The sequence below is a fragment of the Marinitoga sp. 1154 genome (assembly GCF_013363285.1).
In the GTDB taxonomy this organism is placed as follows: Bacteria; Thermotogota; Thermotogae; order Petrotogales; family Petrotogaceae; genus Marinitoga.
The window spans coordinates 1-57,671 of record NZ_LBFB01000002.1; the positions used below are offsets into that span (position 1 = coordinate 1).

Annotated in this window: 59 protein-coding genes and 1 tRNA gene (1 of these 60 running past the window's edge); 15 read left to right on the top strand and 45 right to left on the bottom strand. The window is 26.3% G+C overall.

Going from position 1 to position 57,671, the window contains the following annotated elements; genetic code table 11:
* Nucleotides 1-379: 379 nt before the first annotated feature.
* A complete protein-coding gene (locus tag XO12_RS01105) occupies nucleotides 380-1,780 on the bottom strand; it encodes an amidase family protein (RefSeq protein ID WP_217683609.1) in 1,401 nt (466 codons plus the stop codon).
* Nucleotides 1,781-1,933: 153 nt separating this feature from the next.
* Nucleotides 1,934-3,646, bottom strand: a complete 1,713-nt coding sequence (locus XO12_RS01110) for a M3 family oligoendopeptidase (protein WP_047268200.1) — start codon at nucleotides 3,644-3,646, stop codon at nucleotides 1,934-1,936.
* A 245-nt stretch (nucleotides 3,647-3,891) separates the two neighbouring features.
* Here XO12_RS01110 and XO12_RS01115 point away from each other — a divergent pair, with 245 nt between their 5' ends.
* Nucleotides 3,892-4,689: a diguanylate cyclase gene (locus XO12_RS01115; protein ID WP_052913122.1), complete on the top strand. Its 798-nt coding sequence runs from the start codon at nucleotides 3,892-3,894 to the stop codon at nucleotides 4,687-4,689.
* A 105-nt stretch (nucleotides 4,690-4,794) separates the two neighbouring features.
* Here XO12_RS01115 and XO12_RS01120 read toward each other — a convergent pair whose 3' ends face one another.
* From XO12_RS01120 to XO12_RS01185, 14 genes are all read right to left on the bottom strand, one after another.
* Entirely contained in the window at nucleotides 4,795-6,462 is a 1,668-nt protein-coding gene (locus XO12_RS01120) for a UvrD-helicase domain-containing protein (RefSeq protein WP_175419547.1), read from the bottom strand.
* A 135-nt stretch (nucleotides 6,463-6,597) separates the two neighbouring features.
* Nucleotides 6,598-7,794: a serine dehydratase subunit alpha family protein gene (locus XO12_RS01125; RefSeq protein ID WP_047265073.1), complete on the bottom strand. Its 1,197-nt coding sequence runs from the start codon at nucleotides 7,792-7,794 to the stop codon at nucleotides 6,598-6,600.
* A gap of 17 nt (nucleotides 7,795-7,811) precedes the next feature.
* The gene (locus XO12_RS01130) at nucleotides 7,812-8,672 is read right to left on the bottom strand and encodes a DMT family transporter (protein ID WP_231580365.1); all 861 of its coding nucleotides are present in this window, start codon (nucleotides 8,670-8,672) and stop codon (nucleotides 7,812-7,814) included.
* Between the two features lie 110 nt (nucleotides 8,673-8,782).
* A complete protein-coding gene (locus XO12_RS01135; RefSeq protein ID WP_047265074.1) occupies nucleotides 8,783-9,898 on the bottom strand; it encodes an NADP-dependent isocitrate dehydrogenase in 1,116 nt (371 codons plus the stop codon).
* Nucleotides 9,899-9,932: 34 nt separating this feature from the next.
* Nucleotides 9,933-10,994 (bottom strand): glutamate 5-kinase, encoded by a 1,062-nt coding sequence (gene proB / locus XO12_RS01140; RefSeq protein ID WP_175419548.1) that lies wholly within the window; start codon nucleotides 10,992-10,994, stop codon nucleotides 9,933-9,935.
* A 1-nt stretch (nucleotide 10,995) separates the two neighbouring features.
* Nucleotides 10,996-12,240: a glutamate-5-semialdehyde dehydrogenase gene (locus tag XO12_RS01145; RefSeq protein ID WP_175419549.1), complete on the bottom strand. Its 1,245-nt coding sequence runs from the start codon at nucleotides 12,238-12,240 to the stop codon at nucleotides 10,996-10,998.
* A 9-nt stretch (nucleotides 12,241-12,249) separates the two neighbouring features.
* The gene (proC, locus tag XO12_RS01150; RefSeq protein WP_175419550.1) at nucleotides 12,250-13,029 is read right to left on the bottom strand and encodes a pyrroline-5-carboxylate reductase; all 780 of its coding nucleotides are present in this window, start codon (nucleotides 13,027-13,029) and stop codon (nucleotides 12,250-12,252) included.
* Nucleotides 13,030-13,033: 4 nt separating this feature from the next.
* Entirely contained in the window at nucleotides 13,034-13,534 is a 501-nt protein-coding gene (locus XO12_RS01155; protein WP_047265078.1) for a 3-isopropylmalate dehydratase small subunit, read from the bottom strand.
* Nucleotides 13,531-14,781, bottom strand: coding sequence for a 3-isopropylmalate dehydratase large subunit (locus XO12_RS01160; RefSeq protein WP_175419551.1), 1,251 nt, complete (start codon nucleotides 14,779-14,781; stop codon nucleotides 13,531-13,533). Before XO12_RS01160 ends, XO12_RS01155 begins: the two co-directional genes overlap by 4 nt.
* The gene (locus XO12_RS01165) at nucleotides 14,781-15,902 is read right to left on the bottom strand and encodes a citrate synthase/methylcitrate synthase (protein ID WP_175419552.1); all 1,122 of its coding nucleotides are present in this window, start codon (nucleotides 15,900-15,902) and stop codon (nucleotides 14,781-14,783) included. Before XO12_RS01165 ends, XO12_RS01160 begins: the two co-directional genes overlap by 1 nt.
* Nucleotides 15,903-16,318: 416 nt before the next feature.
* Entirely contained in the window at nucleotides 16,319-17,095 is a 777-nt protein-coding gene (locus tag XO12_RS01170) for a transporter substrate-binding domain-containing protein (protein ID WP_047265081.1), read from the bottom strand.
* A gap of 218 nt (nucleotides 17,096-17,313) precedes the next feature.
* On the bottom strand, nucleotides 17,314-18,009 hold the full coding sequence (locus XO12_RS01175; RefSeq protein ID WP_047265082.1) for an amino acid ABC transporter ATP-binding protein: 696 nt from the start codon (nucleotides 18,007-18,009) through the stop codon (nucleotides 17,314-17,316).
* Nucleotides 18,006-18,746, bottom strand: coding sequence for an amino acid ABC transporter permease (locus XO12_RS01180; protein WP_254867656.1), 741 nt, complete (start codon nucleotides 18,744-18,746; stop codon nucleotides 18,006-18,008). Before XO12_RS01180 ends, XO12_RS01175 begins: the two co-directional genes overlap by 4 nt.
* Before the next feature lies 1 nt (nucleotide 18,747).
* On the bottom strand, nucleotides 18,748-19,524 hold the full coding sequence (locus XO12_RS01185; protein ID WP_175419553.1) for a transporter substrate-binding domain-containing protein: 777 nt from the start codon (nucleotides 19,522-19,524) through the stop codon (nucleotides 18,748-18,750).
* Between the two features lie 378 nt (nucleotides 19,525-19,902).
* Here XO12_RS01185 and XO12_RS01190 point away from each other — a divergent pair, with 378 nt between their 5' ends.
* Nucleotides 19,903-20,412 (top strand): ferritin, encoded by a 510-nt coding sequence (locus XO12_RS01190; protein ID WP_047265085.1) that lies wholly within the window; start codon nucleotides 19,903-19,905, stop codon nucleotides 20,410-20,412.
* 50 nt (nucleotides 20,413-20,462) lie between these two features.
* On the opposite strand, the gene XO12_RS01195 is transcribed toward XO12_RS01190, so the two are convergent.
* From XO12_RS01195 to XO12_RS01220, 6 genes are all read right to left on the bottom strand, one after another.
* Complete coding sequence (locus tag XO12_RS01195) at nucleotides 20,463-21,602, bottom strand: family 1 glycosylhydrolase (protein WP_175419554.1); 1,140 nt, start codon at nucleotides 21,600-21,602, stop codon at nucleotides 20,463-20,465.
* 17 nt (nucleotides 21,603-21,619) lie between these two features.
* A complete protein-coding gene (locus tag XO12_RS01200; RefSeq protein ID WP_047265097.1) occupies nucleotides 21,620-22,039 on the bottom strand; it encodes a secondary thiamine-phosphate synthase enzyme YjbQ in 420 nt (139 codons plus the stop codon).
* 43 nt (nucleotides 22,040-22,082) lie between these two features.
* Complete coding sequence (locus tag XO12_RS01205; RefSeq protein ID WP_052913123.1) at nucleotides 22,083-23,144, bottom strand: YqeG family HAD IIIA-type phosphatase; 1,062 nt, start codon at nucleotides 23,142-23,144, stop codon at nucleotides 22,083-22,085.
* On the bottom strand, nucleotides 23,119-23,364 hold the full coding sequence (locus XO12_RS01210; RefSeq protein WP_231580366.1) for a DUF4911 domain-containing protein: 246 nt from the start codon (nucleotides 23,362-23,364) through the stop codon (nucleotides 23,119-23,121). Before XO12_RS01210 ends, XO12_RS01205 begins: the two co-directional genes overlap by 26 nt.
* Before the next feature lie 68 nt (nucleotides 23,365-23,432).
* Nucleotides 23,433-24,713, bottom strand: coding sequence for a PhoH family protein (locus XO12_RS01215; RefSeq protein WP_175419555.1), 1,281 nt, complete (start codon nucleotides 24,711-24,713; stop codon nucleotides 23,433-23,435).
* 1 nt (nucleotide 24,714) lies between these two features.
* Nucleotides 24,715-25,281, bottom strand: coding sequence for a PolC-type DNA polymerase III (locus XO12_RS01220; RefSeq protein ID WP_047265089.1), 567 nt, complete (start codon nucleotides 25,279-25,281; stop codon nucleotides 24,715-24,717).
* Between the two features lie 184 nt (nucleotides 25,282-25,465).
* Here XO12_RS01220 and rpsF point away from each other — a divergent pair, with 184 nt between their 5' ends.
* The 8 genes from rpsF (at nucleotide 25,466) to XO12_RS01260 (ending at nucleotide 29,923) form a co-directional block, all read left to right on the top strand.
* Nucleotides 25,466-25,852, top strand: a complete 387-nt coding sequence (rpsF, locus tag XO12_RS01225) for a 30S ribosomal protein S6 (RefSeq protein WP_047265090.1) — start codon at nucleotides 25,466-25,468, stop codon at nucleotides 25,850-25,852.
* Between the two features lie 13 nt (nucleotides 25,853-25,865).
* The gene (locus XO12_RS01230) at nucleotides 25,866-26,372 is read left to right on the top strand and encodes a single-stranded DNA-binding protein (protein ID WP_047265091.1); all 507 of its coding nucleotides are present in this window, start codon (nucleotides 25,866-25,868) and stop codon (nucleotides 26,370-26,372) included.
* A gap of 12 nt (nucleotides 26,373-26,384) precedes the next feature.
* Nucleotides 26,385-26,612, top strand: coding sequence for a 30S ribosomal protein S18 (rpsR, locus tag XO12_RS01235; protein ID WP_047265092.1), 228 nt, complete (start codon nucleotides 26,385-26,387; stop codon nucleotides 26,610-26,612).
* Between the two features lie 87 nt (nucleotides 26,613-26,699).
* Nucleotides 26,700-27,149, top strand: coding sequence for a 50S ribosomal protein L9 (rplI, locus tag XO12_RS01240; RefSeq protein WP_175419556.1), 450 nt, complete (start codon nucleotides 26,700-26,702; stop codon nucleotides 27,147-27,149).
* Nucleotides 27,150-27,167: 18 nt separating this feature from the next.
* Nucleotides 27,168-28,007: an MBL fold metallo-hydrolase gene (locus XO12_RS01245; RefSeq protein WP_047265099.1), complete on the top strand. Its 840-nt coding sequence runs from the start codon at nucleotides 27,168-27,170 to the stop codon at nucleotides 28,005-28,007.
* Nucleotides 28,008-28,033: 26 nt separating this feature from the next.
* Nucleotides 28,034-28,462: an NfeD family protein gene (locus XO12_RS01250; RefSeq protein WP_175419557.1), complete on the top strand. Its 429-nt coding sequence runs from the start codon at nucleotides 28,034-28,036 to the stop codon at nucleotides 28,460-28,462.
* Between the two features lie 14 nt (nucleotides 28,463-28,476).
* The gene (locus XO12_RS01255; RefSeq protein WP_175419558.1) at nucleotides 28,477-29,406 is read left to right on the top strand and encodes an SPFH domain-containing protein; all 930 of its coding nucleotides are present in this window, start codon (nucleotides 28,477-28,479) and stop codon (nucleotides 29,404-29,406) included.
* Nucleotides 29,387-29,923, top strand: a complete 537-nt coding sequence (locus XO12_RS01260) for a hypothetical protein (protein WP_047265343.1) — start codon at nucleotides 29,387-29,389, stop codon at nucleotides 29,921-29,923. Before XO12_RS01255 ends, XO12_RS01260 begins: the two co-directional genes overlap by 20 nt.
* Before the next feature lie 27 nt (nucleotides 29,924-29,950).
* Here the strand turns inward: XO12_RS01260 and XO12_RS01265 are convergent, their stop codons facing one another.
* The 13 genes from XO12_RS01265 to XO12_RS01325 form a co-directional block, all read right to left on the bottom strand.
* A complete protein-coding gene (locus XO12_RS01265) occupies nucleotides 29,951-31,081 on the bottom strand; it encodes a glycosyltransferase family 2 protein (RefSeq protein WP_047265342.1) in 1,131 nt (376 codons plus the stop codon).
* A gap of 22 nt (nucleotides 31,082-31,103) precedes the next feature.
* Nucleotides 31,104-31,178, bottom strand: a tRNA-Val gene (locus XO12_RS01270).
* A gap of 43 nt (nucleotides 31,179-31,221) precedes the next feature.
* Complete coding sequence (locus XO12_RS01275; RefSeq protein ID WP_047265341.1) at nucleotides 31,222-32,367, bottom strand: glycosyltransferase; 1,146 nt, start codon at nucleotides 32,365-32,367, stop codon at nucleotides 31,222-31,224.
* Nucleotides 32,368-32,400: 33 nt separating this feature from the next.
* Nucleotides 32,401-33,405, bottom strand: a complete 1,005-nt coding sequence (locus XO12_RS01280; RefSeq protein WP_047265340.1) for a lysylphosphatidylglycerol synthase transmembrane domain-containing protein — start codon at nucleotides 33,403-33,405, stop codon at nucleotides 32,401-32,403.
* Nucleotides 33,389-34,393, bottom strand: coding sequence for a glycosyltransferase family 4 protein (locus tag XO12_RS01285; protein WP_047265339.1), 1,005 nt, complete (start codon nucleotides 34,391-34,393; stop codon nucleotides 33,389-33,391). Before XO12_RS01285 ends, XO12_RS01280 begins: the two co-directional genes overlap by 17 nt.
* An 11-nt stretch (nucleotides 34,394-34,404) precedes the next feature.
* On the bottom strand, nucleotides 34,405-35,673 hold the full coding sequence (locus tag XO12_RS01290) for a cyclic nucleotide-binding domain-containing protein (RefSeq protein WP_047265338.1): 1,269 nt from the start codon (nucleotides 35,671-35,673) through the stop codon (nucleotides 34,405-34,407).
* 20 nt (nucleotides 35,674-35,693) lie between these two features.
* Nucleotides 35,694-36,959: a cyclic nucleotide-binding domain-containing protein gene (locus tag XO12_RS01295; RefSeq protein ID WP_047265337.1), complete on the bottom strand. Its 1,266-nt coding sequence runs from the start codon at nucleotides 36,957-36,959 to the stop codon at nucleotides 35,694-35,696.
* 75 nt (nucleotides 36,960-37,034) lie between these two features.
* Nucleotides 37,035-37,433, bottom strand: a complete 399-nt coding sequence (locus XO12_RS01300; protein ID WP_047265336.1) for a secondary thiamine-phosphate synthase enzyme YjbQ — start codon at nucleotides 37,431-37,433, stop codon at nucleotides 37,035-37,037.
* Nucleotides 37,434-37,444: 11 nt separating this feature from the next.
* A complete protein-coding gene (locus XO12_RS01305; protein WP_047265335.1) occupies nucleotides 37,445-37,735 on the bottom strand; it encodes a hypothetical protein in 291 nt (96 codons plus the stop codon).
* Nucleotides 37,736-37,740: 5 nt separating this feature from the next.
* The gene (gene minD / locus XO12_RS01310; RefSeq protein WP_047265334.1) at nucleotides 37,741-38,565 is read right to left on the bottom strand and encodes a septum site-determining protein MinD; all 825 of its coding nucleotides are present in this window, start codon (nucleotides 38,563-38,565) and stop codon (nucleotides 37,741-37,743) included.
* Nucleotides 38,566-39,032: 467 nt separating this feature from the next.
* Entirely contained in the window at nucleotides 39,033-39,215 is a 183-nt protein-coding gene (locus tag XO12_RS01315; RefSeq protein ID WP_047265333.1) for a ferredoxin, read from the bottom strand.
* 81 nt (nucleotides 39,216-39,296) lie between these two features.
* Nucleotides 39,297-40,226 (bottom strand): D-2-hydroxyacid dehydrogenase, encoded by a 930-nt coding sequence (locus XO12_RS01320; protein ID WP_175419559.1) that lies wholly within the window; start codon nucleotides 40,224-40,226, stop codon nucleotides 39,297-39,299.
* Nucleotide 40,227: 1 nt separating this feature from the next.
* Complete coding sequence (locus XO12_RS01325) at nucleotides 40,228-41,376, bottom strand: alanine--glyoxylate aminotransferase family protein (protein ID WP_047265331.1); 1,149 nt, start codon at nucleotides 41,374-41,376, stop codon at nucleotides 40,228-40,230.
* A gap of 215 nt (nucleotides 41,377-41,591) precedes the next feature.
* Between XO12_RS01325 and XO12_RS01330 the strand changes: the two genes are divergently transcribed.
* The 4 genes from XO12_RS01330 (at nucleotide 41,592) to XO12_RS01345 (ending at nucleotide 46,223) form a co-directional block, all read left to right on the top strand.
* Nucleotides 41,592-42,182, top strand: coding sequence for an isochorismatase family protein (locus XO12_RS01330; RefSeq protein WP_047265330.1), 591 nt, complete (start codon nucleotides 41,592-41,594; stop codon nucleotides 42,180-42,182).
* A gap of 125 nt (nucleotides 42,183-42,307) precedes the next feature.
* Nucleotides 42,308-42,685, top strand: coding sequence for a DUF2089 domain-containing protein (locus tag XO12_RS01335; RefSeq protein WP_047265329.1), 378 nt, complete (start codon nucleotides 42,308-42,310; stop codon nucleotides 42,683-42,685).
* Nucleotides 42,682-43,608: a DUF4097 family beta strand repeat-containing protein gene (locus XO12_RS01340; protein ID WP_047265328.1), complete on the top strand. Its 927-nt coding sequence runs from the start codon at nucleotides 42,682-42,684 to the stop codon at nucleotides 43,606-43,608. Before XO12_RS01335 ends, XO12_RS01340 begins: the two co-directional genes overlap by 4 nt.
* Nucleotides 43,608-46,223: a M1 family aminopeptidase gene (locus XO12_RS01345; RefSeq protein ID WP_047265327.1), complete on the top strand. Its 2,616-nt coding sequence runs from the start codon at nucleotides 43,608-43,610 to the stop codon at nucleotides 46,221-46,223. Before XO12_RS01340 ends, XO12_RS01345 begins: the two co-directional genes overlap by 1 nt.
* A gap of 37 nt (nucleotides 46,224-46,260) precedes the next feature.
* Here XO12_RS01345 and wecB read toward each other — a convergent pair whose 3' ends face one another.
* The 7 genes from wecB to XO12_RS01380 form a co-directional block, all read right to left on the bottom strand.
* Nucleotides 46,261-47,379: a non-hydrolyzing UDP-N-acetylglucosamine 2-epimerase gene (gene wecB, locus XO12_RS01350; protein ID WP_047265326.1), complete on the bottom strand. Its 1,119-nt coding sequence runs from the start codon at nucleotides 47,377-47,379 to the stop codon at nucleotides 46,261-46,263.
* 3 nt (nucleotides 47,380-47,382) lie between these two features.
* On the bottom strand, nucleotides 47,383-48,459 hold the full coding sequence (locus XO12_RS01355) for an ERCC4 domain-containing protein (RefSeq protein WP_047265325.1): 1,077 nt from the start codon (nucleotides 48,457-48,459) through the stop codon (nucleotides 47,383-47,385).
* Nucleotides 48,460-48,574: 115 nt separating this feature from the next.
* A complete protein-coding gene (locus tag XO12_RS01360) occupies nucleotides 48,575-49,897 on the bottom strand; it encodes a hypothetical protein (RefSeq protein ID WP_047265324.1) in 1,323 nt (440 codons plus the stop codon).
* A gap of 32 nt (nucleotides 49,898-49,929) precedes the next feature.
* Nucleotides 49,930-51,282, bottom strand: a complete 1,353-nt coding sequence (locus tag XO12_RS01365; RefSeq protein WP_047265323.1) for a hypothetical protein — start codon at nucleotides 51,280-51,282, stop codon at nucleotides 49,930-49,932.
* Nucleotide 51,283: 1 nt separating this feature from the next.
* On the bottom strand, nucleotides 51,284-51,847 hold the full coding sequence (locus tag XO12_RS01370) for a DUF4416 family protein (protein ID WP_047265322.1): 564 nt from the start codon (nucleotides 51,845-51,847) through the stop codon (nucleotides 51,284-51,286).
* Nucleotides 51,834-52,166 carry a hypothetical protein gene (locus XO12_RS01375; protein ID WP_047265321.1) on the bottom strand — a complete coding sequence of 111 codons (333 nt, stop codon included), beginning with the start codon at nucleotides 52,164-52,166 and terminating at the stop codon, nucleotides 51,834-51,836. The genes XO12_RS01370 and XO12_RS01375 overlap by 14 nt, the downstream gene beginning before the upstream one ends.
* Nucleotides 52,153-54,183 carry a CBS domain-containing protein gene (locus XO12_RS01380; RefSeq protein ID WP_052913148.1) on the bottom strand — a complete coding sequence of 677 codons (2,031 nt, stop codon included), beginning with the start codon at nucleotides 54,181-54,183 and terminating at the stop codon, nucleotides 52,153-52,155. Before XO12_RS01380 ends, XO12_RS01375 begins: the two co-directional genes overlap by 14 nt.
* A 157-nt stretch (nucleotides 54,184-54,340) precedes the next feature.
* Here XO12_RS01380 and XO12_RS01385 point away from each other — a divergent pair, with 157 nt between their 5' ends.
* Nucleotides 54,341-54,889, top strand: coding sequence for a hypothetical protein (locus XO12_RS01385; RefSeq protein ID WP_052913147.1), 549 nt, complete (start codon nucleotides 54,341-54,343; stop codon nucleotides 54,887-54,889).
* Between the two features lie 18 nt (nucleotides 54,890-54,907).
* Here the strand turns inward: XO12_RS01385 and XO12_RS01390 are convergent, their stop codons facing one another.
* The 3 genes in view from XO12_RS01390 to recG are tightly spaced (at most 6 nt apart) and all read right to left on the bottom strand, a layout consistent with a single transcriptional unit that may run on beyond the window.
* Entirely contained in the window at nucleotides 54,908-55,276 is a 369-nt protein-coding gene (locus XO12_RS01390; RefSeq protein WP_052913146.1) for a late competence development ComFB family protein, read from the bottom strand.
* Between the two features lies 1 nt (nucleotide 55,277).
* The gene (gene rsmD / locus XO12_RS01395; protein WP_047265320.1) at nucleotides 55,278-55,826 is read right to left on the bottom strand and encodes a 16S rRNA (guanine(966)-N(2))-methyltransferase RsmD; all 549 of its coding nucleotides are present in this window, start codon (nucleotides 55,824-55,826) and stop codon (nucleotides 55,278-55,280) included.
* Between the two features lie 6 nt (nucleotides 55,827-55,832).
* Nucleotides 55,833-57,671, bottom strand: partial view of an ATP-dependent DNA helicase RecG gene (gene recG, locus XO12_RS01400; RefSeq protein WP_047265319.1) — the 3' portion only. 504 nt of this gene lie beyond the right edge of the window; only the last 1,839 of its 2,343 coding nucleotides appear in the window; its start codon lies off the right edge, out of view; it ends in the stop codon at nucleotides 55,833-55,835.

Genomic DNA, 57,671 nt, shown 5'->3' on the forward strand with positions numbered 1-57,671 from the left:
TAATTATTACATGTCCTATATTTATTTTTATAATCATCTTAGACCTCATGGGTCTTTAAAGTATCTTACTCCTGATTTCGTTTTTTATCTTTTTAATGATAATTTCAATGATTTTATTTCGTCTTATGATTTTTCTGATTTTTTCGTTTCTGTGAAAAAATAAGTTTTTCTTATTTTTTGTCTAATTTTCGGGGGTCAAGCCGCATATTTTTCACCTTCTGATATTTTATTTCTTTTTTATTATATCATAACTGGATTAAATAATATACAAATTAGCATTTAAATTTTCTGATATTATATCCCCTTATTTGTAAGATTTTAATAGAATATATCAAAAAAATCGTCTGTAAAAAACACAGACGATTTAAAATATTTTTATTTATAAAATTTTATCGATTTTTGGCAATTTTTTTACATTATAAGATTGTTCATAACATTGAGCTAATGAAAATAATTTTTCTTCTTCTAAAAATCTTGCTGTAAAAGTCAAGCCAAAAGGTTCTCCATTTATATATGTTGTTGGAACAGTAATTGATGGGTATCCTGCTTTTGCAGCAATACCTGCTCCATAATTAGCAGGAAAAAGCAGAGCTGTTAGATTATATTCATCCATTACTTTGTCAATCCCTAATTTTCTCGAATATTTTCTATCATTTAATAAGCTTTTTAAGTATTCTTTATCATTTATATTTGTCCCATCTGATCTAATTAAAATATTTTGTCCATATTTTATTGCTTTTGGATTTTTATAATTATATTTTATAATATCATTCAACGTTTTTACTTCTAAATCTTTATCTTTTAAATAATTATTTATTCCATGTTTAAATTCATAATAAAGTACATTGATGTTATTTATTTTATCCAAATTCTCAAATTTTACTTTAATTATTTTCCCGCCCAATTTCTCAACTTTTTTCAACGCTTCAAAAAAAACTTCTTTTTTTTCATCCTCTAACCATTTTATATGATTTTCGGAATAACCAAAAATCATCCCCTTATAATCTTTTATTTCATTATATTTTGGATTATAATCTTTTACTATATAAGTAGTTGCATCTTTTTTATCATATTTGCTCAATATTCTAAATATTTCATAAGCATCTTTAACTGTTCTGGTTATTGGACCAGCGGTATCTTGTGTATATGAAATCGGTATAATACCACTTCTGCTAATTGAACCTGTAGTTGGTTTTAGACCAACGCATGAATTTGAACTGCTTGGCGATAAAATAGAACCAGATGTTTCAGTTCCTATAGCTGCTAAACATAAATCTGCTGCTACAGCTACTGCAGAGCCAGAGCTTGATCCTCCAGTATCAAAATTACCATATGGATTTTTAGTTTGTCCTCCTAATGTTGAGTAACCGTTTTTCATCTTAAAAGAAACAAAATTGGCAAATTCAGTAAGATTGGCTTTTCCCAAAATAACGGCTCCCGCTTTTCTTAATAATTTTACTAAATATGCATCTTCTTTTGCAAAGTTTCCTTCTAATGCTTTAACTCCAGCAGTTGTTTGCATTTTATCATTTGTGTCAATATTTCCTTTAATAATTATAGGAATTCCATGTAATTTACTTCTTATTTTTCCTTTTTTTCTTTCCAAATCTAATTTTCGAGCGATAAATATAGCATCAGGATTAATTTCTAATATTGCATTTAACATATTATTATATTTTGCAATTCTTTCAAGATAAAACTCTACCAATTCTACACTACTTAATTTTTTTTCATCGAATAATTTGTTAACTTTTTCAATCGTTAAATTCATCAATTCCATAGGTATCCCCCCAAAAAATACTTTTTATTTTAAGGTACTTGTTACTATTAATGAATAACCCAAAGCATAAAAACTGCTAAATCCAAATATTAGTTCAGTTTTTTTCATATTTACCCCCATTTAAAACTGGGCGGTATTTACCGCCCTTATAATTTATAATGATTCAATTTCATTCATAATAAATTCTACTAATTCGGAAATATACTTTTCAGAGAAATCAAATTTTATACCAGCTATTTCATATAACTTTTTAACTGGATATTTAAAACCAGAATTTAAAAAGTTTTTATATTGTTCTATTGCTTTTTTCTCATTCTCTTTATAATTCTTATAAACTGCTATAGCTCCTAATTGTGACATAGCATATTCAATATAATAAAATGGCACTTCAAAAATATGCAATTGCCTTAACCATCTAATTCTTTTTTCTTTATCTAATTCCGACCAATCAATTCCAGGATTAAATCTATCCATTAATTCACCAAAATAATTATCTCTTTCTTCTATTGTATGATTAGGATTTGTGTATATCCAATGTTGAAATGCATCAACGATCATTACCCAGGGTAATATTTTCAATGTTCCTTCTAATTGTTCTCTTTTAGCTTTTTTTAAATCTTCAGGATTATTATAATATTCATCTAAATACTCTAAAGTTAATAATTCCATAGACATTGAAGCTAATTCGGCTACTTCACTTGGGAAATCTTTTAGTATTGAAATCGGTATATCCTTAGAATAAAAGGTATGTTGTGCGTGTCCTGATTCATGCAGTAACGTTTTTACATTTCCATGTATTCCTACAGCATTCATAAATATAAATGCTGCTCCTGTTTCTCTTAAAGGATAATTATAGCCTCCTGGTGCTTTGCCTTTTCTATTAATTAAATCTAAAAAACCAGAATTTTTCATTTTTTCTATATTTTTTGCAAAATCAATATCTACTCTTTTTAAAACTTTTATAGCTTTTTCTACAAACTCTTCTTCTGTTTTAAATGGTTTTAATATTTTTCCGTCAACATCAACTTCAGTATCCCATGGTCTTAAAGTTTCCACATTTAATTTTTTTCTTCTTTCTTCATTTAATTTTGTTAATGCTGGAACAACAGTTTTTTCAACAGAGTTATGAAATTCAAATAAATCTTTAGGTGTAAAATCAAACCTTCTTTTTGCATCATGCATATAATCTCTAAAATTTTCATATCCAGCATTTTTTGCTATTTGAATTCTAATATTCTTTAATTCATCAAAGAGGTTTTCTAATTCTTCATGATGTTCTAATATTGCATTATTTACTAAATTCCAAGCATTTTCTCTAATTTTCCTATCGGGATTTTTTAAATATATTCCCATTTGAGATAAAGTTTTTTCTTCACCATCAAATTTTACAGTTATTTTAGATATTATTTCGCCATATTTAGAAGATAATTTCTGTTCTTTTACTTTTAATGGTAAATTTTCTTTTCTAAAAATTTCAATGTCTCTAGATATTAATTTATTCATATGTATATAGCTCTCGTCTTTTAATTCATTTCTATAGGGTGATTCATAAAATTTCTTTTTTAATAAGAAATCATATTCACTTGCAGGAGATATTATATTAGCATAAAACTCATTAAATGCTTTTGAATTTTCTTCTTTTGTATCACATGTCATTCTAATATATCTCCATGCCATTTCTTCAGAGAGTATAGCGTCAAATTCAGACCACTTTTCTAAAAATTTTAGTAAATCATTAACTGAATTTATTTTTTCATCTAATAAACTTTCTAATTCATTTTTCACATCGTCCCAACTGTTCAAATTAATTTCTTTGTTATAAAATTTTCTTGGTTTCTTTTCAATTTTTTCATTTGTAATTATCATCTTTTTTCCTCCTTTTTTCATTTTGTTAGTTATACTAATTATATCATACTTTTATAAAAATTTATATTATTTTTTTTTTGTTTAAATATTTTTGATTTTATAAAAAATTTTTGAGCTATCGCTCTCCTTTTCCTTTAGATTTTTTATACCTAAAAAATCTAAGCGTAAATTTGTAGAAAAAAAATCATGTATTTTTATTTTATTTATTATATAATTTTATTGTGGTGCCACAAAGGAGGGGGATTATGGAAAATTATATATTAAAAAGTATTAATTCCGCATTAGAATTTATAGAAGAAAATATATCAAATGATTTTTCTTTAGAAGATATTGCTGAATATTCGAATTTTTCATTATCTTACCTATATAAATTGTTTAATTTAATTGTTGGTATGAGCATTAAAGAATATATCAGAAAAAGAAGGCTTTCAAAGTCTGTATATGATTTGTTTAATTCTAATATGAATATTTTAGAAATTGCTATCAAATATCAATATAATACCTATGAATCATATTCAAGAGCATTCAAAAAAGAATTCGGATTATGTCCTAGTGAAGTTAGAAAGAAAAGAATAAATGTACCGTTATTTAAACCTATAACTTTAAATGGAGGGGATATTATTATGGAAAATAGAAACTATTTATTGCTTATTGATATTGATAAATTTGCGGATATTAATAAAACATACGGAAGAAAATTTGGTGATTTAGTTCTATTACAGATACCTAAAAGAATAAAAGAAGTTTTAAATAATGGAAACATTGAGTATGAAAATAAAAAAGCTGAAAACATTGAAAGATTAGGCGGAGATGAATTCGTGATTGTATTGAAAAATACCGATGAAAAAAATGCAAAAGATATTTCTAAAAAAATTTTAGAAAATATTAAAAAAACATTTGTTTATGAAAATAAAAATATTCAGGTAACTGCGAGTATAGGAATCACTGAATATGTTTTATTAAATAAAGATACTTATGATGATGCGTATAAAGCTATGATTAATGCAAAAAAAGAAGGCAGAAACACTTTTAAATTAATATAGTTCTTTAGTATAATGCAAACCATGTAATAGAATAAATATAATTGGTATGGAATTTCCATACCAATTATTAATTATATTGATAGTAATTTCAAAATATTTTTTTAATTATAATTTTTCTTTTGATTTTATTTGGAAAATTTTATTGTTAGATTTGATAATAACATCTTTTTTCGCTCTGGTTATTGCAACATAAAAAAGATTGATTTCATCAATAATGTATTGATGTTTAAATTTTATATTTTCTCCAACTATTATTTTTTCAATATATTCTTTATAATTAGTTTTAAATTCTTCAATTGTCTTATATTTTTCTTTTTTTAATAAATCTATTATATCTGGAAAATCATGACAAACAATAACTTTATCCCATTCTAATCCTTTACTTGTATGCGCCGTAGTAAGAAAAATTTTACTTTTACTATTTTTTGATTTATTTTCTGCTATGTCTAAAAGTGAAAATATTTCTTCATTATATTCTTCTGCTATGTTTATTGCTGAAATTAATTCATAATCTTCAAAATCTTCTGCATATTCTCTTAAATCATTTAATGATTTGAATTTTAAAAACCATTTTTCTGTTATTTTTTCTTTATAAGTTTGATTTCTTAAGTATTTTATATAATAATATATATTTAAAGAGAGATAAAATATTTCTTTAGGAGACCGAATAAGTTTTATTTCATGATTTTTGAATTTATCTATAAGCTTAATAAGGGTGGCATTGGTTCTTGTTACAAAAGCTATATTTTTTATATTTGTATCGTTTAAATAGTTGAAAGAAATTATCTCATTTTCTTCACCTTTGAATTTTTTTAGTATTATATTTGCTTTCTCAGCAATACTATTATTAAATCTAAAGCTTTGGGTTAAGTATAGAATTTCTGAATTTAGATCATTTCTAATTTTATACATTGCATTGGTTGATCCTCTGAATGTATATATTTGTTGATGTGGATCACCAACTATTATTTTTTTTCCTTTTAATTTTTTAAAAATATCTAAAACAACTTCATTTGTATCTTGTGCTTCATCAAGAAGCACATAATCAAAATTTATTTTTTCCAAATATTTTTCAATATTTAACTGAAAATATTTTAAATATACATTATGCGTCATTTCAAGCTCGCCATTAATATACATATACCATATTTTTTCAATTTTATCTTTTAAATATTTTTTATGTTCGTTTATGATTCTAAGTCTCGGATTGTTTTCTATAATTTTTTCAATAGTACTATTGGAAATTTCTTTTATATCACTATTACAAAAATCATTAAATGCTATTCGAAGTAAATCTGCAATATATATATCAATTCCGAGTATAGAAGATATTTCAGATGTATTTAATTCTTTTCCAATTTTTTTTATTTTTAAATCTTTTTTTACAAAATAATACGCAAAACCATGTGTTGTTAAAACTTTAATATTTTTTATACCAGCTTTTTTTATTTTATATTCAATCTCATTTTTTATTGATCTATTAAAAGCAAGATATAGAAATTTCTTATTGCTTAAATTATAGGCAATGTTTAATAATGTGGTTGATTTTCCTGTCCCTGCAAAAGCATTTATTATTAAATTATTTACTTTCGCCTTTTTTATTATATTTATCTGTTCTTCTGTTAATTTATAATTCTTTTTATTTTCATAATTTGTGTTTTTAAAATATGTGTTATTTATAATTTTTAAATATTCACTGTATATATTGTCTTTTTTGTTATTTTTATAAAAATCCCATCCGCAATTTGAACATTTTTTTATATCATCTTTCATTATCTTATTACATTTCGGACATTTTTTGAACAAAAAAAATGAATCACAATACGGACAAATTTTTACATCACTTTCAACAATTTCTTCACACGAAATACAGATTTTTGTATATTTTATAATACTTCACTCCATTCTTTAACATTTGCCAATAAACTCTAACACATCCTCATCAAAATTTTTTATTGATAATGTTAATTTTCCTATTCTTTTTATTGTTTCTTCAACATTTCCAGCAGCTATTCCATTACCACAGGGAATATTCATATTTTCCAATGCCAATTTTGCACTTTGGAGAGCTACGAAAGTGCCTGTTCCCGCTTTCAAGGCACATCCTCTTTTTGCGCCATCACATGTTAATCCAAACAGCGTCGATAAAACGTTGTTTACTGCATTTTTTATTTGCGTTTTTGTTCCACCTTTTAAATAAACTATCCCACCAGCAACTCCAGCTGATGCAACAGATCCTGCACCACAAATAGGTGTTAACACCCCTGTATAAGATTTTATATATATAGTAATTAACATACTGAGTAATAAAGCCTTTTTCATTTTTTCATCATCATATTTTTCACCTATTTTTATTATAGGTAATGTGCTGGATAATCCCTGATTTCCACTTCCAGCAACAGTCATTACAGGCATTAATTCTCCACTCATCCTCGCATCGACTGCCGCTTGTACTATATTCACAGGTTCATAATCCAACACATGTCCAAAATTATTTTGTGTCTTTAACCCTTTTTCTGCAATTGCTGTATTCATATCTATAGCTTTTTCAATTAAATCAATTACTTCATTATCTGCAATTTCTACATATTCTATTAACTTATCAAAGTTAAAATCTTTTATTTTTTCCAATAATGCTCCACTTTGTTCAAATGGTTTATCTAATATAGGTGTTCCATTTTCTTCAATATGGACTATATTATCATGTTTTCCTTCAATTATTACTTGAACTATGTTTTCACTTTCTATTATACAATTAACCTTTAAACCATTATAATCTTTATTTACATCAATTTTTATCTTGCTCAATATTTTATGTGAATTATCAATACATTTTTGTTCTACATTCTTCAAAACTTCCAATCCCAATTCAGCTTCGCCACATGTATAAGCAAGTGCTGCTGCTATTTCTAATCCTATAAAAGGTGTCCCTGGAATATTTACTTCTAAACCATTTTTATAAGTATTTTTATCCAATAATATTTTTATTTTTTTTAATTTTCCTTTTAAATATTTTTTTGCCGTTGCAACTGCTAATGCAACTGCTATTGGTTCTGTACAACCATATGCAGGTTTAACTTGATCAAAAATTATTTTTTTTAACATTAATATCCCCCCTACACTTAGTAATTTTGTGATTCAATATTTGATATATCAATAATTGGAGCTAATCCAACCATTAAAAAACCTATTATTTTTAATACATTAAATGCTTCATTTAAAAACATCGCTGATAATACTGACGCAAATATTAGTTCTAAAGGCATTATTAAAGATAGAGTATGTGATTGTAATTTTTTTAATGATAAATAATTTAAAGTTAGTGGAACAAATGTTGCTAATACTGCTAATATAAAACCAGATAACATAAATTTACTATTTAATGTATATATTTCATTATTTAATAATACTAATACAAAATAATAAATAAATGTTCCAGAAAAAGTATAAAATGCACTTTCAAAAGGATTTGTATTTTTTTCTTTTAATTTATCACTTGCAGCCACAACAAACAATGCATTTACAAATGAACTGAATAATATTATTAATGTGCCAAATACTATGCTATTATTTCCAGAAAAAGCTCTTTCGCCCAAATTGGAAATCAAAACTCCAACAAAGGAAATTGCGACTGCAGAAATATTTACAATATTGAGTTTTCTTTTTGTAATTTTTGTTTGTAGTAATGATACAAAAATTGGATTTGTAAAATATATTACTGTCGCATAAGCTGGATTCAAATATTGAAGACCTACAAAAAAGGCATATGCTGCTATTCCGTAATTCATTATGCCCAACATTGAAAAATAGATAAATTTTTTGAAATGAAATTTATATCCTGCTAATACAAATATCATTCCTGCTATTAAAAAAGAAAAAAAGAATCTCAAAAATAATATTTGAGATACACTTGCTCCTATATTAAATGAATATTTACCAAGAACAGATGTTACTGATGAGGAAAAAGCCGATAGTATTGCCATTAAATAATGCAGAAAAATCACCTCTTATATTATTATACTAATATTATATATTTTTTTTATTTATATTTCAAGAAAAAAAGAGGTGGGATAATCCCCCTCTTTAACTTTAATCAAAAATATTCTATTATTTTTTCTGCAAATTTATTCGCTGAAAGAACTTTTTTATCGTCTTTTACAATATCAGGTGTTCCAAATCCTTCTAATATTGTTTTTTCAAGAGATTTTCTTATTAATTCTGCCACCTGTGTAAAATTTATATATTCGAACATCATAGCGCCAGATAATATCAGAGATGTGGGGTTTGCCATTTCAGGATTCTTTATTCCTGGAGCAGTACCATGTGTCGGTTCAAATAAAGCTATATCATCTCCTATATTAGATCCTGGAACAATTCCTATCCCTCCCACCTGAGCTGCTGCTGCATCTGATAAATAATCTCCATTTAAATTTGGAGTTATTAATATATCAAAATTTTCTGGATTTAATAATAATTGTTGAAACATATTATCTGCTATAATGTCGTTTATCTCTATTTGATGTTTTTCTAATTCTAAACTATAATCTTTTGAAACTTCATAACACCAGTTTCTAAAAGCTCCTTCTGTATATTTCATTATATTCCCTTTATGCACTATGGTTATCTTTTTTCTATTATATTTTATAGCATATTCTATTGCTTTTTTCATTAATCTTTTCGTCTTAAATTCACTAATAGGTTTAATACCTATTGCTGTTTTATTCAGAGATATATTAAAATTACTTTTTAAAAAATTTATTATTTTATTTGATTCTTCAGAATTTTCTTTCCATTCTATTCCTGCATATACATCTTCTGTATTTTCTCTAAATATTATAATATCAACCTTTTCCGGATTTTTTACAGGAGCATCTATTCCTTTTATATATTTTACAGGTCTTATACATGCATATAAATCCAACTTTTGTCTTAATGCCACATTTAAGCTTCTATATCCACTACCAACTGGTGTTTCTAATGGACCTTTTATACCAATTTTATATTTTTTTAAAAGTTTTAAAGTTTCAAGTGGTAGAATATCCCCATATTTTTCAAATGCTTTTTTTCCAGCATATATTTCCTTCCAGATTATTCTTTTTTTATCTTTGTATATACGATTTACAGCTGCATTCCATACTTTCATAGCAGCATCCATTACGTAAGGACCTATTCCATCTCCTTTTATATATAAAATAATTTTATTTTCCATTTTCTCAACTCCCTATATATAATAAAAAATTTTATTATTTATCCAAAAAATGATTGATTAGAACAAGATTATCTGCATGTATAAATTCTTTATAATCGAAATCTTTTAAGATTTCTTCACTTTTTTTCCCTTTTATAATTTCAGTTTCATCTTTAGAATAATTGGTTAATCCTTTTGCTATTAATTTTGAATTATAATATACATCTACTGCATCGCCTTTTATAAATTCTCCTTCTATTTTATTTATTCCTATTGGCAATAAACTTTTTCTTTTTAATATTGCTTTATTAGCACCCTCATTAATATAAATCTTACCCTTACTATCGCTTAAATAAGCTATCCATGCTTTTTTATTTTTCATTTTTTTATCAGGTAAAAAAATTGTTCCTGGATTTTTATTTTCTATAAATTCATTAATATTTTTCAGATTATTTCCATTACAAATACACGCTTTGATACCAGATGCTGATGCCATTTTCCCTGCAAAAATCTTTGAATCTATTCCACCTGTTCCTAAAGTAGTCTTTTTCAAATTCATTATTTTTTTGTTTTCTTCATACTCTTTTATAATAAAACCTGTTTCATCATATATTCCATCAACTGAAGTTAAAATTATTAAACCATCTGCTCCCCACCCAATTGCAAAGTAGGCTGAAAGTAAATCATTATCTCCAAATTTTATTTCTTCTATTGATATTGTGTCATTTTCATTTATAATAGGAATTATTTTTAACTGGTTCAAACCTATAAGTGTATTTTTAAGATTTAAAAATCTTTGTCTATTGGAAAAATCATCTCTAGTAAGTAAAATTTGGGCAACCTTTTTATCATAAAAATCAAATGCCTGTTCATATATCTTCATTAATTGTACTTGTCCAATTGCGCATAAAGCCTGTTTTTGTGATAATCCTTTTAATGGATGTAAATTAAGATATTTTAGTCCTGCTGCATTTGCACCAGAAGAAACAATTACAACTTTTTTTCCGTTATCTACAAGATTTGAAATAATTGAACTTAACTTTATAATAAAATTTTTATTTATCTGATTATCTTTTATAAGTAGATTACTACCTATTTTTATAACAATTTTGTCCATATTACTCCCTCACATTATAATTTCCAAATATTATATATTTATAAGTAGTTAACTCTTTTAAACCAACAGGCCCTCTTGCATGCATTTTTTGAGTGCTTATCCCCATTTCTGCACCCATTCCAAATTCTCCTCCATCTGTAAATCTCGTAGAGGCGTTTACATAAACAGCTGCAGAATCTATTTGCTCTATAAATTTCATAGCATTAAAGTAATTTTCTGTCAATATTGATTCTGAATGTCCTGTGGAATATTTTTTTATATGCTCAATTGCTTCATTAAAGTTTTCTACTATTTTTATTGACAATATTAAATCAAGATATTCTGTAGCCCAATCTTCTTCTGTTGCATTTTTAACATTTATAATATCAACAGTTTTTTCGCAACCCCTAATTTCAACGCTTTTTCTTTCTAAAACATTTTTTAACTCTGGTAATATTTTTTTAGAAATATTTTTATGTATCAATACCGTTTCAACAGTATTACATGTCCCAGGTCTTTGTGTTTTGGCATTATCAATGATTTTTATGGATCTCTCTATATTGGCAGATTCATCTACATATATATGACATATTCCAACACCAGTTTCTAAAACAGGAACTGTGGAGTTTTTTACAACAAAATCAATTAAACCTTTTCCACCACGCGGAATGATTAAATCTATATATTCATTTAATTTAAGCATTTCATCGACAAATCTTCTATCTGTATTTTCTATTATTTCTATAGCTGACTCCGGGAGATTGGATTTTTTTAGTCCCTCTTTTATTGCTTTTACTATAGCTTTATTCGAATTTATTGCATCTGATCCACCCCTTAATAATACTGTGTTACCTGACTTTAATGCCAATATTGTAGCTTCCAGTGTAACATTTGGTCTTGATTCATAAATTATTCCAACAACACCTATTGGTACTCTAACCTTGCTTATTCTTAGACCATCTTCCCTTAAAAATGAATCATAAATTTCTCCAACAGGATCTTTTAAGTTAACAACTGTTTTACATGCTTCAATCATCCCATTTATTCTTTTTTCGTTTAATTCCAATCTATCAATTAATGCTTTTTTTAAACCTTTTTCTTCAGCAAGTTTTACATCCTTTTTATTTTCTTTTAATATGAATTCACTGTTTTTTTCTATTTCTTCTGAAATTTTCAATATTGCATGATTTTTTTCTTTTGTAGTTAGTGTTTTTAATATGTCAGTTGCTTTTTTTATTTTTTTTGCTTTACTTATTAATTCACTCATATTATCACCTCACAAACTTTTGCTTTTCAAATATGATTCGTATATAGACTTCATAATTGCACCTTTAACACCTTTTTGCTCTAATTCATATAATCCTTTTATTGTTACACCACCTGGCGAAGAAACTTTATATTTTAATTCTGCTAATTCAATGTTTTCTTTTTCCAAAAATTTTATAGATCCTTCAAACGTTTTTAAAACTATTTCTTTAGCTGTCTCCGCATGTAAGCCAATATTTATAGCCCCTTCTATAAAACTTTCAAGTATAAAAGAAACAAATGCCGGACCACTACTATTTAAAATAGTAAATGCATCAAATTTTTCTTCTTCTAATTCTATTACTTTTCCAAGTGGTTTCATTAAATCTATAATACCCTTTTTTATATTTTTATCAATAGTTTTATTGAAAGCAACAGCTGTAACTCCTTTGCCAATTTTAGAAATTATAGTCGGCATAATTCTTATCACATTATTTTTATGAGTTTTTTCTATAACTTCTTCTAATTCTTTTCCTGCCGCTGTACTTATAATATAATTTTCTTTTTCCTCAAGTTCAGATAATTCTTTAAACACTTTATCAATATGTTGTGGCTTTACAGCAACAAATATAAACTTTGATTTCTCATATACCTCTTCTATTGATTTACAAATATTTACATTCTCAAGCTTTTCATACTTTTTTAATTTTGATCTTGTTCTATTTATTATATTAAATTCATATTCCTTATTATATAATGCTTCTAAAATCATACTTCCTATATTTCCAACACCAATAATTCCAACATTCATAATATCACACTCCATAATCCCCATATTTCTTTACGTATTCATCAATACCCCCTATTTTAATTATTTTATTCATAAATTCCGGAAATGGTATAAATGTATATTCTTTTTTTTGAGTAATATTTTTTATTATGCCTTTTTCTGTATCTATTTCGAGGATATCACCTTCATTAATCTCATTTGCTTCTTTTAATTCTATAACAGGTAACCCGATATTTATAGAATTTCTATAAAAAATTCTGGCAAAAGATTCCGCAATTATACATGATACCCCTGATAATTTAATAATCCTTGGCGCATGTTCTCTTGAAGAACCTAACCCAAAGTTTTTACCTCCAACAATAATATCCCCTTTATTTACTTTATCAGCAAAATCTTTTCGAGCATCTTCTAAAACATGTTTTGAAAATTCATTAAGATTTGATCTTAAATGAAAATATCTACCTGGAGCTATATGATCTGTTGATATATTATCTCCAAATTTCCAAACTTTACCTTTTAATTTCATTTTAAAACCTCCCTTGGATCTGTAATATATCCAGTAATCGCACTTGCAGCAGCAACTGCTGGAGAAGAAAGATAAATTTCTGAATTTGGATTTCCTGCTCTTCCATGAAAATTTCTATTTTGAGTTGATAATACCTTTTCCCCATCAGCAGGAACTCCTGCATGTACTCCTACACACGGACCACAACCTGGAGGTAATACTGTCGCATCAGCTTCTAAAAATATATTAATCAAGCCTTCCTTCAATGCTTGCAAATAAACTTCTTTTGAAGCAGGAGCTATTATTAACCTTGTATCTGATGCTTTTTTTCTTCCTTTCAATATGGATGCTGCTACTCTTAAATCTTCTATTCTACCATTTGTACATGTTCCTATGTATACTTGATCTATTTTTACTCCTACTGCTTCTGATATATTTCTCGTATTATCAACGGTATGTGGAAATGCTACTTGCGGTTCTATATTAGATAAATCAATTTCTATAATTTTTTCATAATTTGCATCATCGTCTGCTCTTATTTCTTTATAATCATTTTCTCTACCATTTATTTTTAAATACTCTTTAGTTTTTTCGTCAGTGGGAAATATCCCCACCTTGGCTCCAGCTTCCACTGCCATATTTGATATTGTAAGTCTTGATTCCATGGAAAGATTTTTTATACCCTCTCCACTAAATTCTAATGCCTTATAAGTTGCTCCATCAGCGCCAATCATTCCAATTAAAAATAAAATTATATCTTTCGCATAAACTCCAAAAGGCAGTTTACCCTTTAAATTTATTTTAAATGTTCCTGGGACTTTTAACCATACTTTTCCTAAACCATATGCAAGAGCTATATCCGTAGATCCCATACCTGTAGCAAAAGCTCCCAAAGCTCCTGCAGTACATGTATGTGAATCAGCTCCTACAATTACATCACCTGGTTTAGCATATTTTTCAGCTACTATTTGGTGCGAAATCCCTTCTCCTATATCATATATATTCGCAGAAGTTTTTTTACAGAAATTTCTTAATTTACTATGAGTATTGGAGAGTTCTTTTCTTGGACTTGGTGAAGCATGATCTATAAAAACCAGAGATTTACTTTCTACATCTTTAAAATTCAAATAATTAAACTGATCAACAGTTAATGGACCTGTCCCATCCTGTACAAACGCCAGATCTACATTCGAAACAATTATTTCTCCCGGAAAAACATCTTTTCCGGCATGTTGGCTTAAGATTTTTTCAACTATTGTTTTACCCATTAATTTTCAACTCCTTTCACTTCTCTATACTTTAACCCTTTTGGTCCTTTATAAATTGACCGGGGTCTAAATATTCTATTATTTTTTTTATATTCCATTGCATGAGCGGTCCAGCCAACTATTCTTGCCATGGCAAATATAGTTGTAAAAAATTCCGAAGGAATTCTAAAATAATTATAGAGAATGCCTGAATAAAAATCTACATTTGGAAATATTTTTTTATTTTTAAATTTTTTTATTACATATTCTTCAACCTTTAAAGCTATTTCAAAATATTCAATTCTTTCATTTATAAACAAATTTTTTATCCAATTTTTCAATATTCTTGCGCGTGGGTCATATGTTTTATATATTCTATGACCAAAACCCATAATTTTTTCGCCTTTTAAAATTAAAGAATCAATATAATTCTCAACATTGTCAATACTTTTTATTTCCTCAAACATTTTTAAAACTCTTTCATTTGCACCTCCATGTAAAGGTCCTTTCAATGCCCCTATTGCTGTTGTTATAATAGAATACAAATCTGATAGAGTCGATGCTGTTACTGTTGATGCAAAGGTAGAAGCATTCATACCCTGTTCTGCGTGTAAAATTAATGCTTTATCAAAAATATCAGATTTTTCTGAAACTTCACCAAACATCATATACAAAAAATTTTCAGAATGGTTCAAATCTTCTCTTGGCCGAATTAATTTCATCTCGTTTTTTATCCTATACCAATACGCTATGATTGTAGGTATTTTCGCTGTTAAATTTATTGCATTTTCTAAGGATGAATTTGTTTTTTCAGAATATATACCTAATAAAGACACCGCACTCCTCAACACATCCATAGGATGTGCATTTTTTGGTAATTCTTTCATCATTTTTACAATTTTTTTAGGTAACTCTCTTTTTTTAGATAACATTGATTTTATAAAATCAAGTTCATTTTCATTTGGAAGAGATCCAAACCATATTAAATAAGATGTTTCTTCGAAATTAGAATTTTCAACCAAATCCTCAATTTCAAACCCTCTATAAACAAGTTTCCCCTTTTCTCCATCAATATATGAGATAGAGCTTATCGCTACAGCTACCCCTTCCAATCCATGTTTTACATCAAAATTAACATCCATTTTTTCACCTCCTCAATATTGAAAAATTTTATATTATTGTAAAAAACGATGTCTTTAATTGTTTAATTTTCTTTATTAAAATAGATTATAATTCTATTTGTTTTTATCTTTTGATATTAGAAAAAAGAATAAAAAAAGGCCACACTTCTAAGAAAGTGTGGCCTTTGATTACCTTAAGTTAAAAAAATCATACACCGAGCTTAAGGTGCCGCAAAGGCCACACCTTAGGTTCGGGTTGATTATTTAATGTATTTATTAAATTTAAAGCAGAATAATTAATTACAAACATTATAATTTCCTCCTATCGGCTTTTAACGGCACAGATAACCTTTAATTGATTTTAACATATTTATTATTAAAAGTCAAGTCTTTTTTTACAATTATATTATAGTAAATAAAATTTAATTATTTTTTAACTATTTACTCCAATCATAATTATATATCCACTTCTGCTTTAATTCTTCCAATGTCCCATCTGTTTTTAATGTTTCTATTACCGTATTTAACCATAAAAGTAAATCAAGATCACTTTTTTTAACAGCTATTCCCAGATTTTCTTTTGTTAATAAATCTTTAATCATGACAATAGATGGGTATTTTTTAACCAATGTTCCAAAATACAAATCATCAAACACTATGGCATCCGCTTTTTTTATAATTATTTGATATGCTGCTGCATCAACTGTCTCAAAAGTTAAAATTTGTGCTTGTGGAAAATTTTTTCTGGCAGCTATTTCACCTGTTGAACCTAACTGTACCGCTATTTTTGCTTTTTTCCCCATTTCTTTCAGACTCTCAATAGTAAGACCTTCTGGATATTTCTTTGAATTATACATTAATGCCTGCCCAGTTTGATAATAAGGAATTGTAAAATTAACTTTCAACGCCCTTTCAGGTGTTATTGTCATCGCGGCTAATATTATATCAAACTTATCAGTCATCAATGCCGGAATTATTCCATCCCAATTTGTTATGATAAATTTTACGTTTACACCGAGAAAGTCAGCTATAATATTCGCAAATGCTATGTCGTGTCCTATTCTTTCTCCTTTTGTATTAATACCATAAAATGGTGCATATGCTGGATCCTGACCTATCAATAAAACGCCTCGTTTTTGTATCTCTTCAATTTTTCCACCAAATACTACTAATGTCATCAAAATTGCCAAAAATAAAAATATTCTTTTTTTCATAATATCAACCTCCTAATTATTTTTTTGATTAAATAATAAAAAAGACCACATTTAATTAATGTGGCCAGAATTTCCTAAATTCAATACAACTCTAAAAGGTGTAAATATTGGCCACACCTCACATGATGATGATAATAATGATGATGATGATGCAAATTTCCGTTATAATTAAATTTCTTTATAAAAATACTTTTTTCCATAAATAAACCTCCTCTCTATTAAGCTATTTCATATTTTAATTCTGTTTTAAAAAAAGTATCTGGATCCATGTTTTCTAATATTTTTCCATCTTTCATAAAAACAATTCTATCTCCTGCTTTTTTTGCAAAATCAACCTCATGAGTTACAACAATCATAGTAGTTCCCGAATTAGCAAGTTCAACCATCGTTTCTTTTACTTCATAAACTAAGCCAGGATCAAGAGATGAAGTTGGTTCATCAAATAAAATTATTTCTGGTTCCATAGCTAAAGCTCTGGCTATTCCAGCTCTTTGTTGTTGCCCTCCAGATAATTGCCCAGGAAAATTATATACTTTATCTTTTAAATGTACTTTTTCTAAAACTTTAATAGCTTTTTCATAAGCTTCTTCTTTTTGCATTTTTTTTGTTCTTATTAATCCTAAAGCTATATTATCTATTATTTTTAAATGTGGAAAAAGATTATGTTGTTGAAACACAAATCCAATTTTTTGAACTAAGTTTTTCCTTGTATAATCAAAAATATTTTTTTCTTCTAATATTATTATTCCTTCATGGTATTCTTCTAATCCAGCAATACATCTCAATAACGTTGATTTACCAGACCCAGAGGGTCCCATTATCACCAACACTTCTCCTTTTGTAACTTTCATATCTACACCTTTTAAAACCTGTAATTCTCCAAAATTTTTTTTCAAATTTTTTATTTCAATCATAATATTGCATACCTCCTTTCAAAATATTTTCCTAAAACTTGTAATAGTGCTGTTATTGTAAAATAGAATATTGCTACGGTTATATAAGATTCAAAAGATGCAAATGATGATGTTGCAATTTGGCGTCCAACCATTGTCAATTCCTGTAATGCTATTACAGAAGCAAGTGAGCTATCTTTTACAAGACTGATAAATTGTCCTGTTAAAGCTGGTAATGTTGTTCTAAATGCCTGAGGTAAAAGTATATCAACATAAATATAAAATGTGTTTAGTCCTATCGTTTTTGCTGCTTCAATCTGGCCTTTATCTACAGCTTCTATTCCTCCTCTTATTATTTCTGATATGTATGCACCTTCAAAAAGAGAAAGTGATACAATTGCACCAATCATAGCATTAATCTCAATCATAGATCCTACACCATAATATATAATCAAAATTATTACTAATAATGGTATATTTCTAAAAACTGTGGTATATGTATTGGCAAATTCTTTTAAAATTTGATATTTAGATGTTTTCATTACTCCAAATATAATACCAATAATCAGCGCAAATAATATTGATAACAAAGATATTTTTAATGTCATGAAAAAACCATCTATATATAAATTCATATATTTAAAAGGTACACGTTGCCAATTAAAAGGATAATTTTTTGACATTTCAATATAAAAACTTGATAGTATGAATATTAATACAATATATGCTATTATTTTTTGTATATATTTTTTTTTCAATCTATTCACTCCAATCATAATCAACCATCCATTTTTGTTTTAATTGTTCCAATGTTCCATCTGTTTTTTTACATTCAATAAATGTATTTAACCATAATAACAAATCTATATTTTCTTTCTTTATAGCTATCCCAAGGTTTTCTTTATTTAATAAATTTTCAGTTGTTTTTATTGCAGGATATTTTTTTGAAATAGAACCATAATATAATTCATCAAAAATCAATACATCTGCTTTTTTGGTAATTATCTGATAAGCTGCAGCATCAACTGTTTCAAAAGTCAAAATCTGTGCTTTAGGGAATAATTTTTTAGCTGTAAATTCTCCTGTAGTACCTAATTGAACTGCTATTTTAGCTTTTTTCTCCATTTTTTCTAAATCTTCTTTTGTTATTCCATCTGGATATTTCTCACTATTATAAAATATTATCCGTCCAGTTTCATAATATGGAATTGTAAAGTTTACTTTCAAAGCTCTTTCTGGGGTTATTGTCATCCCGGCCAATATAAAATCAAATTTGTCAGCCAATAATGCTGGTATTATTCCATCCCAATTTGTAATAACAAATTTAACTTTTACTCCTAATACTTCTGCCATCATTTTTGCCAATTCCACTTCATATCCAATTCTTTCACCTTTTGTATTAACTCCATAAAACGGAGCATATGCTGGATCCTGACCAACTAATAAAACACCTCGTTTTTGTATTTCTTCAATTTTCCCTCCAAAAACAATCATAATCATCACAATAACGAATAATAATACAACTAACTTTTTCATAATATCTCCCTCCTCTAAAAAAGTATTTGATTAAATTTTATATAAAAAAAATTATATAAAAAAAAGCCACACCTTAGATGGTGTGGCCTCTGATTTTCCTTGAGCAAATACGACAACTCAAGGTGTCAGCGCGAGGCCACACCTTGAATGATGTCTTAATATTATATTTGAATTGCTATTAATTATTGTATATAAATTTTTCATACTATTTCCTCCCATTTTTTCACAATCTAAATTTTTTATGATTATATCATAAAATACTTTTCATGTCAACTGAGTTTGTATTATTAATACTCTATTAACTTAAATATAATCTTGCTTTCTAAATATAAAAATGGTATAATTATAATATAACAAAAATTACAAGGAGGGGATTTTATGATATCAAAAAATATGGAAGAAGCTTTAAATAAGCAAATAAATGAAGAACTGTTCTCCGCTTATTTATATTTATCTATGGCCGCATATTTTGAAAGGAAAGGTTTAAAAGGGTTTGCTAACTGGATGAATGTTCAATACCAAGAAGAAACTTTTCATGCTATGAAAATGTATAGATATTTACTGGAAAGAGGTGGAAGCGTAGAACTTTTTGAGATAAAAAAGCCAAAACGCGAATGGAATTCAACCCTTGATGTTTTTAAAGAAACTTTAGAACATGAAAAACATATTACTAAATGCATCAATGACCTTGTGGATTTAGCTGAAAAAGAGCATGATAGAGCCACATTTAACTTTTTACAATGGTATATAGACGAACAGGTTGAAGAAGAAGCAAATGGTGAAGAAATAATAGCTAAGTTAGAGTTGATAAAAGATAATCCTAATGCATTATTTATGTTAGATAGAGAATTATCTTCAAGAACTTTCCAAATTCCAAGTGAAAATTAAAAATAATAAAAGCAGGCTTCAGCCTGCTTTTATTATTTTTAATAATACTTTTATTGAGTATATTTTTCCAAATAAGACGGGATTCCATTATTATTGATAATATTAGAATATATTTTTCCACTTGATCTTATATGAATTTTAGAATTTTCATAATCAAGTTCATATAATCCATATTTAGCAGAAAATCCATATTCCCATTCAAATAAATCAAAAATTGTCTTATGATGAAATCCAAAAACTTTTACATTCTTTTTCAATGCTTTATATACATTAGTTAATACTTTAATTAAAAAAGTCGCTCTGTATATATCATTTTCATCAGCAATCCCTGTTGATAATATTAGAATAGGTTTATCCAATGATTTTATTTTCAATAAATATTCTAAAATTACATCTGGATTTATATTCTTTCCAATATCATCTTTTTGAACTGGTTTAGAGGTGTCATAAACACTATTTCCATCATAGCTAATAGATATAAAATCTAAGTATTTCGATAAATTATTTTTCCTAAAATCAAACTCATCATAGGTAATATTTTTTGTAAAAGAAATTTTAGAATATTTATTGTTTTTCTTTATTAAAAAATATATATCTTTATGTAAATCATAAAAATTTTTTATAATTGCATCTTTTTTTTCTGTGTCATTATTTTTTGATTGCGGAAAACTTTTTTCTTCAAATGTCTTTTTTATATATTTATCAGGTTCAAAAAAAGTTATATAGTAATCGACTATATCCCCTATATAATTTAATATAGTTTCAACATATTCAATAAAAAATTTAAAGTTTTTTTCTTTACTAAATCCACCTTTTTCTTCAAACCATATTGGTAATGTGTAATAATTTAAAATAACGATAGGTTCAATTTTATTTTTTTTCAATTTTATAATAAAATTTTTATAACTTTCAAGCTTTTTATAATTAATAAAATTCATTTCAGGATATATTTTTGCCCATTCAAAAGAAAAAGACAGAGAGTTATATCCGGAAACTTTTGAAACCTCTATTATTTCATTAAATAAATTCATATTCATATTGTTTAAAATAGATAAGCTAGTTCCATCTCTTATATGGCCTTTCTTTTGCCATAAATCCCAATTAGTTTTATCATTCATTTTTTCAATCTGATATGAAGAAATTGTATTCCCCCATAAAAATCCTTTAGGAAAAGTAATATTGCTTTCCACTTTAATCCCCCATTTTATTATTTTATTATCCCAAATGCTTTTAATATAACCCTTTTTCGTCTTTTACCATCAAATTCTGCATAAAAAATTTCCTGCCATGGACCAAGATCCAATTCTCCATCCGTAATTGGAACTATAACCTGATGGTGCATTATTAAATTTTTTAAATGCGCATGTCCATTTATTTCTCCAGTTCTATGATGCTTATAAGGATAATTTTGTGGCGCTAACTTTTCCAGCCATTCTTTTATATCCTCAATTAATCCTGACTCATAATCATTTATATACACAGCAGCTGTTAAATGCATAGCCGAAACAAGAACATATCCATCTATAATATTAGATTCACTAACAAACTTTTTTACTTCATCTGTTAAATATATTATATCAATACTTTTTTCAGTATTAAACCATAAATATTTCGTTACACTTTTCATTTTGCTACCGTATACCTCTTTATCTATTGACATTCTCCCCCTCCTAAAATTTTGGTTTTTCTCGCATTGTTTTTATACTTATCTTTTCAAAAAATCTCAAAATTTTAGTAAAAAACCTTTCTCTTGAAGATATTGGCTCTACTTTTATCGTGTAAAAACCATTTTTATTACCAGCAATTATATCTGTAAATAGCTGATCACCTATTAAAACTACATGAGTCGGTTCAATATTAAATTCTTGAACACTTTTCTTTATTCTAAAGGGAAACGGTTTTAACGAATAACCCATAACTTTTATGTTATACATTTCTAACTGCTTTTTTATATTATCAAATCTATATTCTTTACCATTTGATGCTATCATGATTTTAAAATCTTTAGACAATTTGCCAAATAATTCAATAATATCATCTGGTAATTTTTCAGAGCGCCATGTAGTTAAAGTATTATCAAAATCGAATATTAATAATTTATAATCCTTTTGCTTTAATTTTTTGTAATCTATATCAAAAATAGTTTCAGCAAATTCATTAGGGACAGCTAAATCCATAACTCTAAACAACCATCCAAATGTATAGAAAAAAATGAAGTATAAAGATTTCGAGACTATTGCAGCTATTTTTTTATAAAAGGAATCTATTTCATAAGTGTATGGATTAACTAATATTGTATATAATCCATTTTTATTTCCTACTAGAATATCTGTAAAAAACAGATCTCCTATTAAAACAGTATCTTTTGGACGAGAATCTAAATCTTCCAATACTTTTTTTATTTTTTCGGAAAATGGTTTTTTCATTTTCCAATATATTTTAACTTTTTCTCTCATTTTTTCTTTTACATTTTTGATTCTTTTTTCTGGACCATTAGATACAACTGCAATTTTAAATCCCATTTTATATAATTTTTTAAAAAGAGCAACTGTCTTATTATCTATAGGCTGTTTCCATGGGGCTAATGTAAAATCATAATCAAATAGTAAAGTATTAAATCCTAATTTTTTTAATTTCAAATAATCTATATCAAAAATAGTTGGATGATGTTCGTATGGAATTGGTATAATATTATAAATATTTTTTTTAAACTTCTCCGTTGTTGGGTTCAACCCTTACAACCTCCAAATCTGCCATTTCTTTTAATGAATTTATCAATTTCAAAGATTCATCCAATGTATCCTTTGGACTTATTATTTTCATTAGATTATTTTCAATTACATTCCTTACATTCATTAAATTATCAACTGATTCAAGCAAATATGTAACTAAATGTATATCTTCTCGTTTTACTTTTACATATATATCATATTCTTTTACATCTGTTTTCACTTCAGCACCTCCAAATATGCAAAACATTTTTTGTTTTTATATTTTACATTATATATCTTACATATTTTTTACAAAAGCTCTGCAGCTTTAGTTGCTAACTCTGATCTCTCACCTTTTAACAAATATATATGCGCTGCTAAATCTGAATTTTTAAATTTAGAAGAAACATAAATTAAACCATTGGATGAAAAACCCAAATAAGGATTATCTATTTGAAATGGATCTCCAGTTAATATTATTTTTGTATTTTCCCCAACTCTTGTTATAATTGTTTTTATTTCATGCGGTGTGAGATTTTGCGCCTCATCTATTATCATATATTGTTCTGGAATGGATCTTCCTCTTATATAAGATAATACCTCTATTTCTAATATTTCTCTTTTTTCTAAATATTCATCAGGTTTTTTCCCTTTTCCCTGAAATAAAAAATCTAAATTATCATATATAGGTTGTAACCAGGGTCTCATTTTTTCCTGGATGGAACCTGGCAAATAGCCAATATCTTTTCCTACTGGAACTATTGGTTTTGATACTAATAATTTTTTATATTTTTTTTCATCTAAAACTTTGCTAAGCCCTATTGCTAATGCAAGCAATGTCTTACCTGTCCCCGCACTACCAACAAGAGTTACCAAAGGTATTTCATCATTAAGTAATGCATCAAATGCAAATATTTGCTCTCTATTTCTTGGATTGATTCCAAATATTTCTGTAAAATATGATATATCCAATTTTATTAAAGCTTTCTCTTTCTCTGAATATCTGTAATAATTTCCATCATTTAAATCAAAATACGTATTTGGATATGGTTTTTCATTTAAATTTAATAAATTATAATTAATCTTTTCTTTTTCAATAATTTTTTTATCAACCTTAAGTTCAACAAATCCTGTAAAATAATTTTTGTATTCAATACGATCTGTCAAATAATCTTGTGCCTCAATCCCAACAGCTTCAGCTTTTATTCTTAAATTTAAATCTTTAGTAACTAAATAAGTCGGTATCTCACCTTCTTTTTTTAACTCCATTGCATATAATAATATCCAATCATCCATTTTTTTCCCTAAATAACGAGGAATTTTTATTCCATTTTCTTCTAAAGTTGCTATTTTTAGCATTCCACCATTTTCTAATTTTATTCCTTTTTGCAAACTACCTTCTTTTCTTAAATTGTCTAAAATTCTATTAACTTCTCTCGCAGCAGCACCTGTTCGCTCACCACGTGTTTTAAGATTATCTATTTCCTCTATTACTGGAAATGGTATAATGACATTATTGTCTTCAAAATTAAACATTGCTTTTGGATCATGAATTAAAACATTAGTGTCTAATACATAATTTTTTACCATATTATCCCCTCCATTTTTTGATAAAATCCCCTAAACTTTTTAAACCAAAATTATTAATAAAAACTAAAAACAGTTTTGCCGTCATTAATGCATCTTCATATGCCCTATGAGATTTACCTATATAAATATGAAATCTTTTTGATAAAGATTCTAATGAATATGGACCTTTTTCTAATAATGCTTTGGCTATTTCTAATGTATCTATATAATAATTTTCAACTGGTAATATTCCACTTTCTTTAGCAGCTACATCTAAAAATAACATATCCATTTTTGCATTATGTGAAACAAGTATTGTATTTGAAATATACTCTTTAAATTTAGGAAAAACTTCTATAATTGTTGGTGCGTTTTCTATATCTTTATTATTTAATTTATGAAATTGGGAACCTTCGACAGGTATTTTTATTTTTGGATTAACTAATGTATGAAACTCATATTTTCTTTTTATTTTACCATTATATATAGGAATAGCTGCTATTTCGATAATTCTGTCTCCTAAATCTGGTTTTAATCCGGTAGTTTCCAGATCAAATGAGACAAAAACTTGTGTTTCAAGATTATACATATTAATACCTCCTACATTTTAAGTATAGCATAATTTTTCAAAAGATTCAATTTTAGTTTCAAATAGTTATTAATTTGAATAACATTAGGTTAATTTTTTTCAGATAATCTATTTTTCTGGTATAATACTATAGTGAAAATTCCGCTCTTATTTAGGGGCCAAAATTGTCCGAGGAGGTGTAGTAATGAAGGAAAGGATTTATGAAGTGATGTTTATTGTTTCTCCAGAATTATCTGAAGAAAACAGAAACAACGAAGTTGAAAAGGTTAAAAACTGGATTGAAGAAAAAGTAGGTGGAGAAATTCAACACTGGGAAAGATGGGGTATGAGAAAACTAGCTTATAGAACCCATCAAGGATATACAGAAGGAGATTATACCTGGGGAATATTTAAGGCTACTCCTGACAAAGTTAATGCATTAGATGGCTTGTTTAGAATTAACAGTCAAAACACTTTCAGATGGCAAGTTTTTAGAAGAGAAGATTTAGAAAAAGCTGAAAAAATCAAACAGAAAAAAGTCGAAGAAAATAAAGAAGTTGTCGTTGAAGAACCAGTAAATTCTGAAGAATGATAGGGATGAAATTATGAGTTATTCATTTAATAGGGTTATATTAGTTGGTCGATTAACTCGTGATCCAGAAGTACGTATGACTACTTCAGGTGATAAAGTTGCTAATTTTACTTTAGCTGTTGACCGTCCAAATTGGAATAACGATTTTAATGGTCAAAAGACTGATTTTATCAGAATTGTTGTATTTGGAAAAAAAGCAGAATTTGCTGAAAATTATTTAAAAAAAGGTGTTTTGATCCTTGTTGAAGGCGCTCTAAGGGTTAATAGCTGGAGAGACCAAAACAATAATTATAGAGAAAGAACAGAAGTTTCAGCAACGAATATACAATTTATGGAATCAAAAGCCAGTAGAGATGCTTATATAACAGATAATTTTGAGAACAATTCAAAAATAGAAGTGATTGAACCGACTATTGATGAAGTTTCTGATGATATCGGAGAATTCTCAGATGAGAAATTTCCTGAATTTTTTCCTATCGATGATGATAGTATAGATGATGATACCCCGCCAAATTTTTAGGAGGTGAATATAGTGGCATTTAATAGAAGACCAAGAAGAGTAAAAAAATGTAAATTGTGTTCAATGAAAGTTGAATATATAGATTATAAAAATACAGATTTATTAAAAGATTTTATAAACGAGAAAGGAAAAATTATTCCTAAGAGATTAAATGGTAATTGCTCTAAGCACCAGAGAATGGTTAAAACTGCGATAAAAAGAGCAAGACAAATGGCATTATTACCTTTCATAAATGATTAATAGGAGGCATAGCCTCCTTTTTTTCTATTAAAAAATTTAAAACATTTATGATATACTTATAATTAGAAGAAATTGGAGGTTGATAAAATGAAAGTTATGTTATTAAAAGATGTTGCTAAAGTTGGTAAAAAAGGTGAGATTGTAAAAGTATCTGATGGCTATGGTAGAAATTATTTAATTCCTCGAAAATTAGCCGTTGAAGCTAAAGAAGGAGAAATAAAACACGTTAAAAAGATTCAGGAAATAAAAAATGAAGTAAAACAAAAAAGGAAAGAAAAAAACGAAAAATTATTAAAGCAGTTACAGGAAAGAGTTTATAAAATTAAGATAAAATCCGGTTCTAATGGTAAATTGTTTGGTTCTATTACTGCGAATGATATAGCAAAATTAATAAAAGAATCTACAAATATAGATTTTGATAAAAGATGGTTCGCTGAAAAAGTTAATATTAAAGAAATTGGTTTATATACTTTGAAAATTAAATTACCTGAAGGAGTTAAAGGAGATATAAAATTAAAAGTTGAACCTTTAGAATAATGATTTAAATAATGGATGGTGAATATTTTGGAATTTATAATTCGTTCAAAAGCTTTATACAGCACATGGATTTACTATAAACCAGATAGATTGTTATTCGATGTTGGAGAAGGTATAAGCGCATCATTGGGAAACAAGATTTATAGCATAGAAAAAATCTTTATTTCACATTCTCATGTTGATCATATAGCTGGTTTATGGGGATTCATAAATACCCGTAATAATGCAATGGGAAGCCGTGAAAAAAATCTTGAAATATACTATCCAAAAGGCTCAAAAAATATTGAAGAATATTTAAATTTTATAAAAAGTATGAATAAATATCTACGATTTAAACTAATCACAAAACCTTTAGAACATGAAGATGTTGTAGAACTAAAAAACAAGAGATTTTTAAAAGTTTTTAAAACACGTCATACACCCGGAGAAAAATCATTAGGTTTTCAAATATTAGAAAAAAGAAAAAAATTAAAATCCATTTATTCCAATTTAAGCGGGGAAAATATAAAGGAATTAATAGCTAAATTCGGAAAAGACCATATACTGGAAAATTATATAAAAAAAATTTTAACAATTAGCGGGGATTCTTTGCCTATTTCACCAGATATTATCGGTGATTCGGATACTTTAGTTCATGAATGTACTTTTATAAAAGAGTCAGATAGAAAAATTAGAAATCATACATCTTTAAATGAAATAAAAGAATTACTGAATTTCATACATCCAAAAAGAGTTATATTATACCACGTTTCTAGCAGATATAATAGATTAATAAATAAAGTTAAAACAGAATTATCTGAAGAGTTTAAAGATATTAAATTTTTTATAGTTCATCCAGAAGAAATTTCTATTATATAAATTTACACGAAAAAAGGGGGGGGATTATGGTTGAATGGCAATTCTGGATAATATTAGGAATAATATTCATTGTGCTTGAAATTATCACACCAACTTTTTTCTTCTTTTGGTTTGGTTTAAGTTCATTTATTACCGCCATTTTCGGACTATTCATTTCAAACAAAATAATTAACTCAGTTATATTCATAATATTTTCTACTATATTATGGTTATTTTCAAGAAAAATTGTAAAAAAGTGGAGCAATCCTTTGCAAAATAAAAATTTTCATTTAGATGAATTAATAGGAAAAACGGGACTGGCTCTTTCTGATTTTGACAAAAATAATTCTGGAATAGTTAAAGTCTTTAGTGAACAATGGAGCGCATATTCTGAAGAAGGAGAAATAAAAAAAGGAGATAAAGTGATAGTATTAAAAAGAGAATCAAATATGTTAATTGTAAAGAAAATACTGTAAAGAGGGGGGAAACTATGTATTTAGTGGGAATTATTACTATTTTTGTGATTTTCTTAGCAGCTACAAGTTTAAAAATTATTAGGCCATATGAAAAAGGATTAATTGAAAGGTTAGGGAAATTCCATAGAGAAGCTCAACCAGGATTACAATTTATTGTCCCTTTTCTGGATAGGATGATAAAAATTGATATGCGAGAGCATGTAATCGATGTTCCACCACAGGAAGTCATAACAAAAGATAATGTTATTGTAACAGTAGATGCTGTTATTTATTATGAAATCACAGAAGCATTTAGAGTTATATATAATGTAAATAATTTTGAAATAGCTGCAATAAAATTGGCTCAAACAAATTTAAGAAATGTTATAGGTGAATTAGAATTAGATCAAACCTTAACCTCCAGAGAAATGATTAACACAAAATTAAGAGAAGTATTAGATGAAGCAACTGATAAATGGGGAGTAAAGGTTACAAGAGTAGAAATAAAAAAGATAGATCCTCCTAATGATATAATGGAGGCTATGAGCAAACAAATGAAAGCTGAAAGAATGAAAAGGGCATCTATTTTAGAAGCTGAAGGATATAAACAGGCCGCCATTTTAAGAGCTGAAGGGGATAAAAGATCTGCTATTTTAAAAGCTGAGGGGCAAGCAGAATCTGTTAAAAGGGTAGCAGAAGCTCAGAAGTATAAATACGAGGTTGAAGCAGAAGGTCAAGCTCATGCTATTATCAATGTATTTAATGCAATACATGAAGGAAAACCTACTCAGGATTTGTTAAGAGTAAAATATCTGGAAGCATTAAAAGAAATGGCAAATGGAAAAGCATCGAAAATGTTTATTCCTTATGATATTATAGGCGTTTTAGGATCTGTAGCAACTTTGGTTGAAGCAAAATCTATTAAAGAAGATATGATGGATAAGAATGAAAGGAAGGAGAAATAATTTAATGTTTTATCTTTGGTATTTGCTATTTGAATGTTTTATAGCTTCTTTTCTAGCATTTTTTATAGCTCAATATTATATTATTACAAATAAAAAATTCCCTTATATATTTGAACTAATGAATATTTATAATTTCATAGCATCGATACTATTTATAAAAATTTTAAGCATAGAATATATAAAATTTGCCAACTTTTTGTTATTTATAATTTTAATTCTATTTTATGTAAGATCCTATTTGACTGCAAAGGATAAATTTGATAGTAGATTTAGATCAATGATTCTTTCATTTGGCTATACAAGAGAAACATATTTTTATAAATTTTTAATGAAAAGAATTTTATTACGTGGTTTAGAAGGTTTTTCCTTTTCTATAGCGCTGGTTTTATTGGTGAATAAAATTCCATTTTGGCTTAATTTCAAAAATAATTTCGATGAATTTTTATACGTTTTAATATTTTTAATAGGAGCAGGAATAGTAAAGGCTACTAATTTTGGGAAAATTTCAAGAACATAAAAAACGGCCAAATCTGGCCGTTTTTTATTATTCCCTTTCCACCTTATACCATTTTTTTTCTTTTTTTAAGTTTAAAAATGAATTTAACAAAACTATGTATTCGAAAATAAGCATAAATGGTGTTGTGATAAAAATATTGACGATAAGTCTAATAATATTACTATTTTTTTTAAAGGATAAAAATGCACTTCCTAAACTTATTCCCCATATAATTACAATAAAATTTTTTAATAAATAAAAACCTAATTTTATATTTTTTAAAAATACCCAAATTGATATTAGAGGAAAAAATAATAACATTCCTACCAATATATTTATAAATATAATATTAAAATCTTTATATTTTAATGCTTTTATTAGCTCTTCAATACCGCCAATATACCATCTTTTATGTTGATAAAATAAATCTTTAAAATTATTTACATATTGTATTTTTGTCTTTGGAGATATAACAAAAATTTGATTAATTTTCATTTGATTTAACTTTATTGCCAGATGAACATCATCCACTAACGTTTCTTCGTCAAGTGGGAGAACTTTATCCAATATTACTTTTCTTATAAAAACCCCATTTCCCATAAAAACAGCTTTTGAAAACAAATTTGAATATAAAATATTTCTGCTGAATTCGAAATATATTTCCTGATAATCATATATTATTTTTTCTTTATGATTATATGCTTCAAAATCCACATATATCATATTTATTTTATTATTATAAAAATATTTTACATGTTCTTCTAAAAAATCTTCATCTACAATTGTATCCGCATCTAAAAATAATACGATATCTCCAGATATATATTTATATGCCTCATTAATAGACTGCGGTTTTCCCTTTTTCCCCATTTTTTTTAAAATTTTCAAATTACTATATTTTTTCTCTAATTCTCGAAGTATTTTATACGTACTATCTTCAGAATTATCATCTAATACTATAATTTCAAAATTTTTATACGTATTTTTTTCAAGACTTTCAATACTTTTTTTTATAACTTTTTCTTCGTTAAAAGTAGGTATAATGATAGATATTTTTAAATCATTATCAGCTGTATTTAAAATATTTTTTTTACTAATAAAAGTCCTATACAGGTTTAAATATTTACCCATTAATTGAAATATCATCGAAAAAACTATAGAAAAAAATAAAATATCCATTTTTTCTCTCCTCAATAAAAAATGGTGGGTGCTGCAGGGATTGAACCTGCGACCTCTTCCGCGTCAAGGAAGCGCTCTCCCACTGAGCTAAGCACCCACTACCTGAGATATTTTATCATAAAAATTATTTTTTGTCAATATTATAGAAGATTTTTATATACTTCTATTATTTTTTTTACAGAAACTTCTATTGAATAATTCTCATTTACAAAATTTATCGCATTTTTAGACAATATATTGTATAATTCCTTATTTCTAATTACGTTTAAAATTTTATGGACAAATTCGTCTTCATTTAATTCAGTTAGCATAATGCCACCAGCATTTTCATGATTTAAAAGATCATATACTCCCATTTTCCCTAAAGCAACAACTGGAGTTCCAGCTGCCATTGATTCTAATACCACAAGTCCCTGTGTTTCTGTATATGAAGCAAAAATAAATAATTCTGCCTGCTTATATGCATCTAATACTTTTTCTCTGGGTTGCCCTCCAGCAAATATTACATTTTCATGTAAATCTAAATCTATAACTAATTCTTCTAATTTATTTCTCTCTATACCGTCTCCAATAATGACAAATCTTATATTTCTTTCTTCATGAAACACCTTGTGAAATACTCTTATTAAAAAATCTATATTCTTTTCTGGCCCTAATCTTCCAACAAATAATAATATTTTTTCTTCTGGCGAAATACCAAATTCTTCCCTGATATTCCACTTTATTTCTTCATTAAATTTTTTTGTGTCTATCCCAGTAGGAATTACAATAATATGATCATCTGGTACTCCGTAACTAACAAGAAGATCTTTTATATTTTTTGTTGGGGATATGACTTTATCCAATTTTAAACACCAATTTTTTATCATTCTTTGAGTTTGTTTTAACGTTGGTCTAATAATTAAAGGTAAATAATTTCTATAATATTCATACATCGTATGATGTGTGCCTACATGTTTTATCTTCAATAATTTTGACAAAAATTCTGCAAAAATCCCCATAGAAAAGGGGTCCTGAGAATGTATTATATCTAAATTTAAATCCTTAATTTTAAAAATATCTGTAGATATAGGCAATGCAATTCTTTGCTCTTTTTCAAATAAAAATTTTATAGCAGGAAATTCAAATACATTCTTTTCATTCCTTTTATAACTTCTTGAATATTTTGGTACAAATAAATATACATTATGCCCCAATTTTTCCATTTCTTCTTTATATAATTTAACCGCTGTTGAAACTCCATTTTTTTGTGGAAAATACACATCTGAAAATATTCCTATATTCATTTATTCCACTCCTTATATCCAAAAATAGTTTTATCAGACATCTTTTAAAAAAGCTTTAACAAAAACTCGCATCATAATTCCTAATATTATTTGCATATAATATGTTGCAAATCTCCAACCTATTATAGCTAAAAATACTCCGTTTTGAATTTTTAATATGGAAGAAAAAATTAACTGATATGATGCTTCAATTGTTCCACTGGCACCAGGTGTAGGTATATAGTATACTACCATGTTCAATAACATCATACTACCAAATACAATAAAAAAATTATCAACATTATTACTCAAATTCGCATATTTTACAAATAAATAAAAAAGAGAATAAGCCTGTAAAGATAGAACAAGCAAGTTTAAAAAAATATCTAAAAACATTATGTGTGTTTTTTCATTCCAGAGAAATGCTATACTTTTTTTCAAATTATTTGACCATTTTATATATTTATTTTTCAGTTTATTAATTTTTTTTAATTTTAAAAAGTTTAAGATCTGCATTATAATATCAGAGTTAATAAAAACCACCAAAATTATAATAGTTATTAATGAAGAAATAAACAGTCCCAGATTAATTAATGCTGATTCAACACCTGTACCATTAAGAGAACTTATAACTTTTTTATAAGATATAAAAGCTATTATCAAATTCAAAAACATTGCTGTAATGAATCGGGAAACAACTATATTAGTAGAATGTTCTATATCCAATCCATGTTTATTTAAATGATAAATTTGATACGGTTGTCCTCCAGCTGCAAAAGGTGTTATTGAAGAAAAAAATAATCCCATTACATTGTTATAAAATAAGGAAAAAAAATTTATTTTTCCTCCAAATTGCTTTATAATTATTGAATATCTAATAGAATCAACTATGTATCCCATAAAATATATAAAAAAAACTATAATAATATCATTTAAATCTATTCTTTGTATTTCTTTCAAAATATTTGTTTTATAAAATTTTTCAATAAATATTATAACAAATATCCCTATAATAATAGAGGAAATAACTCCTATTGCATTCTTATACTCTTTTTTCATAAATATCACCATATATTTTTTTCAATTTAATTCCAATATTTTTTAAATCTCTTTCAATTGCAACTTTTCTTCCATTATCTATCATTGCTTTCACATCTATCTTTTTATTTATTATCAAATCTATATTTTTTATAAAATCGTCAAAAGTCCTTGATTTTAAACAATTTTTTTTATGAATCAACCAATTTTTATATACTGGAATATCTCTTATTATTAAAGGTGTTTGTGAAGCTAATGCTTCTAATACAACAATACCTTCATTTTCTTCATAACTTGGAAATAAAAAAAGTTTAGCTTCACAAAAAGCTGCTAATAATAATTCCTCCTCTACATATCCTGGAAATTTTAAATTTTTTAATTCTTGTTTTAATATCTTTCTTATTTTTTTAGGAATTATATTTATTTTAGCTCCCAACCATACAAAATCATATTGTGGAAGTGTCTTAGCTAATCTATGAAAATCTAAAATCCCTTTTCTTTCAAAAGGCAATCCTACTGATATTATTAATGGTTTCTTTATATTAAAATATTTTCTAAACTTTTCACTATTATAATTTTTACAATTAAATTTCTTTATATCAACACCGTTTGAAACAACCATAACTTTGTTTTTTATTCCATAAGATAAAATTAATTCTTTTGTATATTCTGACGGTGAAATTAATAAATCTGCTTTTGAATACATCCTAATAAGTCTTTTTTTTATAAAAGGTGCAAAAAGATTGCTAAACATAAAGCTATTCTTAAAATCCTCATAAGTTGTGTGTGTATGGACTATTACCGGTTTTTTATTTTTTTTTGACTCATCCAATATTCTCTCACTTAAAGGACCTATAGTATTGATATGAGCTATATCATAATAATCTTTAGGATTTAAGGTAAATTCAACCCCAGCTAATTTTAATGCTTCAATCTGATGTTCTAACGCTTTACCAACACCTGATTTTTTAAATAAGCTTTTACTTTCAGAATATAATAATATTTTCAAATTATTCCCTCCTATAAAAACTTCAAAGTACCATCTGCTCTTAATGTCGCAATGTTGGATTTAAATAAATATTCTATTAATTCATTGTCTTTTTTATCAGAAATCCTGAACAATTCCTTAATCTCTTCTATTTTCAACTGAGATTTATTCAATGTATTTTTACCATATTTTTTTATCATAAAGTTTAACTTTTCTTCAAAAGATAATGGAGAAAGGAAATATCGTTCAAAATCTAAACGTTTTATCAAGTTTTTCAATAATTTCAATCCAAAACCAGGGTTCGAGAGAACCAATTCATCCAGATTATTCTTTTCAATAATTATTAATTGTAAAGGAGTAGAAGTAAATACCGTTGCTGTTCTTTGAATATCTTTAAAACATGCTATTTCTCCTACTACTTCTTCATTTGATAAAATTGCCAACAATTTTTCGCTATTATTATTAAACTTAGAAATCCTTACATTTCCTGTTAATATCATAAAAGCCCAATCTCCTTCTTCCCCTTCGTAAAACAATACAGTATTTGATGGAATTAAATAACCACTTTTTAAATATGTAATAAGAGGTTTTGTTAATGGAGAATTTGTTACGACACTTTCAAAAACCATAAAAGAAAATAATTCTCTAATAAACGGATATTTTTCTTTTAATGTTTTTTCTAAATAATATTTTTTATCTGGAGATATTAAAATCATACATAAATATTTCCATATTTCTATTTCAGCTTGAAAATATATGTCAAACCTTCTATATTGTACTTTTTTAAATTCATTTAAAGATTCTTTTATCTTGCCACTGTTAAATAACTTTCTTGCTTTAATATATATTTGAAATTGTTCATCATTGATATGATGAAATATTTTTCTTCTTGTTATTTTTAAATATTTTTTTGATAATTCTGATTTTGTAAGATTTTTATCTACTATATTCTCTTTATTACTCTTGAACGCTCCATAAATTTTATTGTTTAAAGCTATAATCTTCAAAATATATTTTTTTATTAAATGAATAATTAAATTTGAGTTAGAAAGTAAAAATTTTTCTGATAATTCCTTTTCAATTAAAACAATTCTACTATTTTCAATAACTCTTATTGATTCAAAGGATTTGGTGCCAGGAACTATAATTTCAGCACCAAATATTCCATTATTTTCTATTGAGGAATAGTTACAAAAAGTGGAAAATGTTTCTAATTTTCCTTCTTTTAATAATATTAATTCATTAACTATTTCTCCCTCATTAATAAGTATTATATCAGGAGCATATAAAATTTCTTTCATATAATCACTTCCAATTTTATTTATCTAAAATGTAATGTCCCATCAGGCCTTAATGTTGCTATTTTATAAGAAATAATTTTAGAAAAAAACTCATTTATATTTTCTTTAATACCAAATAAATTTATAAATTGATTTGGAGTTAAATGCAATTCATTTAATCTTTCAATAGAATATTTATTTATTAGCAAAGATGCTTTGTCTATCAAATTAGATTGCCCACTTAATTTTTTTTGAAAATCTACTCTCATTATAAGTGCTTTTAAGATATTTTTCCCAAGCATATAACTTTCGTTTATTAAATTTTCAAAGTTATCAGAATCAATCAAAATTATTTCTAGAGGTGTTTTAGTAAAAACTGTTGCTGTTCTTTTGATACTTTGTAGCACCGCAATTTCACCAACAATTTCTCCTTCAGTTAAAATATTCAACAAAATTTCCGTTTTTTTGTCTATAAATTTTGAAACATACACATTTCCTTTTAATATTAAAAAAGACCAATCTCCTTCTTCCCCTTCATAAAACAAGACTGTATTTGATGGAATTAAGTAACCTTTTTTAAAATATGTCTTATATACATTTTTTAAAAGTATATTATTCATTTTGCTTTTTAATATATTAAAAGAGATTAATTCATTTAAAAAATCATACTTATATTTTATTTTATCAAATAATTCTTTTGATTTTTTTTCGTCCAGATAATAAATACAGTAAATTTTCCATATATCAATCTCTGCCTTAAAATATTTATCGTTTATTTCATTTAAATTTATTTTTTCAAATATTTCCAAAGCTTCTTCAATTTCATTTTCCAATATTTTCTCTCTTGCTAGTATATAACTTTGAATAAAAGTATCATTAAAAGTATTCCAGTCATATCTATATATATGTTTGAAAAATTTTTTTGTTTTTTCATATGAATAATTTTTCTTTTCATCAGAAAATTTAAAAAATTTTGATGATATTTTTTCATTCATATTAATAAGCATATTTATTCTTTTTTCAATTGATAATTTTAACAATTCGATGTTTTTAGCTAAAAAGTCATCTGCTTCTTTTATAGTATCAAAAATTAATATTTCACTGTTTCTTATATTTTTTAAAAATTCATTGGTTTTTAATTGAAATAAAAATTCTTCTGAAAATATACCTTTATTTATGTATATTTTCCGATAATCACAAAAATATGATTGACATAATAAATCACCTTTTTTTAATACTATTAATCCTATAGGATATTCATTTTCTTCTTGAATTACTTTTTCCCCTATGAATTTTATTTTTTCCATATGCCCACCCCATATTAAATTATACCCCAATAAATTAAGAAAATCAATTCAATTAAAAAAAGCGGGAATTCCCGCTTAGCCTTTAATTATTTTAATATAAAAATTTCTGCGTCTCGGTCCATCAAATTCATAAAAATATATTCCCTGCCATGTTCCTAATAATATATCATTATTTTCAATTATTATACTTAATGATGGTCCTACTAATGTTGATTTTATATGAGAATCAGAGTTACCTTCCATATGTGTAAAATAATCTTCAGAAGGTATCAACTTATTTAAAAACAAATTCATATCTTTCTTCACCGAAGGGTCTGCATTTTCATTAATAGTTATCCCCGCCGTTGTATGAGGTACAAAAATCACTGCTATTCCTTCATTTATTTTACTTTTCTTCACAAAATCATGAATAATATGTGTAATATCTATTAATTCAACTCTTCTGGATGTATTGATAGAAAATTTTTCCAGCATTTCTCCACCCCTCATTTGAAAAATATATTGGTTACTATTGTATAACCATTTTCATCTTTGCTTATATGAACTTTAACATTTTTACCATCTATTTTGGTCTTTTTCTTAACATAATCTCTAATCATTTTTGAAACCTCATTTGCGTTAATATTAAAATTATATCTTTCAGCAACAGCAACGCTTCCCATATTCCTTGACGAAAGGGTTGATATTTTTTCTCTTCTGTTACCAACTAAATTTTGCATTCTCTTCAGAGCAACATCTCTGCTGGCTTTCTTTTTACCAAAATTAAACCAACCCATTCAAATCACCTGCCACCAAACATCTTTTGGAAAAATTTCATGAATCCCTTTTTAGAATCATCTTTTAAAAGTGCGAAATCATTTTCTATTGGATTTTCCTTTCCTGCAATTCTTTGAGCAATATTCATAAATATATTTGAAATTTTCGAATTATCTTCAAGTGTAATTGGAATCCCTTTATTTGTAGCAATAATTATTTCTTCACTGTCAGGAACAACTCCTAATAATTCGACTGCTAATCCTGTTCTTATATCTTCAGGAGAAAGCATCTCATTTTTATTTATCATATGTAATTTTACTCTATTAACTATTAATGATATATTGTCTTCTTGAAATTTTTCATTTTCTAATAAACCGATAACTCTATCTGCATCGCTTATTGCTGTTAATTCTGGGGTAGTAACTACTATCGCATGTTGAGCTGCTACTACTGCATTTTTAAATCCTCTTTCTATACCAGCTGGAGAATCCACAATAACATAATCAAAGTGTTTTGAAAGCTCACTGATAATAAATTTCATATCCTCCGGAGATATCATATCCTTATTTGCTATTTGAGATGATGCCAATAAATTCAATTTCTTTATTTGCTTATGTTTTACAACCGCTTCCACTGGGGATTTTCCACCTTTCACTACATCTAATATAGTATAAACTATTCTATTTTCAAGCCCTAAAACTAAATCCAGGTTTTTAAGTCCTATATCAGCATCAATTAAACAAACATCATACCCCATTAAAGCTAATGATGCTCCAATATTTGCAGAAATAGTAGTTTTTCCTACTCCCCCCTTTCCAGAGGTGATTACAATAACTTTACTTTTTTTCATAAATGCCCCCTCCAAAACTGTATTTAAATTTCATTACATATTATACAACATTTTTTTAAAATATCAAAATTAAAAAACCAATTAGATCGTCTAAAAAGCCTCAAATGAAACGAAGACTCGAAGATTGCCCTTACACGCTTACAGCGGGTAATTGGAAAAAATAATTTTTATTATATAATTATAAATCCTTTTCCCTTAGATTTTTTATACCTAAAAAATCTAAGCGTAAATGGAAGCCGTCAAAATTACATGGATGTAATTTTTAGCGAAACAATACACGATGTATTGTTTGAGCGACGGCTGAGAATGAATAATTTTAAGGATAATCGCTGTCTGAGTGAATTTGACTTTTTAGACATTTTAAAACCAATTAAAGAATTGTTTTTTTGGTTTTTAGTTTATTTTGTTTTTCAAATTATTTTTTATGTAAGATAAAAAAAGGTCGGTCTCAATGACCGACCTCTATGTTATTCTTCAATTGAAATAGCCTGTGTTGGACAGGAATCTGCTGCGTCCTGTGCGCAAGGTAAATCTGTTTCTGCTGTTAAGACTTCAGCTTTTCCTTCATCGTTAATTTTAAATACATCTGGACATAAATTTTCACATACTCCACATCCAATACATGCATCTTGATCCACAAATACTTTCACCCTTAACACCTCCATTTATTAAAATAACCATTCCTATTATAACTCAAAATTCAGCATTATATATTAAAAGAACTTAACAAATTACATATTTTTTACTATTTCAACTATTTTATCTACTAATTCTAATCCAACCCTTCGCTGTGCTTCTTTAGTTGTTGCGCCAATATGTGGTGTTGCCACAACCATTGGGTGATTTAGTAATTTCATCTGAACTTCTGAAACTGGTGGTTCTGTTTCAAAAACATCTAAACCTGCTCCCAACACTTTACCATTTTCCAGATATTTTAATAATGCTTCTTCGTCTACTACACCGCCTCTTGCAGCATTTATAAGAATAACATTATTTTTCATCATTTCAAATTCTTTGTCTGAAATCAAATGTCTTGTTTTTTCATTTAAAGGAACATGTAATGTTATAACATCAGCATTTTTCAATAATTCCTCCATTGATACTTGCTTTACATTATGCTCTTTTTGAATTTCTTCTGGTATCTCAAAAACATCGAAAACAAGAACTTTCATATCAAAACCAGTAACTAATTTTCTTACTAATTTTCCAATATGTCCAAAACCTACAATACCAAGAGTTTTTCCAGTTAATTCAAATCCTTTTAACGTTTTCTTTTCCCATCTTTTTTCTCTTAAAGAAACTGTTCCCGTAACTATATGTCGATAAATAGATAACATATATCCAACAACCAATTCGGCAACCGATAAAGAATTTGTTCCTGGAGTATTTATAACCTTTATATTTTTTTCTTTTGCTGTTTCAAGATCTACATTATCCAAACCCATACCAGCCCTTGCAATTAATTTCAAATTAGTTCCATTTTCTATGATATCTTTTGTAACCTTCGTTGCGCTCCTAACTACTAAAACATCAAAATCCTTAACCTTTTCTTTTAATTCTTCAGCATCAAAATGTTCTATTGTTATTTTTACTTCAGGTAATAGTTCTTTTAACTTCGTTGTTGCCTCTTCTGCTAAAGGATCGTTAATATGTATCCACATATTATACACCTTCCTTCATAAAGATTTCTTGAGCTGCTCTTACACCTGAACCCAATTCAACATCAAACCCAAATTTTTTCAATGCCATTTCCAATGCGCTAATTCCAACAATCACATCATATTTTGACATATATCCTAAGTGAGCTATTCTTATTATTTTTCCTTTCAAATGAGCCTGTCCACCAGCAAATGTTACTCCTTCTTCATCTCTTAAATATTTTAATATTTTCCCACCATCAATATTTTCAGGAACTTTTATTGAGGTTAATACATTGCCTGGATTTTTTGCAAATAATTCTAATCCCATTGCCTGCACAGCCGCTCTTGTAGCATCTGCCATTATTCTATGTCTTTCCCAAACATTTTCAATACCTTCTTCCTCAATCATTTGAACAGATTTTGCCAGTTGATATACTAAATTAACAGGTGGTGTATACGGTGAATCAGGATATTTTTTCTTATATGCTTTTAAATCAAAATAATAGTGATGATTTTTATTTTCATCAATAACCTTCCATGCTTTTTCACTTACACTAATTAAAGCTATTCCAGGAGGCATCATAAAACCTTTTTGAACGCCTGTTACTACAATATCTAACCCCCAGGAATCCATTTCTAATGGCTGAGCTAACATTCCACTAATAGCATCAACTGCAATAATAGTGTCTTTATTTTTTACTATTTCAGCTATTTCCTTTACCGGATGAACTGTACCTGTCGATGTTTCACTTAGTGTTGTAAATACAACTTTTGTATCAGGATTTTCATCCAATAATTTTTTTATTGTTTCAGGTCTAACATAATCTCCCCACTCTAAATCTATAACTATTGGTTCAATACCATAAGCATTACAAATTTCCAACCATCTTTCACCAAATTTACCTGCTACAACAACAATAGCTTTATCTCCTGGATTTAAAGTATTGGCAACTGCTGTTTCCATTGCACCCGTGCCTGAAGAAGATAATATAAATACGGGATTTTCTGTTCTAAAAATATATTTAGCCCCTTCTAAAGCAATTTTCTGAATTTCTAAATATTGTGGAGTTCTATGATGTATTGTATCTTTAGCTCCTTCTAAAAGCAGATCAATAGGAACAGGTGTTGGACCTGGTGCTAATAAATAATTTTTTCTTATCATCTTTGCCATGTTTAAACCTCCCTTGAAATTTGGTATTCTATATTTAGCATTCTATCAATGATTATACCATACTTATTTATTTTTTTAAAAACCTCTCAAAAGTAAAAAAAATTCAAAATTCCTCAAAAAATGAAAAAATTTTCATTATATTTATGTTTTTCTTAATTTTTATTATTATAGTATAATATTTATATAAAATCAAATTATATTATGGAGGTGTGAAAATGGAAATTTTATCCAAAATAGTAAAATTAAATTTTACTTCAGAAAATAGCGCTATATTATGTGTTGATTGTCAGAATGGATTTACATTAAGATGCCCAAAAGAACTTCCAGTTGATGGAACAAATGAAATTTGGATTAAATCTATCAATGTTTTTTTAGAAAGCGCTAAAAAATCTGGATATTTAATTGTTGCAAGCAAAGATGATCATCCAGAAAATCATACTTCTTTTCAAACATGGCCCCCACACTGTGTAAAAGGAACATACGGAAATAAACTTTTTATAAAAACATATGATTTTGTTGTAAAAAAAGGAATTACCAAAAATACTGATAGCTATTCTGCTTTTTTTGAAGACTTTAAATCAAAAAACGACAATGGATTAGAAGAATATTTAAATAAAAATAAAATTAAAAAATTAATAATTTTTGGTTTAGCCGGAGATGTTTGTGTACTGGAAACTATAAAAACAGCTATAAATAAAGGATTTGATATTTTAGTCATAAATGATTTTATAAAATCAGTTAACAAGAAATCCATAAAAGACATATTGAAATCAGAAAAATTAAATGATAAAATAAAAATTATTTGATTTTTAGTTGTTTAAAATTAAATATTATAAACTGATTATTAAAATAATAAAAATACCACTTGACTTTTTTGAAGTTAAGTGGTATTATTTAATTACAATAAAATTTTGCCGGGGAAGGTGAAAATATGAAAAAAAATAATCGATTAACACATTGTCCAGTTTGTGGTGGAGAGTTGGTTATATCGGAATTTAAATGTCCTGAGTGTGATGTTACTATTAGAGGAAGTTTTTATTTAGATGATTTTGCTAAACTTTCTGATGAACAATTATATTTTTTAAAAATTTTTATTAAAAATAGAGGCAATCTTTCTGATGTACAAAAAGAAATAGGCATATCCTATCCAACTGCTAAAGCCCGTTTAGAAGGAGTTGTTAGAGCTATGGGATTTGCAGAAGAGAAGCCTAAAATAAATACTTTAAAAATATTAGAAAAAATTGAAAAAGGAGAATTAACTCCTGAAGAAGCAAAAGAAATTTTACGAGGGGGGAAGGTGGAAAAATGAATGGTATTTTAACTCCAGAAACTAAAGTTGAAGGAATCTGTTTTAATGGTGTTGGCATAGATTTAGATATATCAACAGGGAAAGAGACTTTTTTTGAATATGATAATTTTCCAGAAAATATAGAAATAGAAAATTATGTGAAAAACGGAATATGGCATTTGAATTTTAAACAAAAATCTGATTCTTTTCTAACAAAAATATTTGGTTTTTCATTTAATTCAGGATTTTCTGGTAATGCTAATTTAAAAGTGGATAAAAATATTTTTAGCTTTGACATTAATAATGTAAGCGGTGATATATCATTAAATAAGTTAGAACTTGAAAAATTTAAAGTAAAAACTGTTTCTGGAGACATTAATATATATAATTCAAAAATAAAATATTTAGAATTTTTTAGTACAAGCGGTGATTTAAGTTCTTCTAATTCTATTTTTTATTCTGTTGATATCAAAAATGTTTCCGGGGATTGTAATATAGATTATCTTGATAGTAAATTTAAAAACGTTTTTATTAAAACCGTTTCTGGAGATACGGAAATCTATATCTCTGGAAATGATATAGTTTTTATAAAAAAAGGCGCTTCTCCTTCAGGCAAAATCCATTCCAATATCCCTTTAAAATTTGATATTAATTCCCATAATATTCCTTCAAGATTTATCGATTTTAAAGGTGTAAGTGGTGATTTAATAATTAAATTAAAAGGGCAAATCAGTAAGCAGGATATCTTTTCAAATAAGAATACGAAAGAAAATGAAAATAAATTATCCACTAATGAATTACTCACTGCAGAAGAAAGAAAAATTTTAGAGTTATATAAAGCCGAAAAGATAAATAAAGATTTCGCATTGGAATTATTAAAAAATATAGGCTATACAGAAAAAGATGCCGAAGTTTTTTTTAATGAAAATATTGGAGGGATATAATGAAAAAATTTTTATTTTTCTCTATATTTATGTTTTTAAATATATTTATATTTTCAGCTAATTATTATGTTGAAGTAAAATTATTAGAAAAGGAAAAGGTTATTTTAGGGAAATTAAGAGTAGATTTAGAAAATACAGAAAAGCCATATTTCGCATTATTTCCAAATCTTGAAAGTCATGAAAATCCCTATTTAAATGCTTTGTTTGAAGATTATAAAAAAACAAAAATAGAAATATTAGAAGTAACGGATAAAAATAGAAACTATTTAGATTACTCTATTGTGAATTATAAATCAAAGAAATTCAGAAATTATCAGATAAAAAATGCTATATTAAATGTAAATACTGATGAAAAAACTATTATAATAAAATTTAAAACTTACTTTCTTTCAAAAAATTCTCCTGATAATGTAGCATTTGATAATATATTTATATGGAGATTTGGATGGTATCCTGTATTAATAGATGAAAATTCTGATTATGCATTACCACATCACACTATTTCATTAAAAATAAATAACAATTCTAATTTTTACCCTGTTATTTCTGGAAAATTTAAAAATGGAATTTATTATTCTGAAGGGAAATATGTTTCAATGCCACTTGTATTTGTTAATAAAAAAATATATACGAATTTTACTTTAAACAGTAAAAATTATAAAATAAATATATGGTTTAGAAAAGGTCAAGAACAAAGAGCCGCTATAATGGCTACACATATAATAAAGGCTTTAGAAATACATACAAAAAATTTTGGAAAATTAAAATATTCCACTATAAATGTATTTCAAGATCCATATCCCGGAATTTATGGAATGGCCGCAGATGGTATGTTTTTGTTAGGTGATGGATTTTTTACTACGGCTGATCTGGTTTTACCTGGATTATTGGAACCTTTAACTTTTTATGTTGTTTCTCATGAATTAGCTCATATGTGGTTTGGTATTGGTGTTGGAGTTGATTTTATTAAAAATAACTTCATGAGTGAGTCTTTAGCAGATTATTCTGCACATATTTCGATGTATGAAAAATATGGTGATGACAGATTATACAATTCATATTTACCAGATATATTAACCGATACTTTCTCTGAAATATTACCGAAAAATTTCTCAGAATTAGATCAAAATGCCATCTTTTCCATAGGTTATTATAACATTGAAAATGCTATCGCAGATGATGCTGACAGGATTCCAGGGAATTTTTCATCCTATATATATTATAATAAAGGTAAAAGAGCTTTATTTTCAATAGAAGATTATCTGGGGAGAAAAAATTTTATAAAAATTCTCTCAGAGTATTATATGACATATAAAGAAAAGACTGTCAATGAAGATGAGTTTATTGCATTTCTATCTAAAAATATAAGTAAAGATATTCTATATGACCTTTTTAAAAATCCAAAAAAATTTGATGCCTTTATAAAACAAAAAAATGATAAAATCATTGTTGATTTAAATAATATGAAAATACCAACAAAAATCAGAGTTGTTACAAAAAATGCAACAAAGATTTTTACCACTATAAAAAATGTTGAATTTGAAAAAAAAGATATTATTTCAATTGATATAGACCCTGATATGCATACATTTGATGTTGAAAGGCATAATAATCATTATCCTATTCTTATTGATTCGTTTGGAACACAGAATGTTTCAAAATATGATGCTTACAAAATAAAAATCAAAACAAAAAGCGACGATTTATCAGATAGAACTCATATGTTTTTATCTTTTGAAAAATATCCTTACTATAGTTTAGGAATAGGTAGCTTCTATTCCGTAAATTATTCAGAAGAAACACAAAAATTGATATTAACAGATACGGGTATTTCTTCAAATCTTGATTTTAAACCAAATCCATGGACAACTTTAAATTTAGGATATTCAAAAAGTTTATATACATCATTTCAAAATTTATATGGAGAAATATCATATTCTATACCTGAAGAAATTGATATTGGAAGCTTTTCAAAATCTATTTTTTCTACATCACAAATTATATTAAAAGGAAATTTATATGATTTTGATAACTTTTATATTAGCCCAACTATAGTCTATTCAAACCTTTATAATCTCGGAATTCATATTTCAGGAAGTTATTATTTTATAAATAATAACAATTCTTATAATAATGCTTATATACTAAATGGTGCATATTTTTTTGATAATTATTTTCCATATTTTAATTCAATGAGTTTTGAATTAAAATATGCTGATAGTAAATTATTTAATCCGCTTTATGATAAATTACCTTTAACAAAAGATTCAGAAAATTTATTATTAACTTTCAAAGATTATGCAAAAGAAATTTATGGTTTTAATCTGGAAATATTCAATTCTTCTATTCTAATTGAAAATAGAACAAATATCTATAATTTATTTTCTATTGGAAATATAAATTATTCCTTAAATGCATTTTATAAAAGAATAGATTCAGAAAATTTATATGGTTTATCTTTTGTAATGTCACCAAAAATTTATTTTATAACAGATGAAATTATCCCCATTAACTTTGAATTTAATTATTACAATTTACCTTCTAAAAACTCAAATGCTTTTACATTTTCTTTTACTACATATTTAAATACAACTATAAGAAATATTGTTAAATAAAATAATAGCCAATCCATTGGATTGGCTATTATTTATCCTACTTAAATTCATCTATTTTTTCATTTAATAATATTTTCGCTATTCTCATCGACGCTCTTCCATCACCAAATGGATTCTTTGCTTTTGACATATTTAGATAAAAAGATTCATCGAATATTAATTTATTCATGTATTCTAAAACTTTTTCTTTATCTGTTCCTATTAATTTTGCAGTACCTGCTGAAATTGCTTCAGGTCTTTCTGTGGTTTCCCTTAAAACTAATGTAGGTTTTCCAAGTGCCGGCGCTTCTTCCTGTATTCCACCAGAATCTGTCATTATAAAATACGAACCGGACATTAAAGCTGTAAATTCAAGATATTCCACTGGATCTATTAAGATTGCATTTTCTACGCCTTTTAATATCGGAAATACAACATCTCTTACAGCAGGATTTAAATGCACAGGAAATACTAAATATATATCTTCATTTTTTAACAAAAATTCTTTTATCGCATTCATAACATTACTCATTGGTTCTCCCCAATTTTCTCTTCTATGCATAGTCATTAATATATATTTTTTCTTATTTAATTGATATTTTTCTAATATATTATCTATCTTATTTTTATTCCTTTCTATTACCCATAATAACGCATCTATTACCGTATTTCCTGTTATATATATTTTTTCTTCACAAATTCCCTCTTTCAATAGATTTTCCTTTGATTTTTGCGTTGGTGGAAAATGTAATGAACTTATTACACCGGTGAGTCTTCTATTCATCTCTTCCGGAAATGGGTTATATATATTATCCGTCCTCAATCCTGCTTCAACATGACCAACTGGAATCTTATAATAAAAAGATATTAAAGCTCCAATAAACGTAGATGTAGTATCTCCTTGAACAAGGATATAATCGAATTTTTCGTTCTTAAAAACATAATCCATTTTATTTATTAAATTTCCTGTCAATTCTGATAATGTTTGTCTATGAGTCATAACATTTAAATCATAATCAGGTATTATTTCAAATAATTCTAAAACCTGATCAAGCATTTCTCTGTGTTGAGCAGTAGCTATTATTTTTGCATCAATTCCATATTTTCGCAATGTATGATAGACTGGAGCCATTTTTATTGCTTCTGGCCTTGTCCCGAAAATCAATCCTACTTTCATAATTCACTCTCCTTTGCATTTTTTCCATAAACTTTTATTTCCTTTTCTTTCAAGATAAACTAATCCTTCTTCTCTCAATTGATTTAATATTTTTCTAAGTTTGTGCTCTGATACATTATTAAAAATTTTTTTCAAATATGAAAATTTAAATGATTCTGGAAATTCATTTTTTATTTTATTTTTTATTTCAAGATATATATCTTCCTTTTTTTGTGAAGGTTTATAAGCTTCCATAATCTCTGCAATTTTAAAATGAGGAACATCCTCTTTATGTGATTTTAATGCTTCAAAATATCTATATGTCCATTCATTAGCTAATTTCCTATTACCCGCAAACACAATAGTAAGATCGCTATGATATGCATAAAGTTCCGCTATTGCTTTTAACATATAAGATGAACTATAATACTTAATTTTATTTTCATTTAAAAAATCAGAATAATTTGCTTCAATTACAAGTGCAGAATTTTTATAAGCTTTTAAATTAACTAAATGTTGATGAAAATTTGCCATTTGGGAAAATTCATGTATAACATTTTCAAAAGTTTTCCTTTCAACTACTCCTAATATTTCCCCGTTATCTTCAAGGGCGTAATCTCCTATTGGCAATTTTCTTTTTGAAATAATAGCTTTTGGAAATTTCCACGGATATCTTTCATTTGAATCTATAATAATATTCAATATATCGTGATAATATGTTGTTAGTTTCACTTTTGGTTTGTTTTGTTTTAATCCCTGCTCTGTTCTCCAGAAAATTTGCTCATATTCACCTTCTCTAGTTTTATACTTTTTCTTTAAAAATAAAAAATCACATCTTTTTCTCATTTCTCTATCAAGGACCATTACCAACCTTTTTCCAAGACGTTTTAAATATAATATTGGAACTTTTTCTATTATATTTTCTTTTTTTAAAATAAAATTTTCTTTTTCACGTACACAGAAAATATGCCCTTTTTGACCCGGCCATTTTTCCTGTACTCTTAAAGATAAAAGTATCTTGTTCCCCTGAATAATGGTTAATCTATATGGGAATCTTTTATTTTCTATTTTTTCTAATATAAAAAAAGTTTTTTTATTCATTTTCTCACCTACTTACACGCTACCGCGGGTATTGGTTTAAAAATTTTGATTTTAATTAAAAAAACTTTTGAGCTATCGCTCGCTTACAGCGGACTATATGATTTTTATTTATATTTTAAAAAGATATTTCATAATTTATCATATATTCAATTATATTAGAATTACTGAGTTTCATATTAAACAAAAGATTATTTAATTTGAGATCTAATGTTGTATAATAAATCTCATTTATATTCCCATAAGGTCCTTCCCATGTTTCAATATTTCCTTTTAACGTTTTATCAAAATAAGATGTACTCAAATTTATTTCACCTTGAACCACTTTTTCAAATATAAGTTTTATATTAAATTTATTTTTTATATATTCTATGGAAAATAATTGACTTTCTATTCCACTTCCATAATCATAACCCATTGGAATATCATATATTTTATTATTTTCTATATATCGCCCCGTAAATTTTAATAACTCCTGCCATCTATTATACATCCATGAATATATCTTATAATCTTCTATTTTTGTATTTAAATAACCATTAAATACTTTAAATACATATTGAAATCCATATCCCCATGCAAAAGCTGTTGGTTTATAATCTTCAGCACCGGATTCTGTAAGAGGTACAACAAAATCATCCATTGCTATTTCACCGTATAATTTAATCCCTTTTAAAGGAATAATTTCACCATCTATTGCCAACATCGCGTTTGAATAACCTTCACCATATGTGTTATGAAGAACATTCATAAAATTCAGGTCAACTAAGTCCGGAAACTTTCCACCTATTAAATTTAATTCATTGAAAGATATTCTTAAAAAATCTGTTGGTCTTAAGTCCAATCTATGAATTAATAGTGTTTTATATGGTTCATAATATCCCATATTTATACTTCTTCTATCAGAATTTCCATCTATCTGCATCTTTTGTATTTCTTTTTCTTCGTCTGTCAAATAAGAATTAAAAGCATATGCTCCAAAGTATATGCCCATATCCCCAAAAAGAAAATCTGTGGTAAATCCACCTGTTATTCCATCAACATATGGTAAAGAGTCTGATAAAAACACGCCTCTTTCTAATAATGACCAATCTGTTTTATATCTTCCAATTATAAACCAGAAAGAATTTATTTTTTTTCCAAAATATATCTGAAAATTTAGCTGATAATCAGTTGTAAAAGAAAATTCAAACGAATAGTCTTTATTTTTTATTTGAAATAGCGGTATTAATTCATATTTATTAGTATAATAATATGGAACATTTATTTTTATTTCGTTTTTTGATTTATCTGGATATGGAGTTATGGAGGTTTCTAAAACTTCTCCATTTAAAAGTTTATCATATATAAATATTTTATATTCTATATCATTTTCAAAATAAAAAGGAAAAACTGTCGACATTAACATTAAAAATATTAACACAAACAAATACTTTTTCATAATCCACCTCTTCAATAAAACGTTCAATATTATCATTGAATTTTAATAGGAATTATTAAAAACACTGAATAGTTTTCAAATTTCTGCTTATCATATCTTAAATTTATATATTTAAGTTCCACATTTATATTATTGAAGAATCTGATATACATTTTAATTTTTTCATTAAAGAAATCATTACCAAAGGAAATTCCAGAATCCTGTTCATACAACATCAAAAAATTTCTATTTGATATATATGTTTGAAAACTTTGAACTTTGGAATTTTCATCATATTTAAATCCAAGTGGATAATCGTAAAAATATCTTGCTCCAGGTTCGTTTATTATTTCCAATGAACGATTATATAATCTGTTATATGGAATCTCATCTTCATATATTCCATTATCAACAAAATAATTTTCATATAACATTGAAAAGTATGTATCTTTGTGTATTTTAAATAATATTTCCGCACCATATCCATAGCTATTTTTATCTTTAAATGTATTGTAAGTATCCTGAACGTATAATCTAAAATTTTTATATTGCAATAATGCATCTATAGATATTAATCCATTTTTTGTATCTATTAAAGCTTTTGATCCTCCATACAAATTCAAAGATGTTACTCCTATATTTATTTTATCAAAATTAAAATCTACTCTATTTGTTAATATTTCTCTAAAAGCATCCGTTGCATCTGTAGAAAATTGTTTTTCATATTCTTCTTTAGTTAGCATTGGTTGCATTGAAATTAATATTGTATTGAATATTATTCCTTTAAATCTGTATTTGTAGTTTATATTTTCATAATATTTTGTTGCATCTGAAAGAATTAATGAATTTTTTAATGGTCCAAGAGATATTCTGGTTCTTCCTAAAATAAAACTCCAGTTATTATTTTTTAAGCTTAAATAGCTCAACGACGGCGTATCCAATGTAGTTCTTTTAATTAATTCAAAATTGTTATATATATCCAAAAAAGTCAAGTTTTTATATTTAAAATATGCACTATTTCCTTCTTTGAAATCAACTATAAATCTTGCATATAGATTATCATTATGATAAAATTCAAAACCAAAATTCATCCATGAATAATATTCATTGTATAGATCACTAAAAAAAATCTTATCTTTTTCTAAGGTATAATATCCTCCACCATTAAATAGCACATTATTTTCCAATCTTTTTTCGAAACCAAGTGGAAATTCAAATAATATATTAGATTTATAATTGTTATCTTCAATAAAAAACAAAGGAATTCCGGTATATAATATACCGGAATTTATATTTTTCGAACGTTGATAATAAAAGTCTATTGAATCTGGAAATAACAATTTTGCTGATGAAAAATTATAAACTGTTATTATTATAAATAATAGAAAAAATAATTTGTTTTTCATATTATTTTTTCCCCGATAACCATTTTTTTCTTTTATTTAAATATATATTTCTAATTTCAGTTAAAATATTCTGATATTCTTTATCTTTAAAGTTCTGATAAGAATGGTCAAATGCTTTCCACTGATCATATACATACATTAATGTTATTTCTGCATATATCCCTTTTGATAAATAAATTCTATTACCCCATGGTTTTGTACTGGCAAGAACAAATTGCATATGGTGAATATATCCTATATCAAGATTAATTTTTCTTTTTCCATCAAAAGCATACTCTAATTCTATAGAATTAGTTATTGTTTTAGCATCTGCTAAAAATCCAGGCGAATATAAGTTTTTAAAACTTATCATCCTGGCTTTTATCTTTACGTTTTGCCCCATTTCCAGATTATAATAATATGTATATTTTTGAAAATCTAATTCATCAGAAATATAATCTATTTCACCAAAATGTTTTTTTAATTTTTCCAATACATTTTCATGATATAACCAATAATCCGTACCTCCTGCTGAAAAAAAATGTATTACATAATTCACCCTATCTATATCTTTAATTTTCCCCATTTTCAATCACCACCTCAAAAGATTTTAATTTCACTTTATATATTTTTTCAAAAGTCTTTATTATAACCGTTCCGAAATTATTTGTAATTATTATTTTTTCATTTTTTCCAAGACTTATATCCCTTTTATTCTGGGGTTTAAGTTTTTCTCCGTTGATAAAAATAACATCATTACTTTTATTTTCGATTTCTATAGGTAACTTTTTTGTAGATGCTACCATTATTAAATCTGAAGAATTATTTAATATATTAATTATGAAAAACGAAGATATCAATATTAAAATTGATGCAATTAATATATAAATTCTATACTGATTCATTCCAATCCTCCACTAATTTTAACAAAAAATCTTTTTCATCATTGATATTATCATCCAGTTTATACATTTTTATTTTATTCAAAATTTCCCCAACTTTTTTACCCTTTATGCCTAATTTTATTATATCATTTCCTGTAATGTTTAATTTGAAATCTTTTATCTTTAATAGAAACTTTTTATATTTTTCTGTTGTTTGTAAATCAATATATCCCGACAAAACAATTAACAATTCATTATCAAATGAATCTGTTAATTTATAAAAATCTGAGAATAATGAATCTGGATTTATTTTTTTTAGTTCTTTTTGTAGTTTTTCAAATTTTTCTATATTATTAATAAACTTTTTTGGTAATCCATAACGATTAAATACATATGATTTTGCATCATTACTTTCATTAATAAGATAAGAATATAAAAATAAATGAAAAATTTTTACGCTTTTTATATATTGCAATGCATTTTCTTTTAACCAATTGTAGAAAATCAATACTCTTTTAAAAATTTTTATTTTTTCTTCATTGTATTTTGTATATAAAAATAGATGATCTAATATTCCTAATCTCCCCATTTCTTTGAGAGAATCTATTATATTCCTTTCATTTAAAATTTTTTCAAATTCTTCTCTTAATCTCATTCCAGTAACTTTTTCAATATAATTGTTTTCTACTGTGGTTTTTAGTAATTCATATGTTCTATTTTCAATTATAAAATTAAAACGATTTTTAAATCTTATAGCCCTTAAAATTCTTGTTGGATCTTCTATAAAACTTAAGTTATATAATACCCTAATAATACCTTTATCTAAATCTTTCTTGCATCCAAAAAAATCAAGTAAAACACCAAATTCTTCACTATTTAATTTTATAGCCATAGCATTTATTGAAAAATCTCTTCTATATAAATCTTTTTTAATTGTACTTAATTCTACTTTTGGCAAATCTGCTGGTTTTTCATAATACTCAGTTCTGGCTGTAGCAATATCTATTCTAAATCCATCCTTAAAAAACAATGAACCTGTATGAAATTCACTATGTTCAACAAATGTTGCCCTTAAATTTTTTGATGCATATTTTGAGTATTTTAAACCATCGCCTTCGACCACTATATCTATATCAAAATTCTTTTTACCCAATAATAAATCCCTGACAAATCCACCAACAACATAAACTGGCATATTCAATTCACTTCCATATGCACCTAATAACCTTAAAAGATTCATATATTTTGAAGGAATATATTTTAGCATCTTCTTTAATATATTATATTTATGAACTTCTTCATTATATTCAATAATTATATTAGGCTTTGATTTATGAAATACTTTTCCTTTAATCAAATCAGATCTTGTTATTATTCCCATTAACATATTATTCTTATCTATAACTAATAATCGTCCTATTCCATTTTCAAGCATTTTATATCTTATTTCTTCAATTGTTGTTTCAGGCAAAACTGATACAACATTTTTCGTTATTATTTCCTTTACAGGAAATTTAGATAGTCCATGATTTATAGCTTTTTCAATATCTTTTTTGGTTATTATACCTATTAATTCATTTTTTTCAATTACAGGTAAACCATTGTGTCCTGTTTGAATCATTATTCTATATACTTTTTCAATAGCTTCATTTGATAAAACAGTCCTTACTGGTGAGGACATTATATCCCTGGCTTTAATAGCAGGAATATAGTTTTCTCTAATTTCATTGATTATTATATCAAAAGCTTTATCCATACTCTTTTCTTTCAAATCAAATACTATCATATTATTTTTTACTTCAGGATTGAATTTTTTAAATATATTTATATCACATTCAAAAGTATAAAAAAATATATATGCTTTTATTGTTTCAGAAAGTTCAAGTATTATTAGAATATCTGATGGATATTTTTCATGCAATATTCTTCCATACTTTTTTATTTTTATGATTTTATTTTCTATGTATGTAAAATTTACTTTTAAATAGCCTATTTTTATTTTTTTTATGTTTTTTTCCAAAATTTGTGGTATATCCATACAATCACTCACTTTTTATTTTTTTATTAGAACATTTTTAATCTTTTCAACATCTAAATAATATGATTAAAAAAAGAACATTAAAATTTTTATCTTTAAATGCAAAATAAAAAATCTAAGTGTAAAATATGGTTATAATTTCTCAGGAGTGGTAAAAATGATAAATATGAAAATTAATCCTAATAATATTAATCCCATACTTGGTTATAAATTAGACCCAGGAGAACCGGGAATAGCCTCGGGAGCTCCTGCTTCAATGAGTATTATACGTGTTTTATCTCAAGAAACTGGCAATTTAATGGCATTTAAAAAAGAAGCCATTCAAAACGGAGGATATGTCATATACAGCAAAATATCTCTTGATATTCAAAAAAGAGGTGCTTTCCTCGCCGCCGTTGCTGGAAAAACACAGGTAATGATTGCATATAAAAACAAAATGGACAATAGTCCAAAAAATGACGATAATATAATCGAAAATAATCCAAATAAATTAGATAATAAAAAGGATGATAAGATAAAAAGGCTGGAAGAATTAATCAATAATCTTAAAAATTATATAAAAACAGAAACCGACCCTGATATAAAATCAGAATTGGAAAATAAAATAAAAACACTTGAAAATAAATTATTAATGTTAAAGCTGGGTAATGCTATTTCAAATCAAAATGATGAAATCCTCGGAATGATTTTTACAGCTTATTTTTAATTATTTTTTCTGTAATTCTTAATCATTCTTTTTTTGCAAATTATTAAAATGTTCTTCTAATTTATCTAAGTCTATGAGTTTTTCTTTGTAGATTGATTCTTCTTTTGGGTGCGATGGTCTTTCTTTTACCTTTTCCATTGCTTTTAAAACTTCTGATAAAACTTCTGCTCTTATTTGAAATGTATATGTTTCAAGTTCAGAAAATATCCTTCCTTTTTCTGTAACTACATATTTAGGGTGTAAATGGTTTAGAGCTAAAGCTATAACATCTGCCCTACAACGATCACAAATACACATATCAACATTTGGCATGCTAAACATTTCATTGGTTATATCTTCAACTAAATGCTCTAAAACATTAAAAATATGGTATTTTTCTATAATCATATCATCCACCTTCCTTTATGTAAATAGATATTTTTATATCACCATAATTATACTCCTTATCCAATATTAAATCACCATATGTTTTTTTCAGCTTTTCCCTTTTAGAATGTTCTACTATTATTAATGTGTTTTCATTATATATATATTTATTTTCACTTATTTTTTCCAGAGCTTCATCTGCAATTCCCATTTGAAATGGTGGATCTAAAAATATTAGATCGTATTTTTCTGTTAACTTTTTCAAAGCTTTTCGAAAATCTGAACATATTAATTTTAGTTTATTATTTATTTTTAAAATTTTTGAATTCTTTATTATGGTCGAACATGCTTTGCGTGATGTTTCAATTATAGTTGCTTTTTCAGCTCCAGAACTAATAAATTCAAAAGAAACTACACCAGATCCTCCAAACATCTCCAGCGTATTCATATCTTTTACATCTATTATATTCATTAAAGCTCTTCTTACATTCGCAGGAGTATATCTTGTCCTTTTGTCAGGAACAATATTTATTTTTCTACCTTTTAATATTCCATTTTCTATTGACAACATCTTTATTTATGCCTCCAGCATCCTTAATTTTTTCCCATAACGTCTATATATTTCATATTTTAGAGTTTTATATTTTTTTAGTTCAGGATCTTCTTTTAATATTTCTAATGCATCCTTTCTTGCTTTTTCTATTAATTCTGTATCTTTCAATATATCTAAAAATTTAAAATCTGGTAATCCGTGTTGTTCTGTCCCAAAAAATTTTCCAGGTCCTCTCCATTTTAAATCAATCTCCGACACTTCAAAACCATTCGTTGTATTAGCAAATAATCTCAGTTTTTCTTTTGTCTCAGCAGATACATTTTGACTCATAATCAAAAAACAATATGCCTGTTTTTTGCTTCTTCCCACTCTACCTCTTAATTGATGTAATTGAGATAAACCAAATCTATCAGCATGTTCAATTACCATAATTGTTGCATCTGGTATATCCATTCCCACTTCTATTACAGTAGTTGATACTAATATTCTAAATTCTTTATTTATAAATTTCTCCATAATATCATTTTTTTCCAGAGGTGTCATTTTTCCATGTAACAATCCTACTTCATATTCTCTAAATCTCTCTTTCAATATATCATACATTTCAGTAGCAGCTTTCAATTCCATTACTTCAGATTCATCAATTAAAGGATATACGAAAAAAGCTTGATTCCCTGACTCTAATTCTTTATCTATAAATTTATAAATTTCATTTACTTTGTTTTCTTTTAGTAATAATGTTTTTATCTTTTTTCTTCCCGCAGGCATTTCAGTAATTATAGAAACATCCAGATCACCATATAATGTCATTGCCAGAGTTCGGGGAATTGGAGTTGCTGTCATGAATAAAATATCTGGCATTTTACCTTTGCTTATCAAAGCCAATCTCTGCCTCACTCCAAACCTGTGTTGTTCATCTATTACGACTAACCCCAATTTTTTAAATTCTACATCATCCTGTATTAAAGCATGGGTGCCTATTAATATATCTATTTTATTCTTTATCAAATTTTCTTTTATTTCTATTTTTTTAGATTTTTTTGTTTCTCCCAATAGTATTTCTACATTAATTCCAAACTTTTCAAAATCCTTTTTTAACCTTTTATATTGTTGTTTAGCCAAAACCGATGTTGGAACCATTACTGCTCCTTGAAACCCACTTTCAAAATTATCAATCAAAGCTAATTCAGATACTACAGTTTTCCCAGAACCAACATCTCCCTGAAGTAGTCGGTTCATAGGCACATCTTTTTTCATATCTTTTCTAATCTCTTCAAAAACCTTAATTTGTGAATTGGTCAATTTAAATGGTAAGGATTCCATGAATTTTTTTGATAGTTCACCATTTATTTTTTTTGAAAAACCTTTCTTTAATTGGATTTTTAGTTTTTGAATTAATACTGATAATTCAAATAAAAATATTTCTTCATATCTAAGTGTATCTTTTGCTTTTTTGAGATGATAAAAACTTTTTGGAAAATGTATTCCCTTTATTCTTGATGGAAAATTTAAAAATTTATATTTTTTTAATAATTTTTCAGGTATAAACTCTTTCACATTATTAGCATATTGAATAGTTTCTGAAAAAATATTTCTCATAGTATTTTGATATAATCCTTTTTTTAACGGGTATATTGGCATGATTCCCGTTTTTATTTCATCAATAGAAGTTATAACTTGAAAATCAGGGTTTTTCATCTGTTTTCTTCCAAAATCAATCTCTAGCGTACCATAAACCGCAACTTTCATTCCTATATTTAAAAATTTTTTTATATATTCTTGATTAAACCACGTCAATATTATAATAGAATTATTTTTATCTTCTAAAACATAAGAAAGTATTCTTAATGTTCCAACTTTTTT

What these genes read in the sequence shown, in the direction of transcription:
- XO12_RS01105 (WP_217683609.1), bottom strand. Translation starts at nt 1,780, where the DNA reads ATGGAATTGATGAATTTAACGATTGAAAAAGTTAACAAATTATTCGAT.
- XO12_RS01110 (WP_047268200.1), bottom strand. Translation starts at nt 3,646, where the DNA reads ATGATAATTACAAATGAAAAAATTGAAAAGAAACCAAGAAAATTTTAT.
- XO12_RS01115 (WP_052913122.1), top strand. Translation starts at nt 3,892, where the DNA reads ATGGAAAATTATATATTAAAAAGTATTAATTCCGCATTAGAATTTATA.
- XO12_RS01120 (WP_175419547.1), bottom strand. Translation starts at nt 6,462, where the DNA reads ATGAAAGATGATATAAAAAAATGTTCAAATTGCGGATGGGATTTTTAT.
- XO12_RS01125 (WP_047265073.1), bottom strand. Translation starts at nt 7,794, where the DNA reads ATGTTAAAAAAAATAATTTTTGATCAAGTTAAACCTGCATATGGTTGT.
- XO12_RS01130 (WP_231580365.1), bottom strand. Translation starts at nt 8,672, where the DNA reads ATGGCAATACTATCGGCTTTTTCCTCATCAGTAACATCTGTTCTTGGT.
- XO12_RS01135 (WP_047265074.1), bottom strand. Translation starts at nt 9,898, where the DNA reads ATGGAAAATAAAATTATTTTATATATAAAAGGAGATGGAATAGGTCCT.
- proB (WP_175419548.1), bottom strand. Translation starts at nt 10,994, where the DNA reads ATGGACAAAATTGTTATAAAAATAGGTAGTAATCTACTTATAAAAGAT.
- XO12_RS01145 (WP_175419549.1), bottom strand. Translation starts at nt 12,240, where the DNA reads ATGAGTGAATTAATAAGTAAAGCAAAAAAAATAAAAAAAGCAACTGAC.
- proC (WP_175419550.1), bottom strand. Translation starts at nt 13,029, where the DNA reads ATGAATGTTGGAATTATTGGTGTTGGAAATATAGGAAGTATGATTTTA.
- XO12_RS01155 (WP_047265078.1), bottom strand. Translation starts at nt 13,534, where the DNA reads ATGAAATTAAAAGGTAAAGTTTGGAAATTTGGAGATAATATATCAACA.
- XO12_RS01160 (WP_175419551.1), bottom strand. Translation starts at nt 14,781, where the DNA reads ATGGGTAAAACAATAGTTGAAAAAATCTTAAGCCAACATGCCGGAAAA.
- XO12_RS01165 (WP_175419552.1), bottom strand. Translation starts at nt 15,902, where the DNA reads ATGGATGTTAATTTTGATGTAAAACATGGATTGGAAGGGGTAGCTGTA.
- XO12_RS01170 (WP_047265081.1), bottom strand. Translation starts at nt 17,095, where the DNA reads ATGAAAAAAAGAATATTTTTATTTTTGGCAATTTTGATGACATTAGTA.
- XO12_RS01175 (WP_047265082.1), bottom strand. Translation starts at nt 18,009, where the DNA reads ATGATTGAAATAAAAAATTTGAAAAAAAATTTTGGAGAATTACAGGTT.
- XO12_RS01185 (WP_175419553.1), bottom strand. Translation starts at nt 19,524, where the DNA reads ATGAAAAAGTTAGTTGTATTATTATTCGTTATTGTGATGATTATGATT.
- XO12_RS01190 (WP_047265085.1), top strand. Translation starts at nt 19,903, where the DNA reads ATGATATCAAAAAATATGGAAGAAGCTTTAAATAAGCAAATAAATGAA.
- XO12_RS01200 (WP_047265097.1), bottom strand. Translation starts at nt 22,039, where the DNA reads ATGAAAAGTGTAACGAAATATTTATGGTTTAATACTGAAAAAAGTATT.
- XO12_RS01215 (WP_175419555.1), bottom strand. Translation starts at nt 24,713, where the DNA reads ATGGTAAAAAATTATGTATTAGACACTAATGTTTTAATTCATGATCCA.
- XO12_RS01220 (WP_047265089.1), bottom strand. Translation starts at nt 25,281, where the DNA reads ATGTATAATCTTGAAACACAAGTTTTTGTCTCATTTGATCTGGAAACT.
- rpsF (WP_047265090.1), top strand. Translation starts at nt 25,466, where the DNA reads ATGAAGGAAAGGATTTATGAAGTGATGTTTATTGTTTCTCCAGAATTA.
- XO12_RS01230 (WP_047265091.1), top strand. Translation starts at nt 25,866, where the DNA reads ATGAGTTATTCATTTAATAGGGTTATATTAGTTGGTCGATTAACTCGT.
- rplI (WP_175419556.1), top strand. Translation starts at nt 26,700, where the DNA reads ATGAAAGTTATGTTATTAAAAGATGTTGCTAAAGTTGGTAAAAAAGGT.
- XO12_RS01250 (WP_175419557.1), top strand. Translation starts at nt 28,034, where the DNA reads ATGGTTGAATGGCAATTCTGGATAATATTAGGAATAATATTCATTGTG.
- XO12_RS01255 (WP_175419558.1), top strand. Translation starts at nt 28,477, where the DNA reads ATGTATTTAGTGGGAATTATTACTATTTTTGTGATTTTCTTAGCAGCT.
- XO12_RS01260 (WP_047265343.1), top strand. Translation starts at nt 29,387, where the DNA reads ATGAAAGGAAGGAGAAATAATTTAATGTTTTATCTTTGGTATTTGCTA.
- XO12_RS01265 (WP_047265342.1), bottom strand. Translation starts at nt 31,081, where the DNA reads ATGGATATTTTATTTTTTTCTATAGTTTTTTCGATGATATTTCAATTA.
- XO12_RS01275 (WP_047265341.1), bottom strand. Translation starts at nt 32,367, where the DNA reads ATGAATATAGGAATATTTTCAGATGTGTATTTTCCACAAAAAAATGGA.
- XO12_RS01280 (WP_047265340.1), bottom strand. Translation starts at nt 33,405, where the DNA reads ATGAAAAAAGAGTATAAGAATGCAATAGGAGTTATTTCCTCTATTATT.
- XO12_RS01290 (WP_047265338.1), bottom strand. Translation starts at nt 35,673, where the DNA reads ATGAAAGAAATTTTATATGCTCCTGATATAATACTTATTAATGAGGGA.
- XO12_RS01295 (WP_047265337.1), bottom strand. Translation starts at nt 36,959, where the DNA reads ATGGAAAAAATAAAATTCATAGGGGAAAAAGTAATTCAAGAAGAAAAT.
- XO12_RS01300 (WP_047265336.1), bottom strand. Translation starts at nt 37,433, where the DNA reads ATGCTGGAAAAATTTTCTATCAATACATCCAGAAGAGTTGAATTAATA.
- XO12_RS01305 (WP_047265335.1), bottom strand. Translation starts at nt 37,735, where the DNA reads ATGGGTTGGTTTAATTTTGGTAAAAAGAAAGCCAGCAGAGATGTTGCT.
- minD (WP_047265334.1), bottom strand. Translation starts at nt 38,565, where the DNA reads ATGAAAAAAAGTAAAGTTATTGTAATCACCTCTGGAAAGGGGGGAGTA.
- XO12_RS01320 (WP_175419559.1), bottom strand. Translation starts at nt 40,226, where the DNA reads ATGTGGATACATATTAACGATCCTTTAGCAGAAGAGGCAACAACGAAG.
- XO12_RS01325 (WP_047265331.1), bottom strand. Translation starts at nt 41,376, where the DNA reads ATGGCAAAGATGATAAGAAAAAATTATTTATTAGCACCAGGTCCAACA.
- XO12_RS01330 (WP_047265330.1), top strand. Translation starts at nt 41,592, where the DNA reads ATGGAAATTTTATCCAAAATAGTAAAATTAAATTTTACTTCAGAAAAT.
- XO12_RS01335 (WP_047265329.1), top strand. Translation starts at nt 42,308, where the DNA reads ATGAAAAAAAATAATCGATTAACACATTGTCCAGTTTGTGGTGGAGAG.
- XO12_RS01340 (WP_047265328.1), top strand. Translation starts at nt 42,682, where the DNA reads ATGAATGGTATTTTAACTCCAGAAACTAAAGTTGAAGGAATCTGTTTT.
- XO12_RS01345 (WP_047265327.1), top strand. Translation starts at nt 43,608, where the DNA reads ATGAAAAAATTTTTATTTTTCTCTATATTTATGTTTTTAAATATATTT.
- wecB (WP_047265326.1), bottom strand. Translation starts at nt 47,379, where the DNA reads ATGAAAGTAGGATTGATTTTCGGGACAAGGCCAGAAGCAATAAAAATG.
- XO12_RS01355 (WP_047265325.1), bottom strand. Translation starts at nt 48,459, where the DNA reads ATGAATAAAAAAACTTTTTTTATATTAGAAAAAATAGAAAATAAAAGA.
- XO12_RS01360 (WP_047265324.1), bottom strand. Translation starts at nt 49,897, where the DNA reads ATGAAAAAGTATTTGTTTGTGTTAATATTTTTAATGTTAATGTCGACA.
- XO12_RS01365 (WP_047265323.1), bottom strand. Translation starts at nt 51,282, where the DNA reads ATGAAAAACAAATTATTTTTTCTATTATTTATAATAATAACAGTTTAT.
- XO12_RS01370 (WP_047265322.1), bottom strand. Translation starts at nt 51,847, where the DNA reads ATGGGGAAAATTAAAGATATAGATAGGGTGAATTATGTAATACATTTT.
- XO12_RS01375 (WP_047265321.1), bottom strand. Translation starts at nt 52,166, where the DNA reads ATGAATCAGTATAGAATTTATATATTAATTGCATCAATTTTAATATTG.
- XO12_RS01380 (WP_052913148.1), bottom strand. Translation starts at nt 54,183, where the DNA reads ATGGATATACCACAAATTTTGGAAAAAAACATAAAAAAAATAAAAATA.
- XO12_RS01385 (WP_052913147.1), top strand. Translation starts at nt 54,341, where the DNA reads ATGATAAATATGAAAATTAATCCTAATAATATTAATCCCATACTTGGT.
- XO12_RS01390 (WP_052913146.1), bottom strand. Translation starts at nt 55,276, where the DNA reads ATGATTATAGAAAAATACCATATTTTTAATGTTTTAGAGCATTTAGTT.
- rsmD (WP_047265320.1), bottom strand. Translation starts at nt 55,826, where the DNA reads ATGTTGTCAATAGAAAATGGAATATTAAAAGGTAGAAAAATAAATATT.